The organism is Streptomyces sp. NPDC052721 (genome assembly GCF_040678315.1).
Taxonomy (GTDB): domain Bacteria; phylum Actinomycetota; class Actinomycetes; order Streptomycetales; family Streptomycetaceae; genus Streptomyces.
Genome location: NZ_JBFATL010000010.1, coordinates 1 through 42,553, shown reverse-complemented (window position 1 = coordinate 42,553; position 42,553 = coordinate 1). Strand labels below are relative to the sequence as shown.

The window sequence follows — 42,553 nt, the reverse complement described above, 5'->3', positions numbered from 1 at the left end:
GCCCCACCCGGCCCAAACCCCCCGCCGGCGCCGGCGGCGGTCTGCTGGTTTTAAACCCGGGGGCCCGGGGTGCCTCGCGCCCCCGGCGCCCCCCGACGCATCCCCCGGAAGAAGAGGTCTATGCCCCCTCGCAGTACCCGCCCCGTCGACAACCTCGACGATGACGACTACCCCGCCTACACCATGGGCCGGGCCGCCGAGATGCTCGGCACCACCCCAGCCTTCCTCCGCGCTCTCGGCGAACACCGCCTGATCACCCCCCTGCGCTCCGAAGGCGGCCACCGCCGCTACTCCCGCTATCAGCTGCGCATCGCCGCCCGCGCACGCGAACTCGTCGACCAGGGCACCCCCATCGAAGCCGCCTGCCGCATCGTCATCCTCGAGGACCAGCTCGAAGAAGCGCAGCGCATCAACGAGCAACTGCGCGCCCACGGTGGTCAGCCGCAGTCGAAAACCTCAGCCTGAAAAGGGGCGTCGGGCCCGAGCTGAACGCTGTCGGCAAGCGGACCGGGCCGCCGTGAGGGCTCCACGCCGCGGGCTCGAGCTGGGGCCGCAGCCGGTACACACCGCACGACACCGAGGACCCCGGGAACGCCTGCCGGGGTCCTCCGCCGTTCACATGATCAATCGCAGCGTGCTGGGCCACTCCCACGGCACACCCCCTTCCGGTTTCCGCAGGGGGCCTGCCGGGCCGCGGGAACCCGAACGCCTGGGAAGGGTGGAACCCCGGCCCACCCACAAGCGGAGACCGAGGGCGCGGATCGGCTCCCGTTGCCTGCGACCGCCTTGCGGCCGGTGAGGAACAGCGGGCCGCGGGTGCGGCGGGCGATCAGTCGGGGCAGGAGCTGGGCGGTGCCGGACTGCCAGTGAATCCACTCCGTCGCCCCGCCCTTGGCGGTGATCCTGCCCCGCTTGTCCTGCGGATACAGGTCCTCCAGGTCCAGGCTCAGCACCTCGTTCTCGGCCAGGGCCTTGGTGCGGTCGGGCGGCGCCGGCCACCGCTCAATGCCGATGGTCGGGTCGCCGTCGATCCAGCCCTGGCGCTGCCACCAGCCGATCGCCTTGCGTGCGATCGACAGTTCGCGGTTGACGGTGTCGGCGTCCATCTCGTCCGCCCGCGCCGCCGCCAGTTCGGCCAGCACCTTCGGCAGCGCCGGGTCGTCGATCGCGGCGAGAGGGAAGACGGGCGGCTTCGCGCCGCGGCGGGCTGGTCCGGTCGGCGGGGGTTCGCCGGCGAGCATCCAGCCCCACGTCGTGAGCGAGATCCGGTAGATCCGCACGGAGGACTTCGCGAGTCCCGCACCGGTGAGGTAGCGCTCGACCGCTGCGATGTACGACGAGGGCGGGGCGGACAGCGGCACGGCCCGGGCGTGCGGCAAGCGGAGTGCGCTCCCGTTCCCGAGTTCGGGGTCACTGGTTCGATCGTCATGCCCGCTCCACCCTTCCGGCGCTGCCGCAGTAAACGCGTACATCTCGCCCCGGCGGCCGGATTGCCCCCCGCAGATCGTGATGATCACGGTAGGGGCTCTGCCGCAGTAAATCCGGCATTTACTGCGGCCGTTGCGAACGCGTCTCCGCGATCGGGCATCCCGCCCGAATGCGGTTCTGCTGTGCGGACTTGAGGGGAGAGGACGGTCAGTGTCCGACGCCGACCAGGCCCGGCGCCAGCATGCTTACCTGGGTCATGCCCCCAGATCCTCCGTCACGGGCAAGCACTCGGCGAGCAGGTCGACGACGTCGCGCCAGGCGCGCTGCGCGTGCCGTGGGTGGTAGCCGACGCCGGGGACTGTGGGGTGGTCGACCGGCGGGTGGTGGAAGGCGTGCAAGGCGCCGCCGTAGACCGCGAGGCGCCAGTCGACGCCCGCGGCCTGCATCTCCGCGGTGAACGCGTTCCGTTGCGCGGGCGGCATGATCGGGTCTTCCGACCCGACCCCGGCCCACACCGGGCAGCGGATGCGCGCCGCCTCGCCCGGTCGGCCCGTGGTCAGTGCGTTGACTGTCCCGATCGCGCGCAGGCTGACGCCATCACGCCCGAGTTCCAGCCCGATGGCGCCCCCGGTGCCGTAACCGATGGCGGCGATCCGGTCGGGGTCGGTCCGCGGTTCGGCGCGCAACACGTCGAGGGCCGCATGGCCGATGCCCCGCATCCGGTCGGGATCAGCGAGCAGTGGCATGCAACGGGCCAGCATCTCCTCGGGGTCACCCAAATAGCGCCCGCCGTGAAGGTCGAAGGCCAACGCTACATATCCCAGCTCGGCGAGAGCATCGGCCCGGCGGCGCTCGACGTCGCTGAGCCCCATGCCCTCTGGTCCGAGCAGCACCGCGGGCCGGCGGTCGACACCGGCCGGGAGCGCGAGGTGCCCGATCATCGTCAAACCGTCGGCCGGGTACTCGACCGTACGCGTCGTAATCGTCGTCACGAGACTGGACTGTAGTGATCGTCAAACCCGGTCCGGCCGGTGTTCTGCCGCTGGCAGAACAGCGCGGGTGTCCCTCTGAAATGCGGGTGTCCCTCTGAAATACGGCGAGGGCTCACAAGAACCGTCACAACCCCCGTTCCCACGGCGGCACTGTCGGATCACCTGCCCAGGCCACGGTATTGGGCGCTGACCCTCGCGGCAGAATTCTGTGCGAAGCCGACGTCGAGTTTCGGGTCGTACGCCACGGGCTGGATACCGAGTTCGTGGGTGCTGTTGTCGGCGATGACGCCGCGGTTGCCGAAGCCGATCCACTGGGAGAACCGGTTGAACGACTCCATCTTGTTGGTCGCCGCCGTCACACGCCGGCGCCGCGGCGCGTCGGAGAGGTAGCGCAGCAGCTCCACGGTGCGGATCATGCGGCCGACTTGGCGGAAGGCCGGAAAGCCGAGGGCGGGGCTGGGACCCACAGCGCTTCGGGTGGTCTCGCGGTCTCTCCAGGTCCGGATGCGCACAGGCCGGCAGGTGAACCAGCTCGCCGCGCGATCGCTTCATGAGCGGGGCTCGTTGCGGAGTCGAGCGGAGCATGGGACAAGCCTCCGGGGCTGGTTCCCTCCGGTTGCTTCGCCGTTCCGCCACCGGCCTTCCGCGCTGTACGAGGCTCATGTGGGCCGGTGAGGCCACGTCAGGACGGTGCCTGAACGCTTAGGACAACACGCTGCGGTGTACTCGGCGGTGTCATGGAGAACCGGTACATAGCCGCCATGAGCCTGGCCAGACGCGCTCGGTCGGGCGAGGACGACATGACCCACCTCCGAACTCTGACTGTGAAGGACCATCCCTTCCCCGCACGGCCAGTGTGCAGCGTGGCACCACCGACGCGGGGTGGAGTAGCTCGATAGCTCGCTGGGCTCATAACCCAGAGGTCGCGGGTTCACATCCTGTCCCCGCTACGAGAAGAAGGGGTCCGGCACCAGCCGGGCCCCTTCTCGCGTCCGAAACAGTCAGTCCGGCATCCGGCCACCGGATGGCGAACCCGCGTGCTCCTGCTCCGAGGGACATACGGCGGTCTCGGCTCACGAACACCACCGGCACGGCCGGACCTCAGCCAGACCCACGGACCGCCCGACAGCGTTTCGCCGAATCCCGACGAACGAGCGGCTCCATGGCATCCGGCCACGGAGCCACCGAAAAACCCGATGGCGGACCACGGCGTCCCCTGCTACTTTTCCGGAGGCCGTGCGAGAGAACGAGGAGGTGGGACCCGTGGACACAGTATCGACATGGGTGCTCCCCTCCGGGGTCACGGTCGGGCGATAGGTCGTCCGGGAGCGCCGTTCAAGAGCACTCCCGAAAGGCACGACCATGCGGTTCACTTCCGAACAGCGCCTCGACGACGGCGTCCTCGAACGCGAGTTCACCCTCGGCGAGATCCCCGGCATCCTGTGGACGCCTGGCTCCGCACCCGCCCCGGCCCCGCTGATCCTGATCGGCCACCCCGGTGGCTTGCACAAGCGACTCCCCCGGTTGGTGGCCCGCGCCCGGTATTACGCGGCCAAGTACGGCTTCGCGGTGGCCGCCATCGACGCCCCCGGCTGCGGTGACCGGCCCCGTTCCGCCACCGACGAGCAGTTCCGCGCCGACCTCCGCCGGGCGATGCAGGCCGGCGAGCCGGTCGACGAGATCGTCGATGCCTTCGTCTTCCCGCTGGTCGACAAGGCGGTCCCGGAATGGCGGACCACCCTGGACGCCCTCCTTGCGCTGCCCGGGATCGGCGGCCCGGTCGGGTACGACGGGATGATCCCCATCGGCATTCGGCTGGCGGTGGTCGAGCCGCGCATTTCGGCCGCCGCCTTCTTCGGCCAGACTTTCGTGCCCGGCACCCTGCGCGAGGAGGCCCGGCAGGTCACCATTCCGCTGCAGTTCCTCATGCAGTGGGACGACGAAGGGATGGAACGGCAGCCGGTCCTGGACCTGTTCGACACCTTCGGCACCAAGGAGAAGACGCTGCACGCCAATCTGGGCGGGCACAGCGGTACCCCGTGGTTCGAGGTGGAGGACGCAGCCCGGTTCTTCGCCCGGCACCTGAAGTGAGGCCGGGCCGTCAGGCCGGCGGCAGACGGTAGGCGCTGTCGGCCAGGATGCCGCTCATCGAGGACGGGTCCCGGCCCTCCTCGATGGCGGCGGCCGGCAGACGCACAACCGCCCCGATCGCGGCGGTAGCGGCCACCGACGGTACCGGCCGGTCGGGGCGGCGCTCGGCCACCGGCGATTCCATCAGCTGGGCCCACGCCGTGAGGCACTCGACCCGTACCTTGCGGATCGCCGGGCAGGCAGCCGACTCGGCCACCAGCGCGGGCCGGCCGAGGTTGGCGGCCGGCAGCCGGCCGTCTGCGAACCAAGCGCACCCGTGATGTTCCTCTTCGGGCAGGCCGGATGAGGGCTCGGAGTCGTGGCCGCTGGACGCGCAGGCGCCTGTGCACCACCGTTCCAGTTGCGCGGTCAAGTCAGAGCCGATGGTTCAAGGACCGGACCAGCTCACGGTTCGCGGCCCGGGCCGCCTCCCGCCGCGACCCGGGCCCCCAAGAGGCCCTCGACCTCCTCGGCCGCTCCGCCCAACGGGCTTCCTCTCACCTCGCTGCTAATCTTTGTGGGTTCAAGTGACTGAGGGGGAAGTCGTGTTCACGTCGGTTACCACGGATTGGCCGTGGCTGTTGGCTGTCACTGCCCTTGTGGTCCACTGCTCCGCCATGGCGAAATGGATACCTGTCCAGAGATTCTGGACGGTTTATCCCTTCATCTGGGTGGTGTGCGGCACTGGAGCGGTGGCACTCGGATCCTGGCGCGGCTTCGCTCTGGCAGACATGCTCGTCCTGTGCTCGTTCGCGCTCATCGGGCTGACGATCGGCATGTACCCGACTCGCAAGCTGTTCGCGGTGTGGGCGCATGAGATCAACAAGGGAGTGACGCGCGAGCGGTACGAGTATCCGCGCTCACACCTCGCATTCTGTGGCGCCTCCGTGCTCGTCATGCTGGCCGCCGCGGTCCTGTTGGCTCGCTGATACGGCGTCAGCGAGGGGGGACCGGCCGTTCCGGCACACGTGTCACTGACGGATCGGCACGGCCGCGCCGTCGTGTCCCGAGCCTGCAATCTCCCTCTCCGACGTCGGACCGGGCCGGGCACCGCGGGGGCAACCGGACGGCGCGGGAGGAGCAGGGCGGGCGGACGGCATCGGACACCGACCTGCCGGAGCCGGCGCCGGTGACGACGGCGACACGGGAGGGCGGGCGGTTCGCTCGGTGCCGGAACACAACCTTCCGCCATATGAACGTCATGAGCCTGCCAGGCTCCTGCCCCGTCGCGGTAGCCACAGCCCTGTCAACTGCCCCCTGCATCCACCGCGACAGGGGAGAGACCGGATGACACCCGCAGCACGCCCGTCCCAGCACGCCCCCGAACTGCGCGCCGCCGCCAGGCACCTCGGCCGGCGCCGCTTCCTCACCCTCACCGGCGCCGCCGCCGCGCTCGCGTTCGCCGTGAACCTGCCCGCCGCCGGCACGGCCGCCGCCGCCGAGTTCGACGCCCGGCGAATCACCGACGACCCCTTCACGCTGGGCGTGGCCTCCGGCGACCCGCTGCCCGACTCGGTCCTGCTGTGGACCCGGCTGGCCCCGCAGCCGTACCAGCCCGACGGCGGACTGCCCGCGCAGCGCGTCACCGTGCACTGGGAACTGGCCCACGACGCGAACTTCCGCCGGATCGTCAGGCGCGGCACCGCCCCCGCCCACCCCGAGTTCAGCCACACCGTCCACGTCGAGGTGCCCCACCTGCCGGCGGACCGCGTCTTCTTCTACCGCTTCCGGGCCGGCGCCTGGCTGAGCCCCACCGGCCGCACCCGCACCGCCCCGCTGCCCGGCACCCGCCCCGCCGCGCTCACCCTGGGCGCCGTCTCCTGCCAGGCCTACGCCGACGGCTACTACACCGCCTACCGCCACCTCGCCGAGGACGACGTGGACGTCGTCTTCCACCTGGGCGACTACCTGTACGAGTACGCCGTCAACGCCACCGGCAACGACCGAAACTACACCGACCGCACCCTCCCGGCCCACTACAACCGCGAGACGGTGACGCTGGAGGACTACCGGCTGCGCTACGCCCTGTTCAAGTCGGACCCGGACCTGATGGCCGCGCACGCCGCGCACCCCTTCGTCGTCACCTGGGACGACCACGAGACGGAGAACAACTACGCCGACGACACCCCGGAGGACGACGGCTCCTCCGAGGAGTTCCTGCTGCGCCGCGCCTCCGCCTACCGCGCCTACTGGGAGAACCAGCCGCTGCGCCGGCCCCAGCTGCCCACCGGCTCCGACATGCGTCTCTACCGCCGCCTGCACTGGGGCCGGCTCGCCCAGTTCGACGTCCTGGACACCCGCCAGTACCGCTCGGACCAGGCCTACGGCGACGGCTGGCAGTATCCCGGCCCCGAGTCCGAGGACCCGGCGCGCACGCTCACCGGCGCCACGCAGGAGCGGTGGCTGATCGACGGCTGGCGCGCCTCGCGGGCGCTGTGGAACGTCGTACCGCAGCAGGTCACCTTCTCCCAGCGGTACAACACCACCGCTACGCCGTCCAAGGTCTCCATGGACTCCTGGGACGGCTACCCGGCCTCCCGCGAACGGATCCTGGCGGGGGCCGAGGCCGCCGGTGTGGAGAACCTCATGGTCCTCACCGGCGACGTGCACGTGCACTACGCGTTCGACATCAAGCGCGACTTCGGCGACCCCGGTTCCCGGACCGTGGGCACGGAGATCGTCACCACGTCGATCACCAGCGGGCGCGACGGGACGGACCGGCCCAGCAACTGGGCCACCTACCTGGCGGCCAACCCGCACATGAAGTTCTACAACGGACGGCGCGGCTACGTGACCGTGACGCTCGGACAGGACACGGCCCGCGCCGACTTCAAGACCGTCCCGTACGTCACCAGGCCGGGCGCACCCGTCACGACCGCGGCCTCCTTCGTCACGGAAGCCGGCGCCCCAGGACTCAAGCCGGCCTGAACCCCGGTGCGGCAGCGGGCCCATACGCCGGCCTGAGCCCCGGTGAAGCAGGAGCGCCCAGCACATGACCCTCGGCCGGGGCGGACTCCGTTGCGGCCCCCTCACCCGGGTAGCGGACGCCGACGCGGGCACGGATCGCGTCGCGCGTCCGTATGACGGCGAGCGTGCCCTCCAGCGGCACCAGCGGCGCTCCTCGTCACCCGCCCGCACCGGCGAAGCGCCCACCAGTCGGGCCGGCTCGCTGCCACGAGCCCTCTCACCGGGGCGGACCATGACTGATGCGGCAACCAATTGGTGCCGTCATGATGACCTGGTGACTGGTGTGGATCAGCCGTGGGTTTCCGCGAGTGTCACTTCTCGGCCGTGCCGGGTTCCCCGCTTACGGATTCCTGGTAGACGTCCGCATAGGTGGGAGAGTCCTTGACCAGGTCGTCGCAGAACGCGGCGACGTCGGTGCCGATGAGTTCCAAGACTCCCCTGCCCGCGGCGGCGCCCTCCTCGAAGAAGTCGACGATCCCGGGGAGCAGGGGCCCGTCAGGCAGGTTGATCGGTCCGACCTTGAACAGGTACCTCTGCATCTCCTTGTAGACGATCTGGTAGTCCGGCGGGAGTGCCTTGACCCGAGCCACGTGCGCCCGCCACTGTTTCTTGCCCTCGATGATGTCCTGGATGCTCATGTCAGTCTCCCAGCCGGCTCAATTTCCTTGCGACGTTCCTGTTCAACTGCTCGCGCCACCGGTCGCGATAGGTTCGAGCCCCTTCTCCACCGACCAACGCCGTGCAAAAGCCCCGGATGTCGTCGCCGAGCACCTCGTGGACGCTCTGCCCGTCCGCCGCTGCTTCTTCGAGCAGCCCCAGGGCGGCGTCGAGGATCGGCGTCAGACTGCGGCCGGTGAAGTCCGCATGGGGGAAGAGGTGGCCCTTGATCTGTCCCCACGCCGCCCGGTAGTCGTCCGGCAGGGCCTCGGCCCGGGCTTCGAAGGCCTCCCAATCCCTGGTGATGTCGCTGCCTGTGACGGTCTCCCAGAAGTTCATCGCCCGCCCTCCTTGAGCCTGTCGATGCGTGATGAGACGTACTGCCATTTCGCCCAGAACTTCGCGAGTTCTTCGCGTCCGGCGTCATTGAGCGCGTAGAACTTGCGCGGCGGACCGACCTCGGATGGTCGTTTGGTCACCTGGACGAGTCCGTTCCTCTCCAGTCGCAGCAAGATCGTGTACACCGTCCCCTCGATGACGTCGGTGAAGCCGAGCTCGTTCAGCTGACGGGTGATGGCGTACCCGTAGGTTTCCTCGCTCCCGATGATTTCGAGCACGCACCCTTCGAGCGTGCCCTTCAGCATCTCCGTCAGGTCGTCCATCGCGGATGCTCCTCAGTCGTACCGGTACCTGGTGGTACCGAGTACTGCTATACCGTATCACCGAGTAGTGGACAGGGGCGGCAGCACAGCATCTCCGTGGGCGCGGGCCTGGGGCCGATCTGCGACACCGGGAACTCGTATGCGCCGCACCGCCCTTGCCGCGCTCAGCCTCACCGGCTGCCTACCGGAGGGGGCAAGACAGACGCCAGACCGAAGGGACCGTTCGCCGGACTGCCCGGCGGGCAGATCCTCGACCGGGCCGCCATAGCCACGACCGACGCCCCGTCGTTGCGGATGTCGGGGCAGATGCCCGACGAGACCACCGGCGGGACCGTCCGCTCGACATGGTCCTGAAGGAAGTCGTGCACTTCTGCAAGCTGGAGAAGGTGCTCGGCGACAGGCATGTGCGCTCGAACGCGACCCGCGGCGAGAGCACAACCATCGATGGCACACCCGCCATCGCCCTGCGGGAGAGGAACGATAAGCAGCAGGTCACGGCGTACGTCGCCACCAAGGGCACGCCGTACATCCTCCGCCTGGACAGCTCCACCGCCCACGGCGAGGGCACCACTCAGTTCCGCGACTTCGGCAAGGCCCCAGCGGCACAGAAGCCCGAAGGTGGCATCCTCGACACGGCAGCCCTCACCGAGTGAGTCGGTTCATCTGGGCCGGGTTCCTCGACCGCTGGCTCTGGTAGTTGAGGCTGGTGCGGGCCGCGGCGAGGTCGTCCTCAAGCTCGGTGACTCGCTGCCGGAGCCCCCTGTTCGACGTTCCGTCCGCTGTCCCGGTCCCGGTGGCCCTGCGCGTCTGGTGCGCCCGTGCCTCGTCGCTGCGTTCGCGCAGGCCGGGGCGAATGGACAAGCCAGCCGGAGACGTCCGCCTCTGGGCCACCGCAGCGACGGTGACGCGAGGGACCCGAAGTGCTGCGCCGGGGGCGTCCATGGTCGCTGCCGTTGGAGGACCGGGTGTTGCTCGTCGGTGCCCACCTAGCTCGATCTGTCCGTCGGTGACTGCCTTCGCCGGGCCAGCAGAGCGTCGACTCCTGGGCCGGCGGGCAGCCGCCCCCGCTCGAACTGGCGGTATGCCTCCGCGCCCGTACATCGCCTGTTCTTACAGCCGAGCGACCGTCTGGGCGTGCGCGTAGCTCGGCCGCGACCACCCGGCCCCGCGTGTACGTCATGGCACCGTGCGGAGAGCCGTAGCCGGCGTACGGCCCGCACGCCGACTCCCACGGACACTGGTCCGCCCCCTCGTCCTGCGGCCGAGCGCCCTGGTGAGATGCGGGCCAGCACTCCAGCGCCACCAACTCGCTGCGTCAGCAGGATTTTCGCCGGTTCACCCCGGGGTCTGACGTCAGGGTGAGCCGGCCCCGAGGCCACCCCCGACGCCCGACGCCGTACCGTGCCGGAGGCTACGGCGCGCTTGCGTGCCGGTGGGGCGCCGAGACTGCGCCGAGGCCTGGCATCAGGCGGCCAGAGTCTGCGTCGCCTCGGTGGCCGCGGTGCGGTCCGCTCGCAGCCGTTCCAGAAGGGCGTCGGCGGCGATGAGGGCCTGGTCCACCGACTGGGTGCCGGTCATGACGCACAGTGTGTAGGAGGCGTCCTCCAGCTCTCGGCTGGAGTGACCGGTGGGCTGCAGGTCATGGCGAAAGCGCGCGTCGGCGAAGCGTGCCAATACCGCACGTAGTTCCTTCTCCACAGGCAGCAACACAGCGACAACCTCCTTGAAGGGCGGGCCGGGGAGCCGTTTCGCAGGCCCGCGGCGTCCGTCAGCGTGCCGCCGGGTGGCTGCACGGCAGGGATCGGTGGGTGCGTACCCCAGGGAGTCGTCTGCCCCCACCTGATCACCGTATGCCCTTTTTCCTGCCGCCTTCTGCTGAGGGGCACCCCGTCACGGCGGAGACGTGGATCCCGGCTCTGTCTGTGCTGAGCTGTGTCACTCGTCCGGGTTGAGCTCGTCGTACACCAGATCCACCAGCCTCTCGGCTTCAGGAGTACGGGGGTCGGGGGGGACCTCGTAGTACCCGCCCAGCGTCGTGATCACGTCCTTGTGTGAGCCGTCGTGCTCGTGCTGACCCTCTTGCCGTTCTTTGGAAGTCCTGGGGTCGGCGATCTGCCACCACCAGATCCTGCTCCGGATCTCGTCCTTCGTCAGGGGGCCGTCCAAGGTGATGTCCTTGCCTTGGACCTTCGCCGTGATCCTCGCCGAGTCCGCGCCGGTAGCCATGCGCCCTCTCTCCTTTCCCGCGAAGCGGACGCCGTCAGCGCCTTGTGTCGATCACAGCAGCGGCTACCCCGCCGAAGGCCATGTCCTACAGACCGAACCTCCTCCACCCGGCCGGCCAGCAGTGCGGCCCAGAAGCCACCCGTCGGCGAGTGATCGAGCAGCTCGGGTTCGACCCCTTCGAGGGGCTGGGCCCGCCCTCGTAGGCATTGTGGCTGCGGCTGTCCGGCACCGGGGTACCTGCGACGATCCCGCACACACGGCGCGCGAACTCCACCTGACCAGCGACGACTGCGGGGGCTGCCTGTCCGCGTGGCAGTCCTCTGCCCCGGGTTCGCCTGACTCGATGGCACCCCTTGGGGCGGAAGAACGCGTCGGGGGCCCGGCTGATGCCGGGCCCCCTGCTTCGTACGCCAGCGGGGACGTCAGCCGCGGACGATGTTCTCGGCCTGGGGGCCCTTCTGGCCCTGGGTGACGTCGAACGTGACCGTCTCGCCCTCCACCAGCTCGCGGTAGCCGTTGCCGGCGATGTTGGAGTAGTGGGCGAAGACGTCCGGTCCGCCGCCGTCCTGGGCGATGAAACCGAAGCCCTTCTCGGAGTTGAACCACTTCACGGTGCCGCTGGCCATACTGCGTCCTTCGATCTCGCCGGGGTTGCCGGCTGGGGTGATTAGCGGCATCTTCCGCTGCGGGAAGACGCCCTCGTCCGTTCTACCCCGACCAGGGCTGCGTCATTCGATCATCCGTCCACGAGTCGGATGCGGTGTGATCCGGTGGACCACGTCGGCCCGGGCAGCCGCCCGCCCAGGCTGCGGCCGGCCCGGACGACCGCGTCCGGACACTTCCCGCGTTCCCCGCACGGGTGGACAGCGCTGCATACGCTGGATGTCGCCGTCCCGGTGGTATCCCCCGTACCACCGGGACGCTGCATTTCAGCGGTCCCGGATCTGGTGAAGGCCGCCCGGCGGCTCGGCGGTCTCGTGTACGGCGCCCGCGAGTCGCTGCGCGCCGGAGGCACTTTCCTGGTGACGACGGGTGGTCCGACAGCGCGTCCAGTGAGAACGCGCGGAGCGCCCCCAGCGCGGCCGCCATCCCGGCGCCGGCGTAGGCACCCGTCGTGTCCGCCAGGCTGAACGCGCTTCCCACCCGCGTGTTGGCCTCGTGGAGCAGAGATCCGGGTACCAGCTCCCGGCACCACGGCGATCCGGTCGGTGCGTCCTGACGATGACCGATGTCACGGGGCTACCGGACCAGGCAGGGCCGCTTGGCGTCGAACTTCCAGCCGTCAACCAGGTACTGCATCGCGAGCGAGTCGTCCCGGGCGCCGAGTGCCTTCTCCTTGTACAGCTCGTGGGCGGCAAGGAGGCGGTTCATGTCGAGCTGGACGCCGAGGCCGGGGGCATCGGGCACTGCGATCTCGCCGTCGACTATGCGGGGCGGGGTCACGGTGAGCCGCTCCAGGCCCTCCTGCCATATCCAGTGCGTGTCCAGGGCGTTGTACGCGCCGGGCGCGGCGGCTCCGCAGTGCGTGACCATCGCCAGGGAGATGTCGAAGTGGTTGTTGGAGTGGCAGCCCCAGGTCAGGCCCATCGCGTTGCAGAGCTGGGCGACCCGGACCGAGCCCTGCATGGTCCAGAAGTGCGGATCGGCCAGGGGGATGGAGACCGACTGGAGGGAGATGGCATGGGTCAGCTGTCGCCAGTCCGTGGCGATCATGTTGGTCGCAGTGGGAAGCCCGGTCGCGCGACGGAATTCGGCGAGAACCTCACGGCCGGAATAGCCGCCTTCCGCTCCGCACGGGTCCTCGGCGTAGGCGAGGGTCCCGACCAGAGGCTCGCAGAGCTCGATGGCCTCGCGCAGCGACCACGCGCCATTGGGGTCGAGGGTGATCCTCGCCTGCGGGAAACGCTCCTTGAGCGCGCGTACGGCCTTGACCTCCTCCGCGCCGTCGAGGACGCCGCCCTTGAGTTTGAAGTCGCGGAAGCCGTACAGGTCGTAGGTGGCCTCGGCCTGACGGACGATCGCCTCGGGGGTCAGTGCCTCCTCGTGGCGGATGCGGTACCAGTCGACCGTCGCGTCGGGTGCGCGGACGTAGTCCAGATCGGTGCGGTCGGGGTCGCCGACGTAGAAGAGGTAGCCCAGGACTCGTACGGTGTCGCGCTGCTGGCCGTCTCCGAGGAGGGCCGCGACGGGCACGTCGAGGTGCTGGCCAAGAAGGTCCAGGAGCGCCGACTCGACCGCGGTGACGGCGTGCACGGTGGTGCGCAGGTCGAAGGTCTGGGCGCCGCGTCCGCCGGCGTCGCGGTCGGCGAAACGGTGCTGGATCTCGCGCAGGACCCGCTTGTAGTCGCCGACCCTCGCCCCTGTCACGAGGGACTCGGCGTCGCGCAGGGTCTGGGTGATCTTCTCTCCGCCTGGCACCTCCCCCAGACCCGTACGGCCCTCGGAGTCGGTCAGGACGACGATGTTGCGGGTGAAGTAGGGGCCGTGGGCGCCGGAAAGGTTCAGCTCCATGCAGTCGCGGCCCGCTACGGGGTAGACGGCGAACGCGGTGATGGTCGGCTGCTGCGTGCTCATGCTCTTGTCGATTTCCTTGTGCAGGGGTGGGGGCAGGCGGCGGTGAGGTCCTGGTGTCACAGGCCGAGGGTGGTGATGGCCCATTGGACGGCCAGGACTCCGCCGAGACCGAGGACGGCCAGCACCGTGGTGTACGTCGTACGGACCTTGATGGCCTGCACGACCGAGAGGTTGAAGTACTCCTTGAACAGCCAGAAGCCGGGGTCGTTGACGTGCGAGAAGGCGATCGATCCACAGGAGACGGCGAGCACCATCATCTCGGGGCCGGCGCCGCTTCCGGCGAGCAGCGGCAGGACCACCCCGGAGGCCGTGACGACGGCGACGGTCGCCGAGCCGAGCGCCACCCGCAGGATGACGGCGATCAGCCAGGCGAGGACGAGGGGAGATATGGACCAGGAGTGGGTGACGTCCTTGATGTAGTCGGAGATGCCGCCTTCGACGAGGACGTTCTTGAAGGCGCCTCCCGCGCCGATCACCAACAGGATCATGGCCATCGCCTGGGCTGCCGAGGTGCACGAACCGCTGACATCGGACATGCTGCGGCCGATCCTCGGTCCGAACGCCCAGATCGCCAGGACCAGGGTCAGGAGCAGCGCGATCGGCGCCGAGCCGATGAACGCGACCGTGTGCAGCAGGGGGCTCTCGCCGGAGACGGCCATGTCGGTCACCGCGGCACCGGCGATGAGGACGACGGGGAAGAGAGCCACGGACAGCGACCAGCCGAGGCCCGGCATCTCCTCGTCGGTGAACTCGCGTTCGCTCACCAGGCCCGTGGGGATGGTGGGGTTCATCGCCTTGATGAACGGCAGGCGGGGCCAGAGCAGCGCGATGAGCGCGCCGACCGGGACCGCGATGAACAGGCCGTAGAAGAGGGTCAGTCCGACTGAGGCGTGGAAGGTCGCGGCGACGGCGGTGGGCCCGGGGTGGGGCGGCAGGAAGCTGTGCATCGTGGACAGGGCGATCGACATCGGCAGCCCCACCCACAGCAGCTTCGCGCCGGTCACCCTGACCAGGGTGAACGCGATGGGCACGATGATGATGAAGGCCACTTCGTAGAACATGGTCACGCCGATGAGCATGGAGGTGACCACCATGGCGACCTGCACCCAGCGTGGCCCGAACGCGTCGAGGAGCTTGCCGGCGATACGCTGGGCGGCGCCGGAGTCTCCCATGACGCGGCCGACCATGGCGCCGAGCCCGATGGTGAGCATCGTGTCACCGATCTGCCCCCCGATGCCGTCCGAGAGGACATCCGGGATGTCCTTCACCGGGATCCCCTGCACCACGGCGACGCCGACCGCTACCAGCAACAGGGCCGCGAAGCCGTTCAGTTTCCATCTGGTCATGAGCAGCAGCAGAACCAGAACACTGATGGCGACTACGACGAGTGGCATGTCAGCTCCCCTTTGAACTGTGGAGTGGAGCAGCCGGGCCTCGCGGGCACGGGGCGCGGGCACGGCTGTGATGCGGACTGGAGCCAGCCGGCCGGGGGCACGGGGGTTTGGCTGGGATGGCATCCCGGAGTACCGGGTGGGGTGGGCGACGAGGCAGACGCCGACAGCACTCCGGGTTCTGCGGCGTGGGAGACGGCCGGTGCCTACCGGCTCACGGTTCGGCGGCCGACGACACCACCGGGTTGCCTGATCGGCGCGGCTCGTCCTGCCGGACGGGAGCAGGCATGGTCAATCTCCTAGACCTGGGGAACGCGGCAGCGGTGCCGCATGCGGTCCGAGCCACAGAACGGGTGGCTGAGTTGACCGTAGAGACGGTTTCGATTCGCGTCTAAGTCGAATTTTGTTGGCTGCCATACCTTCTCTGTATGGCAGCCTCCCGGCATGGGCGCGCCCAGCGATCGTCGCTGAGCTTGCGCAGGCGTCACAGGTGCTGCAGAAGTGCCTTGAGCGCCGGGTTGTCGTTGCTTTCCCGCCACACGTAGTTCAGTTCGACCGGTTGCGGGTCCGGCAGGTCCACCGGTCGGAAGACGATGCCGCCGTAGCGCATACGGACCGCGCCCTCGGGGACGAGGGCAATGCCCCAGCCGCCGTTCACCAGGGCCAGCATGCTGTGCACCTGAGTGAGGTACTGGGTGAACACCGGCCGTACCCCCGCGAAGCGGAAGACGCTGACCAGCAGCTCGTGGAAGTAGCGCGCCTCGATGGGCGAGTACATCAGGAAGTCCTCACCGGTGAAGTCCTCGATGCGCATCGGTCCCGTGTCGGCGGCCAGCGGGTGCCCGGCGGGCAGCGCCGCCACCAGGCCCTCCCGCACCGCTGGGCGGGAAACGAGATCCGGTCCCGTGGCCGACGGACGGGCCAGCCCCAGGTCGAGTGAGCCTTCGCCGAGCGCCTTGAGCTGGTCTCGGGTGACGAGTTCCCGCAGGAGGATCTCGACGCCCGGCAGTGCCACCTGCGAGGTCTGCAGGAGGCTGCCGAGTGCGGAGTAGGCGCTGGCCGCTGTGAAGCCGACAGCGATCGCCCCCGCCTCCCCGGAGGAGACGCGGCGTACGGCGAGTGCGGCGTGCTCGGACTGGTGCAGGATGCGGCGCGCTTCGGTCAGAAAGGCCCGGCCGGCCGGGGTGAGTCTCACCGTGCGGTTGGTCCGGTCGAGCAACTGGACACCCAGGTCGGTCTCGAGCAACTGGATCTGTCGGCTCAGCGGTGGCTGTGTCATGTTCAGGCGTTCCGCGGCACGGGTGAAATGCAGTTCTTCTGCGACCGCTACGAAGCTCGTCAGCTGGGCCAGCGTGAACATTGATGCTCTCCGGGTATTGCAGGATCCAAAAACTATGTTGGACGTGAATCATTGGTAACCGTAGCGTCACCTCCAGACGGACGCAGGGGACGCCCCTGCCGACCGGCCTCGGGGTGTAAGAGCCAACCGCTCCCCCGCGAACTCCAGGATGTGAAGTGGTGAGCACGATGGACACGACGCCGGATGGCGTGCCCGGGCACAGCGCGGGAGAGGCGACGCTCGACCGGATCACATGGCTGCGCCTGTCCTCGGTGGCCCTCCCGCTGGCCGCGCCGATCAGTGACGCGAAGGTGTTCACCGGCCGGCAGAAGCCGATGACGGAGGTGGCGGTCCTCTTCGTGGAGATCGCCACGGAACAGGGCCATGAGGGAATCGGATTCAGCTACTCGAAGCGAGCCGGCGGGCCGGGCCAGTTCGCCCATGCCAGGGAGATCGCCGAGCACGTGGTCGGTGAGGACCCCAGCGACATCGGCAGAATCTGGACCAAGCTGGTCTGGGCCGGCGCCTCGGTGGGACGCAGTGGCCTCGCCACCCAGGCGATCGCCGCGTTCGACGTGGCCCTGTGGGACCTGAAGGCCAAGCGGGCCGGACTGCCACTGGCGAAACTCCTTGGCGCGCACCGCGATTCGGTCCGCTGTTACAACACCTCAGGAGGCTTCCTGCACGTCCCGACCGACCAGGTCGTGGACAATGCGGCCGCTTCCCTCGGCAACGGCATCGGCGGCATCAAGATTAAAGTCGGGCACCCCGACAGCCGGTACGACCTCGCCCGCCTGACCGCCGTGCGCGAGCGAGTCGGTGACGACACCGCTCTCATGGTCGACGCCAACCAGCAGTGGGACCGGGCCACCGCCCAGCGCATGGGCCGCGCCCTGGAGGAGTTCGGCCTGGTCTGGATCGAAGAACCCCTCGACGCCTACGACGTCCAGGGCCACGCTGCGCTGGCCGCCTCCCTGGACACCCCCGTGGCCACCGGCGAGATGCTGTCCAGCGTCGCCGAACACGCCGAACTGATTCGCCACCGGGCCGCCGATGTCATCCAGCCGGACGCCCCTCGCATCGGCGGCATCACCCAGTTCCTCAAGCTCGCCGCGCTGGCCGAACAGCACCACGTCCAGCTCGCGCCGCACTTCGCCATGGAGATCCACCTCCACCTCGCTGCCGCCTATCCGATCGAGCCCTGGGTGGAGCACTTCGACTGGCTGGAGCCCCTCTTCAACGAGCGCACCACCATCCGCGACGGCCGTATGCACCTCTCCGCCCGTCCCGGACTCGGCGTCACGCTGACGGACCAGGCCCGCGCCTGGACCACCGCCACCTACGAAGCGGGCGCCCGCCCCTGAATCCGGGCGCCGAGAGCCGGCGCGGGCGACGCCGAAACGACAGCCGCGCCGCCCGCGCCGCACTCCCTACCCGCTCGTCGACGGCCGGCGGCACACCACCGCGCCGCCCCCTCGCACACGACTTTCAGGAGCATTCCCATGTCGTCCTTCACGCCCGCAGAGCTCGGCCGCCGTATCGGCTCCGGACTGCTGTCCTTCCCCGTGACCCACTTCCGTGACGACCTGTCCTTCGACGAGGCGGCCTACCGCGAGCACGTCGTACGGCTGTCCAAGTACGACGTCGGCGGGCTCTTCGCCGCCGGTGGCACGGGCGAGTTCTTCTCCCTCACCCCCACCGAGGTGGAACGCGTCGTGACCGCCGCGGCCGACAGCGCGCCGGACGGCACCCCGATCCTGGCCCCCGCCGGGTACGGCACCGCCACGGCCGTCGAGTTCGCCGCCGCGGCCGAACGAGCCGGCGCCGACGGCATCCTGCTCTTCCCGCCGTACCTCACCGAAGCCGGGCAGGAGGGCCTGGCCCGGCACGTCGAGGCGGTCTGCCGTGCCACGTCCCTCGGCGTCGTCATCTACAGCCGCGCCAACGCCGTCTACAGTGCCGACACCGTCGCCCGCCTCGCGGACACCTGCCCCAACCTGATCGGGTACAAGGACGGTGTCGGCGACATCGACACCGTCACCCGCATCCACGCGCGGCTGGGCGACCGCCTCACGTACATCGGTGGCCTGCCCACCGCGGAGACCTTCGCCCTGCCCTACCTCCAACTGGGCGTGACGACCTACTCCTCGGCCATCTTCAACTTCCTTCCGGACTTCGCCCTCGCCTTCTACGCCGCCGTTCGCGAGCAGCGGCAGGCCGACGTCACGAAGATGCTCTCGGACTTCGTCCTCCCGTACACCGACATCCGTAACCGCCAGGCCGGGTACGCGGTCAGCATCGTCAAGGCCGGCATGACGGCGACCGGTCAGGGTGCCGGCCCGGTCCGGCCCCCGCTGACCGACCTGACCCCCCAGGAACACGACTCGCTGTCGGCCCTGATCGCACAACTGCCCACCGCCTGATCCACGCCCTCACACGTGTGACCCGTGCCCCGGCCAGGAAGAAGGCGTTGCACAGAGCACCCCCGCCCCGACCATTCGGCCCACAGCGGGCGGCCGGTCTGACGGGGGCAATGTCCATCGCCGGTGAACGGGTCACCGGTGCGCGTAGCGCTCCCCTGGCCGAGGTCGTATCGGCCGCACGACCACCCTCGCCCGGGTCGCAGGCGCTGCGGTCGCCAGCCTGCTCGCTGCGGCGCGGCGCGGGCATCCCTGGACGGGCTGACCGTTCTCCGCCGGGTGCGGCAGCCGTGAGACGCTGAGCGTCACGCTGGTGGAACCCGAGCTGGTGGTGGAAGTCGGCGTCGACGCCTCCCGCGACGCCTCCGGCCGGTGGCGCCACCCGGCCCGTTGGACACGGGCAAGCGGCACGCCGGGCAGGTCACGGTCATCCCCGGCCGCCGCACCGGCGCCCTGGGCGGCGGCGCCCACGCGTTCACGCAGGACACCCCCGCAGCATGGTCGCCGTCGGGCCTTCGATCGTAGAGCCGGCCTCCACCGCCCACACGTGCCACGCGCACCGGCCACGGGGAGACATGGCGCGCGGGTGCGGGTGATTGCTGCTGTCCTGCGGCCCCGTCGCTCTGCGACCAGGAACGGGGCCACGTGCGCGTGTCCGGGGACGGTGTTTCGGGTCAGGCGGCCCAGGACCCGTTGGACAGCGCGGTCGAGCGGAATTCGAAGTAGAACTTGGTGCCGTCCACCACGTCGGTGGCGATCGTGTTCCACTGCCCCCCATGGGCGAGGGTGTAGGACGACTGACAGTAGTCCGAGCCGGAACTGGGGCTGAAGCACACGGCGACGTAGCGGTCCGTGTTGGGCTTGATGTTGATGTCTGAGCAGGCGCTCGTGGTCGTCAGGTGGTTGCCCGGGGTGGGGTAATACTGGTTCCCATCGGGCTTGGAGTAGGAGTGCGCGGTGTCGTAGCACGCCGCCACCGAGGACGATGACGCCACCGAGGCGTGAGCCGCAGGCGCGAAGGCCACGAAGCCGCCGATGAGCGCCGCCGCTACTGCGCTTACGCCGGCACGTCCCTGTAAGACCATCGTTTTCCCCTCCTTCGAACGAAGCTTTGACGGCCCCGGCCTCTTCGCCGGGGCCATTGGTAGGCCCTTCGCTGGCAGGTCAGGCTAGGCGTCGGCCCTGGGCCAGAAGTAGCTTGCTTACAGCCAACATGCACATGCCACGCGTTGGGGTGCGTATTTGAGTCACGTCGGCCACCGCTGCTCTGCCGTCTCGGAAAGGCGACACATCACGCACAATGGCATCCACACCAACATGTGCTCCCCGCGCCTGCGGGATGGTTCCGACGAGACAGCTACGGAAGCGCCCCAACCAGAACGCCGAAGTGTGTGAAAATCCGCCCTGCCGCAATGGCCGAACGTCCCCCGGGACGTCTGAGGCGCACTGCCCGGACAGCGGGTGGCGGCGGTTCAATGGCAATCATGATGCGTAGAAGAACGTCATCCGCCGCCGCCGCCGTTGTCGTCTCCTGCATGTTCGCCTTTCTCGTGTCGTGTTCCTCGGATTCTTCGAACCGGTCCCCCGCCGAGGGCCAGCGCAGCGGGTCCGGATCCAGGTCGGTGTCCGGTCCCTCCCGGACGGCCACGCCGTCGCCCTCGCCGACCGGACCGTGTGCTGACGGGACGTGCGAAATCAAGGTCGCCGTGGGAGACGCCGTGACAGTTCCGGAAAGGTACGGCCTCGGCCCGATCAAGGTGACGGCGATCGCCGGCGGAAAGGTGGACATGGTCGCCCAGCTGACAGGGTCGGGTTACAGCATCTCGGGCTGTTCCGGTGGCGGCGGCGTCTCGTCGCAGGGCGGAGGCGGTGTCAGGTTCAGCTGCGACGAGGGACCCGCCGCGACCATCAACGACGCCATGAGCCTGGAGGTCGTCGACATCCTGGACGCGGTCGCCGTCCTCCGCATCGAACCCGCCGGGTGAGCGTACGGCCCGGCCCTCGCGGCAGGGGCTCGCTCGCGGGCCTTTCCTGTCGGCTGCGGTGTGGGGTCGGCTGATGGACGGTGGGGGATGACGAGTTGCACCGAACTGCCCCTCGGGTGCGGTGAGTCGGGTTCTCCAGATACATGACGGTCGTCATCGGTAGGGTTCGTGGCAGTCCGTATGCGTCTGCGGGGTGGGTGGGATGACGGCTCATCCATGGCTCAGGGTCCTGGCCGGTGCTCTGGTCATCGTCGGCCTGGCCATGTTCTTCATCAACGCCGAGGCACTCCTGAATGGTGACGCCGTCGAGTGCGACGGCAGCCCGATGAGACCCGGTCAGTGGTGCGCGAGCGCGAGCGGCGGCGAAACCCTCAGTTACGAGGAGGAGAAGAAGAACGAAGCCCGGGGAGAGCTCGTCGGCTACGCCGGGGTGGGCCTTGGCACCCTCGGCATCGTCCTCTTCATCAGCAATGGGATCACCACGTGGCGACGTAACCGATAACGCCCCTGCGAGCCGGAACAGGTTCTGACCTCGTCTTGCAACCCGCTGCGTCCTGTGGACCGAGGTCCGAGTGTCGGTGACCGGTGGTCCGATCCGTCAGGGGGCGATTTCCTGCGCTGGGTGAGGGATCGGCAGGTCGGACGGCGCTGGTGGCGGGCCGCGTAACACCACGCCCTCACGTTCCGTCGCAGCGTGGACCTGCGCGTAGGCCGTGGTCGTGAGTGTGGTGCACCGTGAACCCGGTGGGCTCGCGCGGATGCTGGCTGTGCGGGTGCTGGTCGTCCCGGCGGTGCGTAGCGGGAGCATCCTGAGTAGCCGGTGCGCTGCCGGTGGCAGCCCGGTGCGCACGCCCGTTGGCGCGGTCGGCTGGTGCGCAGCCGCGTCGTACAGGGGGCGGCGGCCGGTACGGCGAGCGGTGCGCAGTTGGGCGGTGTAAGGGTCTCAGTCGACGTCCGGCCCGGGCCGGGCGATCTCGCGCTTGAGGATCTTGCCGGTGGGGCCCTTCGGCAGGCTGTCGGTGATCCACACGATGCGCGGGTACTTGAAGGGTGCGACCCGCTCACGGACGTAGCCGAGCAGTTCGTCCGGCGTGGCGGACATCCCGGCGCGCAGCACCACGGCGGCGGCGACCTCCTGGCCGTGGACTTCGTGCGGTACCCCGATGACGGCTGCCTCCGCGACCGCCGGATGGGTGTAGAGGACCTCTTCCACCTCACGCGGATAGACGTTGTACCCGCCGCGGATGATGAGGTCCTTGATGCGGTCCACGATGCGGAAGTCCCCCCGGGCGTCCCGGGTACCGAGGTCACCGGTGTGCAGCCAGCCGTCCCGTATCGCCTCGGCGGTCGCCTGCGGACGGTGCCAGTAGCCCCGCATGACGTTGTGCCCACGGATGACGATCTCGCCCACCTCGCCGTCGGGCAGTTCCCTGCCCTCCCGGTCGACGACGCGCATCTCGACGCCGTCGATGGGAATGCCGATCGTGCCCGCGACACGCTCGCGGTCGATGCGGTTCACGCAGGCGAGTGGCGACGACTCCGAGAGCCCGTACCCCTCCAGTACGGCGCAGGCGAACGTCTTCTCGAACGCGTGCAGCACCTCCACGGGCAGCGGGGAGCCGCCGCACAGGCCGACACGCAAGGTGGAGAGGTCGTACGGCTCGGACTCGGGGCTCTGCGCCAGCCGCAGCATCAGCGTGTACATCGTCGGGACGCCCAGGAAGACCGTCACCCGGTCCCGTTCGATCACGGAGAAGGCGTCCGCAGGTGTGAAGCGGGGCAGCAGGGTGAGGCAGGCGCCCACCGACACCGCGCAGTTCAGCCCCATGACCTGTCCGAAGGAGTGGAAGAGCGGCAGTCCTCCGAAGATGACGTCGGCGGGGCCCAGGCGGAGCACGCGCGCACCCTCGTCGATGTTGCGGCGCAGGTTGTGGTGGGTGAGTTCGGCGCCCTTGGGGCTGCCGGTGGTTCCGGAGGTGTAGAGGACGACGGCGGAGTCGCCGGGCGAGCGCGGCTCGTCGCGCGCCGGCGGACGATGGCTCCGCAAACCGTCGAGGAAGGCCTCCGGTTCGACCACGAGGTGCGGGGTGCCGGCCCGGCGGGCGCCTTCCACCGCCGCCTCCGCGCCCTGGTGCCAGGCGAAGAGCAGGGCGGCTTCGGCATCGTTCAGGCAGTGTTCTACCTCCCCGGATTTCAGCAAGGGGTTGAGGGGCACGACGATCGCCCCGGCGCGCAGGATGCCGTAGTACAGCACCGCGAAGACGAGGCTGTTCGGCAGAAGGACGGCGACGCGGTCCCCCGGTGCCGTGCCCAGGGCGCGGAGCTGGGCGGCGGCACGGGAGCTGAGGTCGTCCAACTCGGCGAACGTCAGCTCGCCGGCGTCCAGCCGCAGGGCCGGACGATCGGGGTATGCGGCGGCGCTGCGGGCCAGCAGGGCGGGTACGGTGCCAGGGTCGTGCGAGGGCTCGGTGTGCATCGGGGGATCCTCCGGTACGGCGGGTCGACGCGGACGGGGGTCAGCGGCTCATGTCGATCGCGGTTACCAACAGGCCGTCACCGGCCGGTGGCCGTGCAGCACTTGGGGCGGGGACATCGGGAGGCCGGGGCGCGCATCCGGCAGCGGACCTCGAAGACGCCGGCGCCGCCCGTGTCCGGGGCTCCGCCCGCATGCCGGCCTCCTCGAAACCCGACCACCCTCCACCGGCGGAGATCCCGGAGATCCCCACCGTGGACGGCTCCCTCGGCGTCGAACAGCAGCCGGCCCCGCACGTCAGCGGCTCGCCCGGCACCAGGTCGTCCGCCCGAGGCGACGGCTCGCCCGGCACCAGACCGTCCGCCGGGGGCAGCGCCCCGCACGGCACCAGACCGTCCCCCGGAGACAGCGTCCCACCCGGCACCAGACCATCGCCCGGAGACAGCGCCCCGCACGGCATCAGGCCGTCCGGCCGGAGGCGGTGGCGACCCGGGCCGACCAGGCCCCGATACGCTCGACGAGACCACCGTGGTGCCGTATCCAGCGGAAGTGGTCCAGCGGACGGCCGTCCGCGTCGGCGCGCGCGTAGTGGAGGCGTTCGATGCGGGCGGCGGGCATCTTGGCACACAGGTGGTCCACGGCCGTCGGCGGCGCCATGGTGTCGTTCTCGACGTCGACGGCGAGGACGGGCAGCGTCACCGCCCGCAGTGCGCGCTCGTAGTCCGCCCGCGCCCCGGGCACGGTGTAGCGGCCGGTGCGCATCTGGCGCGCCCAGTCCCGCATGAGCCGCGCCGTCTGCCGCCCGCCGAACCCGAATCGGTCCCCCGGCCAGTACCCGAGCATGCCGGCCCCGGCGGCGCTGAGCTGGCTGCGCACCAGCCACCGCGCCCCGTTCCGTCCCAGTGCCCGGTACCAGGCGGAGCCGCTGGCGACGAGCACGACGCCGTCGAGGTGCGGTGGCTGGAACAGCCCGCAGTGCACCAGTCCCAGCTGGCCGCCCAGGCTGTGCCCGAGCAGCAGCCGCGGGGCCGTGGGATAAGCGGCGGCGACGACGTCGAGCACGGCCCCGATGTCGTGCTCGACGATCTCGCGGTAGCCGAACCGGACGCCCCGCGCGGGCACGGGGACGCTCTCGCCCTGCCCGCGCAGGTCCGTCGTCACCACCGTCATGCCCTGCCGGTGCAGCGCCCGCACGAGCGGGAGGTAGTTGCGCGCGGGTGTCCCCATGGCGGGCAGCAGGACGACGACGGGGGCGCCCGCGTCGTCCCGTGCGTGCACCCGTACGGTGAGCCGCGCGCCGTCGGGGGCCGTGATGTCGCCCAGCAGCGGCAGGCGGGGTTGCCTGGCGCTCACCCCAGCCGCCAGCCGAGCACGCCGGCGCCCCAGGTGATACCCGCGCCGAAGGCGGCCACGCCCAGCACCCCGGACGGTCCGAGCCGGCCGTCCTCCTGGGCGTGGGCCAGGGCGATGGGGATGGACGCCGAGGAGGTGTTGGCCACCCGGTCGACGTTGAGGAACAGACGCTCGGGCGGCACCCCGATCTCCTTGCCGACGGCCTTCACGATGCGGGCGTTGGCCTGGTGGGCGACGAAGAGGTCGACGTCGTCGCAGGTCAGCTCGCTGCGCTCCAGCACCCGCCGGGTGGCGTCGCTCATCTTGTCCACGGCGTGGACGAAGATCTCCGGGCCGTCCATGCGGAGCTTGCGGTCGTGGCGGTCGGCGTAGAGCAGCCCGATGTGTTCGCCGTCGGAGGCCAGGTGGAAGGCGGGTGCGACGGGGGCGTCCGGGAGGTCGGTGAGGACGACGGCACCGGCGCCGTCGCCGAGCAGGACGGCCGTCGACCGGTCCGCGGCATCGGTGATGCGGGTCAGCGCCTCCGCCCCGCAGACGAGGACGGCCTCCGCCCGCCCGGACTCGATGAGCGCCGTCCCGTGGTCCAGGGCGTAGACGAATCCGGCGCAGGCCGCGTGCAGGTCGAAGGCGGCGGCCTGTGGCGTGCCGAGTCGTGCGGCCACCTCCACCGCCAGTCCGGGCGTCGTCCGGTCCGGGGTGGTCGTCGCGACGACGACGTGACTCAGGTCGGCGGCGTCCCGTCCGGCCTGCCGCAGCGCCGTTCGGGCGGCGGTGACGGCGAGGTCGGCGAGCCGGCCGTCCTCGGCGAGGAAGCGGCGTTCCTTGATCCCCGTCCGTTTGACGATCCACTCGTCGGACGAACCGATCGCCTCGAAGTAGCTGTTCGGTACGGTGCGTTCGGGCAGCGCGGCCCCGATGCCGGTGATCGCCGCTGTCATCGTGCGGCCTCCTTCCGGAAGGTCTGGCCGCCCACGCCCATGCGGACGGCGTGCATACCGCCGTCGGCGTGCACGATCTCACCGGTGACGGTGGCGGCGAGATCGGAGAGCAGGAAGAGGACGGGGCCGGTGAGGCGCCGCACGTCCGCGCGGTCCCAGCCGAGCGGCGCCTCCTGCTCCCAGCGGTCGGCGATGGTGTCGAAGGTGCTGATGGCCGACCCGGCGACCGTCTCGACGGGTCCGGCGGCGACGAGGTTCACGCGGATGCCGCTGTCACCGAGGTAGAGGGCGAGATAGCGGCAGACGGCTCCGAGCGCGGCCTTGCTGACGCCCATCCAGTCGTAGCCGGGCCAGGCGCCGGAGGAGTCGAAGTCCAGCCCGACGACGCTGCCCCGGTTCCTGGCCAGCAGTGGGGCCAGGGCGACGGTGAGCCCGTGCAGGGAGACGGCCGCCGTGTGCAGAGCGTGGGTGGCGCTCTCCACGGGAGTGGTGAGGAAGTTGCCGCTCAGTGCGGACTGCGGGGCGGCGGCGATCGCGTGCAGGACGCCGTCGACCGCGCCCCACCGGCCCTCCAGCTCCTTGGCCAGCCGGGTGAGGTCGTCCGGCCGGGTGACGTCGAGTTCGAGGACGTCAGTGGGGCGCGGCAACCCTGCCGCCGCGGCCTCGGTGATCCGTCGTGTCCGGCCGAACCCGGTCAGCAGCACCTCGGCGCCCGTCTCCTGAAGGGCCTTGGCGGTGTGCCAGGCGATGGAGTCGTCGTTGAGGACCCCCGTCACGAGATAGCGGCGTCCTTCGAAACCGAGCATCACGCTATGGCCTTTCGTGGGTCAGGGGGTGGAGAGCACGAGCGCCGCGTTGTGGCCGCCGAAACCGAACGACGTCGACAGGCCCACCCGCGGCCGTTCGCCGCCGGGCAGCTCGCGTGCCGTCCGGATCAGGTCCAGCTCGCCGAGCCGCTCGTCCGGCTGCCGCAGACCGGCGGTCGGGGGCGCGACACCGTGGCGCAGCGCCTGCAACGTGGCGATGGCCTCCACCGCGCCGGCCGCCCCGAAGAGGTGTCCGAGGCTGCCCTTGCTGGACGACATCGGGATGCGGGCCAGGGCGTCGCCGCCGAGGGCGAGGCGCAGGGCGTCGCACTCCAGCCGGTCGTTGAGGAGGGTGCCGGTGCCGTGGGCGTTGAGGTAGTCCAGCTCTCCGGGGGCCGTCCCGGCTCGGCGCAGGGCCTGGGTGACGGCTTCGGCTGCCGGGCCGCCGCCGGGGTCGGGGGCGGTGAGGTGGTGGGCGTCGGAGGTGGCGCCGTAGCCGCGTACGGCGCCGAGGGCCTCGGCCCCGCGCCGGGCGGCGCCACCGGCCGTCTCCAGGACGAGGACGCCCGCGCCCTCCCCGATGACGAAGCCGTCCCGGTCCGTGTCGAACGGCAGGCAGCGGCCGGTGGGGGAGAGCGCCCCGGCGTTGCGGAAGGCGGCGCTGACGAGTTCCGACGTCGACGCCTCCGCACCGCCCACCACGACGGCGTCCGCCGCGCCCGCCGCCAGCAGTCGCAGCCCTGCGCCGATGGCCTGGGCACCGCTGCTGCAGGCGGAGGCCACGCACAGCGACTCGCCCTTGAAGCCGTACCGCATCGACAGGTGCGACGCGGCGGCGTTGGCCATCATCTGTGGCACCATCAGCGCCGACACGTACTCGGCACCCTGCTCGGCGAAGACCGGGCCCTGTGCCTCGAAGCTGGCCGTGCCGCCGAGCCCGCAGCCGATGACACAGGCGACGCGCGCGGCGTCGTACGGGGCGTCACCGGGGGTCCAGCCGGCCTGCGTCAGCGCTTCGTCCGCCGCCACCAGCGTGAACTGGGTGAAACGGTCGGTGCGGCGCACGAGGTGGCGGGAGAGGTGGTCGGAGGCGCGGAAGCCGTCGCAGGAGCCGAGCCCGTCGTGCAGTGCGCTCTCCCCGGCGACGGCCCGCTCGTGCAGCGCGTCGGCGCCGACACCGAGCGGGGTGACCGCGCCGAAGCCCGTCACCACCGCCCCGGTCGCGGCGTCACTCAAGTCCGGCCTTCTCGTAGCAGAGTTTGAGGATCTGACGGACGGTGTCGAGGCCGTCGAAGTCCTTCGGTTTCACCGGGACCTTCAGGTCTTTCTTGATCGTCTGCGCCAGTTCGACCATGTCGAGGGAGTCGATCTCCAGGTCGTCGAGTGCGGCATCCGGGAAGATGTCCGCCTCGTCGACGCCGAGTTCCACCAGCGCGTCGTGGACGAACTTCTCGATCGCGGCGTGGTCAAGCATGGGTGATGTGCCCTTCTCGTGCGGGACGTCGTGGGGTGGTGAGCCGTTGCTCCGCGGGCTACGCCGCCGCCTTGGCGGCGTGGTACGGCGACCAGTGCCACTGCCGCCAGTAGCTCTCCGTGATGTCCAGCCACTCCTCCAGCCGATCCGCGCTGTCCAGGAAGCGGTGGGCGCTGACCACCAGCCAGCTGTAGACGGCCTGACTGTCCCGGCAGCCGCCGCAGTCGCCGGAGGTGCAGCAGAACTGGAGCGACTCGTAATCGGCGCCCCAGGCCGCGAAGCCGGGGATCACCGGATTGCCGTTGGCGACGCGCTCCTCGTGGTCCGGGTGGTCCACGCTCAGGCTCGGACAGACGTCGTAGCCGAAACGGGCGCCCCAGTGGGAGGTGCCGGTGATGAGGGTGCGGATGAAGTAGGGGTGGCTCACCACCGTCTGCGGGTACAGCTCCTTGACCCGCAACGCCTCCTCCAGCACCCGGCGCTCGTTCTCGATCTGGATCGGATGGTCGGAGCCGTGCTCACTGTAGAAGTTGAACGTGACGATGTTGCCGTTGTCCGCGATCTTCCGGACCGTCGGTTCCAGGTGGGGCAGGCCGGCCTCGGACAGCGCGAAGATGAACAGCACCCGGGGGTCGTCGCGGTAGTGGGACAGCGCCGTGTCGAACAGGCCGGTGAACTTCGACCCGTTGACGCGGATGGCGCGCAGGTCGTCGTCCAGCGGCCCGCCGCCGAAGATGCTGACGGCGACCGCGATGTGCTCGAAGCCCTGCATGGGCATCGGCCGCAGCCCGTTGGTGGAGATGGTGATGTAGGGAAGCTCCTCGACGAACGCTTCCACCCGGCGCAGGACCAGCGTGGGTTCACCGCCGATCAGCGTCGCCTGGTTGACGCCGTCGTCACGCAGCTTCCGGGCGAACGCCTTGATCTTGTCGACGTCGGACAGTTCCTTGACCGCCGTGTCGAAGCCGCCCTCGAAGTACCAGCAGCCCTTGCAGCGGATGTTGCACGTGTTGGTCAGGTGGACCTCGCACGAGCGGACGGTACGTCCGAGCCGGCGCAGGCGGTGCAGCCGGTCGGCCAGGTCCGGCCGCTCCGCCAGCAGAGCGGCCGTGCGCTCCTTGGCCTCCCTACGGGTGAGGGGGCGCTTGCCGATCGTGACAGGTGTTGCCATGGGGATGGTGCTCCTCGTCCTCGGGATCGTCGGAACGCGCGGTTGTGTTCGCCCGGCACGCGGCACTCCGGGCGCGTTGCGCCCTACTCGGGAACCTTCAGCCCCAGGTTCTTGATGCGCGGCGTCACCTTTTCCCGCCAGACGTCCCGCGCCTGCCCGTTCGTCGTCTGCCGCAGCCCGTATCGGACGGCCATGCGGGAGCGCTCGGACCGCGAGCTGCCGAAGATGCGCTCGAAGCCGGGCCACAGCCGGTCCAGGGCCCGCTGCAGTTCCTCGCGGCCCTCGTCCGTCGCCGCGAGATTGCGGCAGACCCGCGCCCCGTGCGCGATGTGGACCTTTTCGTCGAGGATGATGGTGCGGACGGCTTCGGCCCACGGCTTGTAACTGCTCTGCGCGAACTCGGAGATCATCACCATCGCCGTCTCCTCACCGATGTAGGAGAAGATGCCGCGCTCGGCCCAGGTGGTGCACTCGTGGAACTCGTGGCCGGCGAAGAGTTTCCGCTCGGCGAGCGTCTGCTTCTCCATGTAGGCCGTGTCGATGCCGATGTCGCCGAGGATGCGCTTGCCGATCTTGTAGTGGTCGTACTCCTCGACCGCTCGTTCCGCGCAGACCTGCCGCTCCTCGGCGTTCGGTGCCAGCGGCAGGAAGACCTGTACGTAGTCGTCTCCGCCCGAGAGTTCACCCTCGGTGTTGACGATCATTCCCCGGATCGCGATCTCCCGGTAGTCCTCGGGCATCGCGAGGAATTCGTCGGGAGTTCGAACTACGACGACCTCATCGCTCGGAATGGTGAATGACATGCGCGTTTCTGCCCCTCACTCGTCTCACCGAGTCCGGACATGCCAGATCGCCCAACTCGGTGGAGGAAAATACGGACGGGGATTGTGCACGGCCCGAACGGAACCCCCGTTTCCGTTTTCGACTGCCCGTGCCGCCGGTCAATACCGTTGTTCCGGCAGGTTGGGCCGACGATAGACACATCCGAGTCGGCCAATCAATGGAAAGCTCTCGGCCAACGTGGCCGACGTGCCGTCGAAAGGTGTCGGGATCGCACCCCTTCCCATCCCCCCGCCGCAAAGGACGATCCCCCGCTCCCCCGCGGAAGGCGATCCTTCCCCCACCACCCACCTGCGGTGACTCCCCACCGTCCGCGACCGGTGCGTGCGTTCGGACTCCATCGCCGAAAACAAGTCAGACGCTCCGGCACACAATCCCCCGACACGGCATCGGAGTCTCGAATACTGAGCCGGAGAAGAACCGGAGCGGGCGGATCCGGCTGTTCTCGCGCAATGACTCCCGCCCCATCCATGGCCTGGACAGCCACCTGCTTCTCTATATGCTTGCCGCATGAAGCCTCCTGTCCCCCCGCCCGCAGTCGCTTCCCGCCTGGCCAACGTCGTTTCCTCGCCGGTGCGGGACATCTTGTCGCTCACTGCACGCCCCGAAGTGATCTCCTTCGCGGGGGGACTTCCGGCTCCGGAACTGTTCGACGTCGACGGGCTCAGGGCCGCCTTCGACCGCGTACTGGCCGACGGTCCGCGCCGAGCCCTGCAGTACTCCACCACCGAGGGTGACGCCGATCTGCGCGAGGCCATCGCGCAGCGCCTCACGGCACGCGCACTGCCGACCGGCTCCGACGACCTGATGGTCACGACCGGCTCGCAGCAGGCCCTCACCCTCATCACCACGACCGTCCTGGAACCCGGCGACGTCGTGCTCGTCGAGGACCCCTGCTACCTGGCCGCCCTCCAGACCTTCGGCTTCGCCGGCGCCCGCGTCGTCCCCGTCCCGACCGACGACGACGGCATCATCCCCGAGGCCCTGGACGAGATCGCCGCGCGCGAACCAGCCAAACTGCTCTACCTGGTCCCCACCTTCCAGAACCCCACCGGTCGCACACTCCCGGCCGCGCGGCGCACCGCCGTCGCCGAGGCCGCCGCCCGGCACGGCTTCTGGATCGTCGAGGACGACCCCTACGGCGAACTCCGCTACGACGGCGAGCAGGTGCCCTGGATCGCAGCATCCCCCGCCGCGTCCGACCGCACCGTCCTGCTCGGTTCCTTCTCCAAGATCATGGCCCCCGGCCTGCGCCTCGGCTATCTCCGCGCCCCCGCGGCCCTCCGCCGGGCCTGCGTCATCGCCAAGCAGGCCGCCGACCTCCACACCTCCACCGTCGACCAGGCCGTGGCCGCCCGCTACCTGCGCGACAGCGACCTGGACGCCCACATCCGGACCCTCCGCGACGCCTACCGGGAACGCCGCGACGCCCTCCTGGGCGGCCTGCCCACCGCCCTGCCCTTCGGCAGCCGCTGGAACCACCCGGCCGGCGGCATGTTCGTCTGGGTCAGCCTGCCCGAGGGCCACGACGCCACCCAGCTCCTCCACGTCGCCATCAGCCACGAGGTGGCCTACGTCCCCGGGGCCCCGTTCTTCGCCGGCACCCCCGACCCGACCGCCCTGCGCCTCTCCTTCACCACCCACTCCCCCGAGGAGATCAACGAGGGCCTGCGCCGTCTGGCCAAGACCTTCGCGTAACCCACGCGTCCCAGAAGGGATCCCCATGCCCACCGAGTCGGCCACCCTGGTTGACGACGCCCCGATGACTCCGGCCGCGCTCAACGAGATGGTCGCGCGGGACTTCGAGGACTACGCCGCCTGCCACGTCACCGAGGCCACTACGACCCACCTCACCATGGAGGCCGACGGCACCCGCCTCCGCACCCGCCCCGGCGGCACCATCTCCGGCCCCGAACAGGCCGCCCTCGTCGACCTGGCGGCCTTCCTCCTCATCAACGCCCGCCTGGGCCGCCCCACCCCCATGGCCCTGACCAGCTCCCTCCAGATCAGCTACCTCAGCCGTCCCCGCCCCGGCCTGCTCCGCACGCACGCGAAGATGGCCAAGTTCGGCAAGAGCCTCTGTGTCGTCCTCGCCGAACTCCGCGACAGCGCCGGCGCCCTGGCCGCCACCGCAACGGTCACCTACTCCGTACCCCCGGTACCCCGCAGGTCCGACCCGCGAGGGGAGAACGACGCGGTCGGCGGGATCACTGAGTAGATGCCGGGAGCGACACGGGTGACCACGGGGGACGTCCCTCCTCCGCGTGCGGGGTGTCGCGGTTCGTCCGAGGCTCCGGGGCATCGTCGGCCGAAGCACCGTGCCGCCGCGGCACGGGACCCGGTGATCCGCTGACAGCCCCCGCCGGCCCGCCGGACGACAACCCGGCTCGGCGCCGCCAGGGTCTTTGTGCTGCCGCGCATGGAACAGGCGCTGGAGATTCCTTTGACCGGGGGCCGGACACGAAGGGAGTCGTCCAGGTCGGGGACACGGTGCGGCGTCCGCTCGGACCTCACTCGCCGTTCGTGCACCGGCTGCTCAAGCACCTGGAGGACATCGACTCGGACATCGCGCCGAGACTCCTCGGAATCGACGCCGAGGGACCGCGAGAAGCCTCACCTTCCAGCACGACGCGACCGCTGGCATGCCGGTCGCGGGTGGCTCGGAGACGGTGTGCCACAACGATTTCTCCCCGCTCAACGTCTCCTGCGTCGACGGCCTCCCCGTCTCAGGTGGCCGACGCCGTACGCGTTGGCGCGGTCTCGGATCAGCGGCAGTCCGTCGGCGCCCGTAGACGTCATATGCGAGCGGGTACCGGCCCTGTCGACTCACGGGCGATGTACGTCGTGTTCAGAGTGTGCCGGCGGGGACGGGCAGCCGCTCCGTTGATGCGGCGGATCAGGATGTCCGCGGCCAGGCCGCCCAGTTCCTGCACGGGCTGGCTGACCACGCTCAGCCGCGGCCGGATGAGCGTGGTCCATTCCGCGTCGTCGAAGCCGATGACCGGGACATCGCCGGGGATGCGGGCGTCGAGGTCGAGCAGGGCGTCCAGGGTGCCGAGCGTCGCCACGTTGTCGGTGGTGAACAGGGCGGTGAGGCGGTCGCGCGAGGCCGGGGGCGAGCAGGCCGCCGGCACAGCCGCACGCGACCATGTCACGATCGCCGAGGGGCCGCTCACGCGAGCGGGGCCGCCCCTTCACCGAAGCCCCACCCCACTCGCCTCGGCGACAACCGCGGTCGACAGGAAAAAGTCCGTCCCAAGTGGTCTCCGCAGCCGAAGTCCCGTCACAGAACGTGCAGGCGTCGATACGGTGTCGACGCAGTCGGCGACGGGCCCTGGCTCCAGGGGCTGACCGTCGCCCGGACGGTTCCCGTCAGGCAGGCTTCCGCACGGAGCCGGATCATCCAGTTCAGCCAGGACACGGCGGGGTCGGGAGAGCCCGCGGTCATGCGCTGGTAGCGCGAGCGCAGGGCTTGCGGGGTGTCCGGAGTGCCGCCGATGAAGGTGCGCAGGGCCGGGTCGGACAGCACCGCGGCCATCTCCCCGGCGTGCTCGACATGCAGCGACATCAGTCCAGCCGCCTGGTGCTGAAGGCGTGGGCCGCGAGGGTGCTCATGCCGCGACCGCCTCGGGGTGTTCGAGAAGCCGGCCGCGTCGGAGTCGGGCTCAGGCACGGACGAGGGCGACGCGGTGGGGTGCGTCCACGACCTGCCGGCTCCGGTGACGGCCGCGGAGGACCACCAGGCGTTGCCCCTTGTCGTCGCGCTCATCAGCCCACTCGGGGTGGGCCTTCCCGAACAGTCTCATCCAGCAGCGAACTTCCGCTCGGCGTCGTACCGCCCTCGTTGACCGGCGTAAGCATCGGCGTAGAGAGTCGTCGGCCTTTCGGCCCAGGTTGCTCCCGGAAGGGGACCCCGCCGGACGGCCTGATGTGACCGGGGACGGCCGGACGCATCAGGCCTGCACGGGCCGGGGTCAGTAACTCAGATGCGGCTCAGAGTGTCGACCAGGTCGGCGGCGACCCGTCTGTCGATGGGCGCCGGCACCGCCTGCACACCGGGCGCGAGTGAGGGGCTGTGGCCGGTGGCGATCGCGGCGAGGCTTCGTGCCTGCAGGGTCAGACCGAGGTCCATGGCCTCGATCGGATTGCCCTTGGCCGCCGTCAGGTTGATCATCTTCGTGTCCGCGAGGATCACGATCTCGCGGCCGTCACGCAGTCGGTGCACGGCGCGTTCCTGTCCGCTGGGCCCTGAGCGGTGTACGGAGGCGGTGTGTTCGGCGAGCGTGTTCGCGTCCAGTTCCCAGGGCATGTGTCCGACTCCGGCGACGACGGTGCCGTCGCGCAGCGCGGCGAGCTCCGCGGCACCGATGACGCCGGGATGGCCGGTGGCCAGGAAGAGCAGTCGCGTGCGGGGAAGCAGGTCCACGAGTGCGCCGACCTGGTGGCCTGCCATCACCGCCTCCAGCGCGCGGTAGGGGTCCGTGTCGGCGACCGCGACGCGGGCGCCGAGGTGGGCGAGCGTGTCCGCGACACCGCGTCCGCAGGGGCCGTAGCCGACGACGGTGGCACGGGCTCCCGGAATCATGAGGTTGGTGGCGTTCATGAAGCCCTGTACGACGCTCTGGCCGACACCGAACTCGTTCTCGACCAGCAGCTTGAGGCGGCTGTCGTTGATGACGATCACGGGGAAGTCCGGCCGGCTGTCCCAGGAGCGGATGCGCAGGCCGCCGGTGGTCGTCTCCTCCGTGGCGCCGAGGAGGCCGGGCAGGCCGCCACGGGCGAGGACACCCTCGATGAGATCGGCGCCGTTGTCGAGGATGAGGTCAGGCTGTGCGTCCAGGACGCGCGCGATGTTCTCGCGGTGCCGGGCGAGGTCGTCGGAGCGGTGGCCTACGACGGTGATGCCGTAGTCGCGCAGCGCGTCCGCGGTGTCCTCCTGCGTGGTGCCGGGAGACCCGGTGAGGACGATCTCGGCGCCTGCCTGGGCGAGGTAACCGACCAGCACGGCGGTCTTGGGTTCGATGTGCAGGCAGATGCCGATACGGCGGCCGGCGAACGCCGACGCGTGCGTCTGCATCGTGGCTGCCAGCATCGGCATGTGGCGGGCGGCCCACTGGGTGCCGTCGTGCGGGATCGGGCAGCGAGCAGGGGTGAGCTGAGACATGGCGGAGTTCCTTGGCCGGGAAAGAGGGAGACAGGGCACCTCGGGTGCCGTGGAGCCGGGTCGAGGGCACACCTGTCCCCTCGACGCGAAACCTCTTGTCAGCCGTAGAAATCGCTGCGGAAGGAGTGGTCACCGAAGATCCACAGGTGGCGGCTCGCCTGACTCGTGTTCATCGGTGACCTCCTCTCTGTGCCCGGGCGACGCGGGGAAACCACTCCCCCGGGGGCAAGTTATACGCATAACCTCACTCGGGCAAGAGGTGCCTGACGGTGAGCCCTCCCCAGCTCGGTGCCCCGGCGCCCTGCTGCCCGCTACGCGTCGACGCCGTCGGGTACCAGGAGAACGGGAATGCCGCTGACGTGTGTCACCGCGTCGCTCACCCGGGGCGTGAACCAAGCGGTGAACATGTTCCGCTTGTGCGGGGTGATCACCAGCAGATCCGCGCAGAGGTCCCGGACCGTCTCGGTGATGATGCCGGGCACCTCACCGACCGTGCCTGCCGCGAGGTGTCCTTGCGAGCGGACTCCGGCGTCGGCGACCGACGTGACCGCGATGTCGAGGACCTGCTGCGCCGCGCCGGTGTCCTCCAGACGCACGACGGTGTGGTGCTCGATGTCCGTGACGGCGATGTGGAGAACGTGCACGACGCCGTCCGAAGCCCGCGCCAGGCGAGTGGCCGTACGCAGGGCGGCCGTGTCGCCCGCGCTGGAATCGACGGCGACCACGATGTTCTCGAACATGAGTGACTCCTTTGGAAGTTGAGATGGTCTGCAGGGGGGAAGAGGGCCGCGGTGTTCACGCGAGCGGCACGGGCCGGTATGGAATGGGGAGTGGAGGACGGGGCCGCCCCCGTCGGGGGTCGTGGGCGAGGGAGGCCTCGGGATCGGCGTGCAGCCCGGCGGCGGTGGCGTTCCGCTCGCCCGGGACGATGAGGACCACAGGTGCGCCGGGGCGAGCCTGCGCCGCCGTGCGCTGCCGGAGCGCGGGGCCAGGGAGACGACGGCCGGGTCGAGGGACACCGGGGCGAGGGAGGTGACCGTCGCTCCGGCCTGATCCCGGCCCGCGCCGTGGGGGTACCGCTCTGCGGCGAGCGCCTCGGTCGTGGCCCACGGAGGTCGGCGTGCTCTCCCCGGTGCTGCGAGGCCGTTGCCCGGTGACGTCAGAGCGCGGCGACAGCGTCCGCACCGGTTGCGGTCGCCGCGTCGGGGGTGGGGAAGTGTGGCAGCACCGTCTCGGCGAGTTCGTGGAGAACCTCCTCTACGGGACGATCGCCGGGCCGCAGGTTGAAGGAGACGTGGCTGACGCCGAGCCTGCCCATCTCCCGCAGGTGGTCGACCAGGGCCTCACGCCCGGTGCGCAGGCCGAGCCGGATCGCGGTCGCGGCGACGGCCGGATCCTCGGTGAGGTCCAGTTGCATCGGGGTGAGGTACGGCTTGGGGGCCCCGGCGGTGAGCTGCTGCCACTCGCGGGTCTTCAGCCGTAGAGCGCCCAGAGGGCGGGGGTAGTTGAGGGAGGCGTCGGCGTTGCGCGAGATCCACTCCGCGGACTGCTGCGCATGCCCCGCGATGGCGATGGGAACGGCCCGACCCATCGGCTTGGGCAGCACATCGAGGTTGCGGTCGGCGCCGAGTCCGATGCCGGGCAGGCTGATGCCCTGCCCGCTCGCACGGGTGGCCCAGGCCTCGCGGAGGATCTCCACGCCCTTGCGGAACGTGGCACCGCGCGTCTCGAAGTCCTCGCCGAACAAGGGGTACTCCACCGGCCGGTCGCCGCTGGCCAGCCCGAGAACGAACCGGCCGCCGGAGAGGACGTCCACGGTGGCCGCCGCCTTCGCGACGAGCAGCGGCTGCCTCAGCGGCAGCACGATGGCGCCGGTCCCGAGCACGACCCGCTCGGTGACGGCTGCGAGATGACCCAGATGTGTGAAGGCCTCGAAGACGGAGCCGGCGTCGCCGAACTGTTCGGGATCGTACAGGGGCACATCCCGGACCCACAGGCTCGCGAAGCCCAAGGTGTCGGCGAGGCGCGCCAGTTCGGCGTGACGGGTCAGGTCGGGGACGCCGAAGGGACGGCCGGCGGCCCGGTCGGCGCGCACGCGCGTGTGACCCCAGTCGTTGTCGAGAGGGAGCTCAAGGCCCAGGGTCGGCAGACCCGCGGGGTTCACGAGCCGCTCGAGGGCAGTAGGAGTGGGAGACATCGGATCGACACCTTTCAAGGTCGGTACAGCGGCTCGTGCGGGCGGGTCCGCCCGCCGCGCCCGCGCGGTCCGGGGCAGGCCGTGCGGGACGCTGCGGAGCGCTCCCGCCCATCGGCCAAGAGGGACTAGTTGAGGGTGTCCGGGTGCGGGCCGGTGCGCAGACCACGGTCGAGGGCGGCTATGGCGGCCATCTCCTCGTCCGACAGGGCGAAGTCGAAGACGTCGAGGTTCTCGCGCACGCGGGCGGGCGTCACGGACTTGGGGATGACGATGTTGCCGAGCTGGAGGTGCCAGCGCAGGACGACCTGCGCGGGCGACTTGTCGTGCCGTGCGGCGACGGTGGTGATCGCGTCATCGCCGAGGACGGCGCCCTGCGCCAGCGGACTCCACGCCTCGGTGGCGATACCGAGGTCTGCGTGCAGGGCGCGCAGCTCGTTCTGCTGGAGGCCGGGGTGCAGCTCGATCTGGTTGACCACCGGCACCAGGTCGGTGCCGTCCAGCAGCCGCTTCAGGTGCGCGGGCTGGAAGTTGGAGACGCCCGCGGCCCTGATCCGTCCGTTGGCGGCCAGCTTCTCGATGGCCTTCCATGACTCCCGGTACAGGTCACGGGCCGGGGTCGGCCAGTGGATCAGGTAGAGGTCGACGTAGTCCAGTCCCAGCCTCTCCAGGCCGGCGTCGAAGGCCCTGAGCGTGGCGTCGTACCCCTGGTCGGCGTTCCACAGCTTGGTCGTGACGAACAGGTCGTCGCGAGGGATGCCGGAGCCGGCGAGGGCCTTGCCGACTCCGGATTCGTTGCCGTAGATCGCGGCGGTGTCGATGGAGCGGTAGCCGGCCTCCAGAGCGGCCGAGACGGCCGCGGCCGTCTCGGCGTCGGGGATCTGGAAGACGCCGAAGCCGAGCTGGGGGATCTCGACGCCGTTGTGGAGGGTGACGGTGGGGACAGGAGCGGTCATGCGCGAGTTCCTTGCGTAGGGACGGGTGGTACCGGCAGGGCCCCTCCGGTGCGCCCGGAGTGCGCCCTGAACTGCCGCGGTGCGGGCCCGGCCGCTCCGTGTGGGTGGTCGGGCGCTGCTTGGCACTGCGGGCTGGGATGTCCTCAGGCGAGGGTGCCGAGTGCCGTGGCGGCGAATCCGTGGTCCTGCTCAGGGGTGCCGCCGCCGACACCGATGGCGCCGATGAGGCGGCCGTCGCGGTGGACGGGCAGGCCGCCGGCGATGAACAGCAGTGGCCGGTCGAGGGCGGTGGGCAGGCTGTGGAACGGGCCGTCGGGCTTGACCAGGTCGACGAGGTCGGCGGTCGGGGCGTTGAGCTGGAGCGCGGTGTACGCCTTGCGGGTGCTGGTCTCCCCGGAGATCAGCACGGCGCGGTGGTCGCGGCGGAAGGCGATGAAGGTGACCGCCGGCGTCGAGCACGGTGACGCTGACGGTGGCCCCGGCCGCCTCCGCGGCACGACGGGCGGCGGTGATCAGAGCCTCCGCGTCGTGGGTGGTCAGCGGGGCGACGGTGGCGGGGGTGCTCATGGCGTGGTGCTCGCTTCGTTCGTGGGGTCGGGGTCTGGTCCGGCCAGGTGGGCGCGGGGTCAGTGGCCGCTCGGGGCGCTGGTCGGTTGAGCCGGCGCGTGCGTGGAACCGGCCATGACGGTGCTGGGGGTCCGGCGCGCGCGGCGGTCGAGGAACGCGGCGAGGAAGGACAGCAGCAGGGCTGTGCCGGAGAGCAGGGCACCGACCCAGTTCGGCGAGGTGTAGCCGAGTCCGGCTGCGATCACCACACCGCCGAGCCATGCCGCCAGCGCGTTGCCGAGGTTGAAGGCGCCGATGTTGGCGGCCGAGGCCAGGGTCGGGGCGGCCGAGGCCTGGTCGAGGACCCACTTCTGCAGCGGCGGCACCGTGGCGAAACCGAGCGCGCCGATCAGGGTGAGGGTGATCGCCGCCAGCACCTTGTTGTGGGCGGTCGCGGTGAACAGCAGCAGTACCGCGGCGAGGCTCGCCAGGGTGGTGAAGAGCATCGGCATCAGGGCCCGGTCGGCGAACTTGCCGCCGAGCAGGTTGCCGAGGAACATGCCGACGCCGAACAGCACGAGCAGCCAGGTCACAGCGCCCTCGGGGTAGCCGGCCACCCGGGTCATCATCGGCGTGATGTAGGTGATGGCCGCGAAGACACCGCCGTAGCCGAGGACGGTCATCGCCATGGCGAGCCAGACCTGCACATTCTTGAAGGCGGCGAATTCGGCACGGACGTTCCCGGCCTGGGGCTTGCCCTGCTCGGGGACGAGCTTGGCGACGCCGAGAAGGCCGATCACGCCGAGAGCGGCGACGAGGGTGAAGGTGAGGCGCCAGCCGGCGGCCTGTCCGATGTAGGTGCCGCCGGGGACACCGACGATGTTGGCGACGGTCAGGCCCATGAACATCAGGGAGATGGCGGAGGCCTTCTTCTCGGGGGCGACCAGGTCGGCGGCGACCACGGAGCCGATACCGAAGAACGCGCCGTGCGCGAGGGAGGCGATGACCCGGCCGATGAGCATGAGGCCGAAACTCGGGGCGAAGGCCGAGAGGGCGTTGCCCACGATGAACAGGCCCATGAGGAACATGAGCATCTTCTTGCGGGACACCCTGGTGCCGAGCACGGTGAGCAGCGGGGCACCGATGACGACGCCGAGCGCGTAGCCGGACACCAGCCAGCCGGCGGTGGGGATGCTGACACCGAAGTCGTCCGCGACCTGGGGCAGCACGCCCATGATCACGAATTCGGTGGTGCCGATCCCGAAGGCCCCGATGGCCAGGGCCAGGAGCGCGAGAGGCATGGGGAGAGCCCTTCGAACGATTGCGTGGGACGCTTACGTGCGACGACATTACTTGCAGACGCTCCATATAGGCAAGCGCGGGATGTGACTGCTTGCAATAGACACTGCCTGCAATTATGCTGGCCTTCGACTGGCCCGCCGCCGAAGGAGGCTCCTGTGACCGCCACCGCCCCAGCGCTCTCCGTTCTGGCTCAGGGCTGGTGTGCCCTCTCTCTGCTGCACGGCAAGATCGAGACGCACCTCGAACGCGTTCTGGAAACCGGTCACGGCCTGAGCGCCCGTGAGTACGCGCTGCTCGACGTGCTCAGCCGGCAGCACGACGGAGACGGAGGGCACCTGCAGATGAAACAGGTCGCCGACGCTGTCGTCCTCAGCCAGAGCGCCACCACACGCCTGGTCACCCGCCTGGAGGACCGCGGACTGCTGTCCCGCTACCTGTGCCCCACCGACCGCCGCGGGATCTACACCGACGTCACCGACGCGGGCAGGGAGCTGCTTGAGGCGGCGCGCCCCACTCACGACACCGCCCTGCGGGCGGCACTCGCCGAGGCAGCTCAGGATGTCAGGCTCGAACCGCTGGTCCGGACTCTGCAGTCGCCGCCCACCTCTATCGCAGTCGCCGCCTGAAAGGAGCACGTCCGTACATGAAAGCCATGGCACTGCGCCGGTACGGTCGTACCGAAGACCTCGAATGGACAGAGCTGCCGGACCCGAAAGTGGCACCCGGCGAAGTCCTCGTCCGTGTGAAGGCCGCCGGGGTCAACCCGGTCGACTGGAAGCTCGCCGAAGGACGGCTCGACGCCGTCATGGAGACCGGCTTCCCGCTGATTCCCGGCTGGGACGTGGCAGGCGTCGTCGAGCAAGTGGGTTTCGACGTCACCGAGTTCGCCCCCGGCGACGAGGTATTCGGCTACATCCGCAAGGACTGGGCTCAGTTCGGCGCCTATGCCGAGCTGGTCTCCGCGCACGTGCGTCTGCTGGCCCCCAAGCCCGCCGCGCTGACCTGGGAGGAAGCGGCGGGCGTACCCCTCGCGGGGCTCACCGCCTACCAGGCCGTCCAGCGCACCCGCCTCCAGCCGCGCGAGACGGTGCTCATTCACGGCGCGGCCGGAGGTGTCGGCTCGTTCGGAGTCCAGATCGCCACCGCCCTCGGGGCACGGGTCATCGCAACGGCGAGCGAGCGCAACCACGATTTCCTCCGATCCCTGGGTGCCGTCCCCGTGACCTACGGGGCCGGCCTGCGTGACCGTGTCCGTGAGCAGGCCCCCCAAGGGGTGCATGCCGCTGTGGACTTCGCCGGGCACGACGCGGTGGACGTCTCGCTCGACCTGCTCGAAGACCCCGGCCGGCTGGCCTCTGTCGTCGACCCGGAAGCCGCCGCCAAGGGCGGGCACTACGTATGGGTGCGGCCGGACCGGGCCGATCTCGCCGCCTTGGCCGCCCTGGCCGACGAAGGTCGGCTGACCGTCCATCTGGACCGTGTACTGCCCCTGCGCGAGGCCGCGGAAGCGTGGCGCATCAGCCAGGGCGGTCACACCAGGGGAAAGCTCGTCCTGTCGGTCCCCGGGCACTGAACGGCCCCGGCCCCTATGCGAAGGAGCACGTCATGACAACACCCACCCCATCGGACCACCGTCGTCCACAGGAGGTATTCGCTGACCACGGTGCCCGCCTGGGTACGGGAGATCTCGACCGCGTCGCTGCCAACTATGCCGAGGACGCCGTCTTCATCACACCGTCCGGCACCCTGCACGGCCGCGAAGGAGTCAAAGAGGCCATCGGCAAGCTGCTGGCCGACCTCCCGGATGCCGACTGGGAACTGAAGCCGCAGTTCGCCGGCGACATACTGTTTCTCGAATGGTCCGCGGCCAGCCCGACCGGGCGCCGTGTGGAAGACGGCGTCGACACCTTCGTCTTCCGCGACGGGCTCATCCAAGCCCAGACCGTCCGCTACACCCTGATCACTGATCACTGATCACTGACCGACCCAAGGGTCCGGCACCGGACACCCGGGTGGTGGGCGGACTGCCGGCCGATGCGGTGCGCCTGGAGCGGGCCGGCCGCGGGCCACCCCCGGTGGCGCGGAGCCGGCACCCGCCGACCACGCCCGGCAGCAGCTGGAGCCCGGGACCGCCGACGGGTTGCGCGCGTAAGCGGCCCAGACCCGGGACAGGACCGACCAGTTCGCAGCCGTCCCGGAGGACATCGCGGCCAACGGCCTGCCCTCGGTGGAGGACTGCCCCGTCGGAGGAGCTGCGCGAGGCCCACCTCGGTTTCCGTGCCGTGTGCTACGGCACATCGCGGCCGGCAAGCGGATCCCCGGTGGTGTCGTAGTGCTTCGGTCCGTACCCACGATGAAAGTCCACAAGAGAGAGGACCCCAGCCGATGCACGGCTGGGGTTCCTCAAGGCGGTGAGGATCGGTCAGCAGGGGGAGTTGCCCACGCCGTGAACCGCTCGTCTACGCGTCGCCGGACCGCACCACATCACGGTCACCGTGAATCGGGAAGGTCAGCGCTGCAGGGTGAGGACGCCCGGCCGCCACGGCAGTTGGTCGTACGGGCCGC

43 protein-coding genes, 1 tRNA gene and 4 pseudogenes are annotated in these 42,553 nt (G+C 70.1%); 17 read left to right on the top strand and 31 right to left on the bottom strand.

Annotation, left to right across the window (positions count from 1 at the left end; translation table 11 throughout):
- The first annotated feature begins 120 nt into the window (after positions 1-120).
- A complete protein-coding gene (locus AB0L21_RS12415) occupies positions 121-465 on the top strand; it encodes a MerR family transcriptional regulator (RefSeq protein WP_365707419.1) in 345 nt (114 codons plus the stop codon).
- A 158-nt stretch (positions 466-623) separates the two neighbouring features.
- Here AB0L21_RS12415 and AB0L21_RS12410 read toward each other — a convergent pair whose 3' ends face one another.
- The 3 genes from AB0L21_RS12410 to AB0L21_RS12400 form a co-directional block, all read right to left on the bottom strand.
- Positions 624-1,379: a hypothetical protein gene (locus tag AB0L21_RS12410; RefSeq protein WP_365783762.1), complete on the bottom strand. Its 756-nt coding sequence runs from the start codon at positions 1,377-1,379 to the stop codon at positions 624-626.
- 303 nt (positions 1,380-1,682) lie between these two features.
- Entirely contained in the window at positions 1,683-2,420 is a 738-nt protein-coding gene (locus AB0L21_RS12405; RefSeq protein ID WP_365783760.1) for a dienelactone hydrolase family protein, read from the bottom strand.
- Between the two features lie 158 nt (positions 2,421-2,578).
- A complete protein-coding gene (locus tag AB0L21_RS12400) occupies positions 2,579-2,887 on the bottom strand; it encodes a Tn3 family transposase (protein ID WP_365783758.1) in 309 nt (102 codons plus the stop codon).
- Between the two features lie 409 nt (positions 2,888-3,296).
- On the opposite strand from AB0L21_RS12400, the gene AB0L21_RS12395 reads away from it, so the two are divergent.
- Positions 3,297-3,370: transfer RNA gene (locus AB0L21_RS12395), tRNA-Met, on the top strand.
- Positions 3,371-3,782: 412 nt separating this feature from the next.
- Positions 3,783-4,511 carry an alpha/beta hydrolase gene (locus tag AB0L21_RS12390; RefSeq protein ID WP_365783756.1) on the top strand — a complete coding sequence of 243 codons (729 nt, stop codon included), beginning with the start codon at positions 3,783-3,785 and terminating at the stop codon, positions 4,509-4,511.
- A 10-nt stretch (positions 4,512-4,521) separates the two neighbouring features.
- Here AB0L21_RS12390 and AB0L21_RS12385 read toward each other — a convergent pair whose 3' ends face one another.
- Positions 4,522-4,923 carry a hypothetical protein gene (locus AB0L21_RS12385; protein ID WP_365783754.1) on the bottom strand — a complete coding sequence of 134 codons (402 nt, stop codon included), beginning with the start codon at positions 4,921-4,923 and terminating at the stop codon, positions 4,522-4,524.
- 319 nt (positions 4,924-5,242) lie between these two features.
- Here AB0L21_RS12385 and AB0L21_RS12380 point away from each other — a divergent pair, with 319 nt between their 5' ends.
- Complete coding sequence (locus AB0L21_RS12380) at positions 5,243-5,479, top strand: hypothetical protein (protein ID WP_365783752.1); 237 nt, start codon at positions 5,243-5,245, stop codon at positions 5,477-5,479.
- Positions 5,480-5,837: 358 nt separating this feature from the next.
- A complete protein-coding gene (locus tag AB0L21_RS12375; RefSeq protein WP_365783750.1) occupies positions 5,838-7,478 on the top strand; it encodes an alkaline phosphatase D family protein in 1,641 nt (546 codons plus the stop codon).
- On the opposite strand, the pseudogene AB0L21_RS12370 reads toward AB0L21_RS12375, so the two are convergent.
- The 4 genes and pseudogenes from AB0L21_RS12370 to AB0L21_RS12355 all read right to left on the bottom strand — a co-directional run.
- Positions 7,465-7,718, bottom strand: a pseudogene (locus tag AB0L21_RS12370) (hypothetical protein); the annotation flags it as partial. The gene AB0L21_RS12375 and the pseudogene AB0L21_RS12370 sit on opposite strands and share 14 nt — an antisense overlap.
- A gap of 110 nt (positions 7,719-7,828) precedes the next feature.
- Complete coding sequence (locus AB0L21_RS12365) at positions 7,829-8,155, bottom strand: DUF1048 domain-containing protein (RefSeq protein WP_365783748.1); 327 nt, start codon at positions 8,153-8,155, stop codon at positions 7,829-7,831.
- A 1-nt stretch (position 8,156) separates the two neighbouring features.
- A complete protein-coding gene (locus AB0L21_RS12360) occupies positions 8,157-8,513 on the bottom strand; it encodes a DUF1048 domain-containing protein (RefSeq protein ID WP_365707402.1) in 357 nt (118 codons plus the stop codon).
- Positions 8,510-8,836: a PadR family transcriptional regulator gene (locus AB0L21_RS12355; protein ID WP_365707400.1), complete on the bottom strand. Its 327-nt coding sequence runs from the start codon at positions 8,834-8,836 to the stop codon at positions 8,510-8,512. Before AB0L21_RS12355 ends, AB0L21_RS12360 begins: the two co-directional genes overlap by 4 nt.
- 344 nt (positions 8,837-9,180) lie before the next feature.
- Between AB0L21_RS12355 and AB0L21_RS12350 the strand changes: the two genes are divergently transcribed.
- Together AB0L21_RS12350 and AB0L21_RS12345 are read left to right on the top strand one after the other, a co-directional pair.
- Positions 9,181-9,489, top strand: a complete 309-nt coding sequence (locus tag AB0L21_RS12350; RefSeq protein WP_365783746.1) for a hypothetical protein — start codon at positions 9,181-9,183, stop codon at positions 9,487-9,489.
- Positions 9,490-9,735: 246 nt separating this feature from the next.
- Positions 9,736-9,822, top strand: a pseudogene (locus AB0L21_RS12345) (IS5/IS1182 family transposase); the annotation flags it as partial.
- 478 nt (positions 9,823-10,300) lie between these two features.
- Here the strand turns inward: AB0L21_RS12345 and AB0L21_RS12340 are convergent.
- The 6 genes from AB0L21_RS12340 to AB0L21_RS12315 all read right to left on the bottom strand — a co-directional run bounded on the left by AB0L21_RS12340 (position 10,301) and on the right by AB0L21_RS12315 (position 16,387).
- Positions 10,301-10,546: a DUF5133 domain-containing protein gene (locus AB0L21_RS12340; RefSeq protein WP_365783744.1), complete on the bottom strand. Its 246-nt coding sequence runs from the start codon at positions 10,544-10,546 to the stop codon at positions 10,301-10,303.
- Positions 10,547-10,771: 225 nt separating this feature from the next.
- Positions 10,772-11,062, bottom strand: a complete 291-nt coding sequence (locus AB0L21_RS12335; RefSeq protein ID WP_365707394.1) for a hypothetical protein — start codon at positions 11,060-11,062, stop codon at positions 10,772-10,774.
- Between the two features lie 422 nt (positions 11,063-11,484).
- Positions 11,485-11,688 (bottom strand): cold-shock protein, encoded by a 204-nt coding sequence (locus tag AB0L21_RS12330; protein WP_030656734.1) that lies wholly within the window; start codon positions 11,686-11,688, stop codon positions 11,485-11,487.
- Between the two features lie 613 nt (positions 11,689-12,301).
- Entirely contained in the window at positions 12,302-13,636 is a 1,335-nt protein-coding gene (locus AB0L21_RS12325) for an enolase C-terminal domain-like protein (RefSeq protein ID WP_365783742.1), read from the bottom strand.
- Positions 13,637-13,692: 56 nt separating this feature from the next.
- Positions 13,693-15,030: a gluconate:H+ symporter gene (locus AB0L21_RS12320; RefSeq protein ID WP_365783740.1), complete on the bottom strand. Its 1,338-nt coding sequence runs from the start codon at positions 15,028-15,030 to the stop codon at positions 13,693-13,695.
- A gap of 481 nt (positions 15,031-15,511) precedes the next feature.
- Entirely contained in the window at positions 15,512-16,387 is an 876-nt protein-coding gene (locus AB0L21_RS12315) for a LysR substrate-binding domain-containing protein (RefSeq protein WP_365707388.1), read from the bottom strand.
- A 167-nt stretch (positions 16,388-16,554) separates the two neighbouring features.
- On the opposite strand from AB0L21_RS12315, the gene AB0L21_RS12310 reads away from it, so the two are divergent.
- Both AB0L21_RS12310 and kdgD read left to right on the top strand, forming a co-directional pair.
- Entirely contained in the window at positions 16,555-17,730 is a 1,176-nt protein-coding gene (locus tag AB0L21_RS12310) for a mandelate racemase/muconate lactonizing enzyme family protein (RefSeq protein ID WP_365783944.1), read from the top strand.
- A gap of 138 nt (positions 17,731-17,868) precedes the next feature.
- Positions 17,869-18,789, top strand: a complete 921-nt coding sequence (kdgD, locus tag AB0L21_RS12305; protein WP_365707386.1) for a 5-dehydro-4-deoxyglucarate dehydratase — start codon at positions 17,869-17,871, stop codon at positions 18,787-18,789.
- 671 nt (positions 18,790-19,460) lie between these two features.
- On the opposite strand, the gene AB0L21_RS12300 is transcribed toward kdgD, so the two are convergent.
- Positions 19,461-19,871 carry a hypothetical protein gene (locus AB0L21_RS12300; RefSeq protein WP_365707384.1) on the bottom strand — a complete coding sequence of 137 codons (411 nt, stop codon included), beginning with the start codon at positions 19,869-19,871 and terminating at the stop codon, positions 19,461-19,463.
- A gap of 633 nt (positions 19,872-20,504) precedes the next feature.
- On the opposite strand from AB0L21_RS12300, the gene AB0L21_RS12295 reads away from it, so the two are divergent.
- The gene (locus tag AB0L21_RS12295) at positions 20,505-20,771 is read left to right on the top strand and encodes a hypothetical protein (protein WP_365783738.1); all 267 of its coding nucleotides are present in this window, start codon (positions 20,505-20,507) and stop codon (positions 20,769-20,771) included.
- A gap of 202 nt (positions 20,772-20,973) precedes the next feature.
- Positions 20,974-21,273, top strand: coding sequence for a hypothetical protein (locus tag AB0L21_RS12290; RefSeq protein ID WP_365783736.1), 300 nt, complete (start codon positions 20,974-20,976; stop codon positions 21,271-21,273).
- A 441-nt stretch (positions 21,274-21,714) separates the two neighbouring features.
- Here AB0L21_RS12290 and AB0L21_RS12285 read toward each other — a convergent pair whose 3' ends face one another.
- The 8 genes from AB0L21_RS12285 to AB0L21_RS12250 all read right to left on the bottom strand — a co-directional run bounded on the left by AB0L21_RS12285 (position 21,715) and on the right by AB0L21_RS12250 (position 29,789).
- Positions 21,715-23,247, bottom strand: a complete 1,533-nt coding sequence (locus AB0L21_RS12285) for a long-chain fatty acid--CoA ligase (RefSeq protein ID WP_365783734.1) — start codon at positions 23,245-23,247, stop codon at positions 21,715-21,717.
- 456 nt (positions 23,248-23,703) lie between these two features.
- Complete coding sequence (locus tag AB0L21_RS12280) at positions 23,704-24,597, bottom strand: alpha/beta fold hydrolase (RefSeq protein ID WP_365783732.1); 894 nt, start codon at positions 24,595-24,597, stop codon at positions 23,704-23,706.
- Positions 24,594-25,535, bottom strand: coding sequence for a beta-ketoacyl-ACP synthase 3 (locus AB0L21_RS12275; protein WP_365783730.1), 942 nt, complete (start codon positions 25,533-25,535; stop codon positions 24,594-24,596). Before AB0L21_RS12275 ends, AB0L21_RS12280 begins: the two co-directional genes overlap by 4 nt.
- The gene (gene fabI, locus AB0L21_RS12270) at positions 25,532-26,341 is read right to left on the bottom strand and encodes an enoyl-ACP reductase FabI (RefSeq protein WP_365783728.1); all 810 of its coding nucleotides are present in this window, start codon (positions 26,339-26,341) and stop codon (positions 25,532-25,534) included. The genes AB0L21_RS12275 and fabI overlap by 4 nt, the downstream gene beginning before the upstream one ends.
- Positions 26,342-26,362: 21 nt before the next feature.
- Complete coding sequence (locus AB0L21_RS12265; RefSeq protein WP_365783726.1) at positions 26,363-27,577, bottom strand: beta-ketoacyl-[acyl-carrier-protein] synthase family protein; 1,215 nt, start codon at positions 27,575-27,577, stop codon at positions 26,363-26,365.
- Positions 27,570-27,815 (bottom strand): acyl carrier protein, encoded by a 246-nt coding sequence (locus AB0L21_RS12260; RefSeq protein WP_365783724.1) that lies wholly within the window; start codon positions 27,813-27,815, stop codon positions 27,570-27,572. The genes AB0L21_RS12265 and AB0L21_RS12260 overlap by 8 nt, the downstream gene beginning before the upstream one ends.
- A gap of 58 nt (positions 27,816-27,873) precedes the next feature.
- Positions 27,874-28,986 carry a radical SAM protein gene (locus AB0L21_RS12255; RefSeq protein ID WP_365707366.1) on the bottom strand — a complete coding sequence of 371 codons (1,113 nt, stop codon included), beginning with the start codon at positions 28,984-28,986 and terminating at the stop codon, positions 27,874-27,876.
- A gap of 83 nt (positions 28,987-29,069) precedes the next feature.
- A complete protein-coding gene (locus AB0L21_RS12250; protein WP_365707364.1) occupies positions 29,070-29,789 on the bottom strand; it encodes a Phenylacetic acid catabolic protein in 720 nt (239 codons plus the stop codon).
- 547 nt (positions 29,790-30,336) lie between these two features.
- Here AB0L21_RS12250 and AB0L21_RS12245 point away from each other — a divergent pair.
- Positions 30,337-31,524, top strand: a complete 1,188-nt coding sequence (locus AB0L21_RS12245) for a PLP-dependent aminotransferase family protein (protein WP_365783722.1) — start codon at positions 30,337-30,339, stop codon at positions 31,522-31,524.
- Positions 31,525-31,549: 25 nt separating this feature from the next.
- The gene (locus AB0L21_RS12240; protein WP_365707360.1) at positions 31,550-32,044 is read left to right on the top strand and encodes a PaaI family thioesterase; all 495 of its coding nucleotides are present in this window, start codon (positions 31,550-31,552) and stop codon (positions 32,042-32,044) included.
- 577 nt (positions 32,045-32,621) lie between these two features.
- Here the strand turns inward: AB0L21_RS12240 and AB0L21_RS12235 are convergent.
- The 8 genes and pseudogenes from AB0L21_RS12235 to AB0L21_RS12200 form a co-directional block, all read right to left on the bottom strand.
- Positions 32,622-33,002, bottom strand: coding sequence for a substrate-binding domain-containing protein (locus AB0L21_RS12235; RefSeq protein ID WP_365783720.1), 381 nt, complete (start codon positions 33,000-33,002; stop codon positions 32,622-32,624).
- Positions 33,003-33,109: 107 nt separating this feature from the next.
- Entirely contained in the window at positions 33,110-33,394 is a 285-nt protein-coding gene (locus tag AB0L21_RS12230; RefSeq protein WP_365783718.1) for a hypothetical protein, read from the bottom strand.
- 414 nt (positions 33,395-33,808) lie between these two features.
- Entirely contained in the window at positions 33,809-34,990 is a 1,182-nt protein-coding gene (locus AB0L21_RS12225) for an adenosylhomocysteinase (RefSeq protein WP_365707354.1), read from the bottom strand.
- Positions 34,991-35,301: 311 nt separating this feature from the next.
- Positions 35,302-35,730: a universal stress protein gene (locus AB0L21_RS12220; RefSeq protein ID WP_365783716.1), complete on the bottom strand. Its 429-nt coding sequence runs from the start codon at positions 35,728-35,730 to the stop codon at positions 35,302-35,304.
- 419 nt (positions 35,731-36,149) lie between these two features.
- A complete protein-coding gene (locus tag AB0L21_RS12215; protein ID WP_365707350.1) occupies positions 36,150-37,187 on the bottom strand; it encodes a TIGR03571 family LLM class oxidoreductase in 1,038 nt (345 codons plus the stop codon).
- Positions 37,188-37,312: 125 nt separating this feature from the next.
- Positions 37,313-38,140: an aldo/keto reductase gene (locus AB0L21_RS12210; protein ID WP_365783714.1), complete on the bottom strand. Its 828-nt coding sequence runs from the start codon at positions 38,138-38,140 to the stop codon at positions 37,313-37,315.
- A gap of 143 nt (positions 38,141-38,283) precedes the next feature.
- Positions 38,284-38,707 (bottom strand): annotated as a pseudogene (locus tag AB0L21_RS12205) (heme-binding protein).
- 59 nt (positions 38,708-38,766) lie between these two features.
- Positions 38,767-39,987, bottom strand: coding sequence for an MFS transporter (locus tag AB0L21_RS12200; RefSeq protein ID WP_365783712.1), 1,221 nt, complete (start codon positions 39,985-39,987; stop codon positions 38,767-38,769).
- Positions 39,988-40,143: 156 nt separating this feature from the next.
- On the opposite strand from AB0L21_RS12200, the gene AB0L21_RS12195 reads away from it, so the two are divergent.
- The 4 genes and pseudogenes from AB0L21_RS12195 to AB0L21_RS12180 all read left to right on the top strand — a co-directional run bounded on the left by AB0L21_RS12195 (position 40,144) and on the right by AB0L21_RS12180 (position 42,321).
- Positions 40,144-40,614, top strand: coding sequence for a MarR family transcriptional regulator (locus tag AB0L21_RS12195; protein WP_365707342.1), 471 nt, complete (start codon positions 40,144-40,146; stop codon positions 40,612-40,614).
- A 17-nt stretch (positions 40,615-40,631) separates the two neighbouring features.
- Positions 40,632-41,561, top strand: coding sequence for an NADP-dependent oxidoreductase (locus AB0L21_RS12190; RefSeq protein ID WP_365707340.1), 930 nt, complete (start codon positions 40,632-40,634; stop codon positions 41,559-41,561).
- Positions 41,562-41,593: 32 nt separating this feature from the next.
- On the top strand, positions 41,594-41,962 hold the full coding sequence (locus AB0L21_RS12185) for a nuclear transport factor 2 family protein (protein ID WP_365783710.1): 369 nt from the start codon (positions 41,594-41,596) through the stop codon (positions 41,960-41,962).
- 142 nt (positions 41,963-42,104) lie between these two features.
- Positions 42,105-42,321, top strand: a pseudogene (locus tag AB0L21_RS12180) (hypothetical protein).
- Positions 42,322-42,553 lie beyond the last annotated feature (232 nt).

Coding starts and splice junctions, on each gene's coding strand:
- AB0L21_RS12355 (WP_365707400.1), bottom strand. CDS start 8,836: ATGGACGACCTGACGGAGATGCTGAAGGGCACGCTCGAAGGGTGCGTG.
- AB0L21_RS12290 (WP_365783736.1), top strand. CDS start 20,974: ATGACGGCTCATCCATGGCTCAGGGTCCTGGCCGGTGCTCTGGTCATC.
- AB0L21_RS12240 (WP_365707360.1), top strand. CDS start 31,550: ATGCCCACCGAGTCGGCCACCCTGGTTGACGACGCCCCGATGACTCCG.
- AB0L21_RS12335 (WP_365707394.1), bottom strand. CDS start 11,062: ATGGCTACCGGCGCGGACTCGGCGAGGATCACGGCGAAGGTCCAAGGC.
- AB0L21_RS12215 (WP_365707350.1), bottom strand. CDS start 37,187: ATGTCTCCCACTCCTACTGCCCTCGAGCGGCTCGTGAACCCCGCGGGT.
- kdgD (WP_365707386.1), top strand. CDS start 17,869: ATGTCGTCCTTCACGCCCGCAGAGCTCGGCCGCCGTATCGGCTCCGGA.
- AB0L21_RS12390 (WP_365783756.1), top strand. CDS start 3,783: ATGCGGTTCACTTCCGAACAGCGCCTCGACGACGGCGTCCTCGAACGC.
- AB0L21_RS12225 (WP_365707354.1), bottom strand. CDS start 34,990: ATGTCTCAGCTCACCCCTGCTCGCTGCCCGATCCCGCACGACGGCACC.
- AB0L21_RS12325 (WP_365783742.1), bottom strand. CDS start 13,636: ATGAGCACGCAGCAGCCGACCATCACCGCGTTCGCCGTCTACCCCGTA.
- AB0L21_RS12330 (WP_030656734.1), bottom strand. CDS start 11,688: ATGGCCAGCGGCACCGTGAAGTGGTTCAACTCCGAGAAGGGCTTCGGT.
- AB0L21_RS12230 (WP_365783718.1), bottom strand. CDS start 33,394: ATGTCGCTGCATGTCGAGCACGCCGGGGAGATGGCCGCGGTGCTGTCC.
- AB0L21_RS12185 (WP_365783710.1), top strand. CDS start 41,594: ATGACAACACCCACCCCATCGGACCACCGTCGTCCACAGGAGGTATTC.
- AB0L21_RS12375 (WP_365783750.1), top strand. CDS start 5,838: ATGACACCCGCAGCACGCCCGTCCCAGCACGCCCCCGAACTGCGCGCC.
- AB0L21_RS12275 (WP_365783730.1), bottom strand. CDS start 25,535: ATGACAGCGGCGATCACCGGCATCGGGGCCGCGCTGCCCGAACGCACC.
- AB0L21_RS12315 (WP_365707388.1), bottom strand. CDS start 16,387: ATGTTCACGCTGGCCCAGCTGACGAGCTTCGTAGCGGTCGCAGAAGAA.
- AB0L21_RS12250 (WP_365707364.1), bottom strand. CDS start 29,789: ATGTCATTCACCATTCCGAGCGATGAGGTCGTCGTAGTTCGAACTCCC.
- AB0L21_RS12300 (WP_365707384.1), bottom strand. CDS start 19,871: ATGGTCTTACAGGGACGTGCCGGCGTAAGCGCAGTAGCGGCGGCGCTC.
- AB0L21_RS12310 (WP_365783944.1), top strand. CDS start 16,555: ATGGACACGACGCCGGATGGCGTGCCCGGGCACAGCGCGGGAGAGGCG.
- AB0L21_RS12200 (WP_365783712.1), bottom strand. CDS start 39,987: ATGCCTCTCGCGCTCCTGGCCCTGGCCATCGGGGCCTTCGGGATCGGC.
- AB0L21_RS12260 (WP_365783724.1), bottom strand. CDS start 27,815: ATGCTTGACCACGCCGCGATCGAGAAGTTCGTCCACGACGCGCTGGTG.
- AB0L21_RS12190 (WP_365707340.1), top strand. CDS start 40,632: ATGAAAGCCATGGCACTGCGCCGGTACGGTCGTACCGAAGACCTCGAA.
- AB0L21_RS12285 (WP_365783734.1), bottom strand. CDS start 23,247: ATGCACACCGAGCCCTCGCACGACCCTGGCACCGTACCCGCCCTGCTG.
- AB0L21_RS12210 (WP_365783714.1), bottom strand. CDS start 38,140: ATGACCGCTCCTGTCCCCACCGTCACCCTCCACAACGGCGTCGAGATC.
- AB0L21_RS12415 (WP_365707419.1), top strand. CDS start 121: ATGCCCCCTCGCAGTACCCGCCCCGTCGACAACCTCGACGATGACGAC.
- AB0L21_RS12320 (WP_365783740.1), bottom strand. CDS start 15,030: ATGCCACTCGTCGTAGTCGCCATCAGTGTTCTGGTTCTGCTGCTGCTC.
- AB0L21_RS12360 (WP_365707402.1), bottom strand. CDS start 8,513: ATGAACTTCTGGGAGACCGTCACAGGCAGCGACATCACCAGGGATTGG.
- AB0L21_RS12220 (WP_365783716.1), bottom strand. CDS start 35,730: ATGTTCGAGAACATCGTGGTCGCCGTCGATTCCAGCGCGGGCGACACG.
- AB0L21_RS12255 (WP_365707366.1), bottom strand. CDS start 28,986: ATGGCAACACCTGTCACGATCGGCAAGCGCCCCCTCACCCGTAGGGAG.
- fabI (WP_365783728.1), bottom strand. CDS start 26,341: ATGCTCGGTTTCGAAGGACGCCGCTATCTCGTGACGGGGGTCCTCAAC.
- AB0L21_RS12365 (WP_365783748.1), bottom strand. CDS start 8,155: ATGAGCATCCAGGACATCATCGAGGGCAAGAAACAGTGGCGGGCGCAC.
- AB0L21_RS12350 (WP_365783746.1), top strand. CDS start 9,181: ATGGTCCTGAAGGAAGTCGTGCACTTCTGCAAGCTGGAGAAGGTGCTC.
- AB0L21_RS12245 (WP_365783722.1), top strand. CDS start 30,337: ATGAAGCCTCCTGTCCCCCCGCCCGCAGTCGCTTCCCGCCTGGCCAAC.